A 56438-nucleotide genomic window follows, 5' to 3' on the forward strand; every position below is an offset into this window, starting at 1 on the left:
GGCCGCAAAGTAAACCGCGTGATGGGCGAACCGGCCGATCAGCTGCATGAGCGTCACGACGCATCCGATTTTGATACCAACACCGAAGACAAACGCCAGGCGTAAAGGAGCCAACAATGAGCGCATATGTAATCTTTATTCGCGACAAAATTACCAACCCTGAAGAGTTCGCTATCTACGGCGAAAAGGCGGGCAAAGCGCGCGGCGATCACCCTATTACGCCGCTGGCATTTTATGGTGAGCTGGAGACGCTGGAAGGGCCGGAAGCGGACGGCGTTGTGGTGCTTGAATTCCCGACGGTAGAAGCGGCACACGGCTGGTATGACAGCCCGGAATATCAGGAAGCCAAAGCGCACCGCCTGAAAGGCGCGGAGTATCGCGTGGTGCTGGTGCAGGGCGTCGAGAAGTAAAAAGGGACGCCTGATGGCGTCCCCTTAAAAGCTGACAGCGTGCCGACGCGGGTTGCATGATCCCGTCGCAAAAAGGCGAAAGTCAGCATTGATGTCAGCGCGTCCCGCGTTATCCATAGCGCGGGACGCTTTGTTTTTGGACACCTGCTCTGCCCGCCATGGCTGCTATCCCCACGGCGCTTTGCCTCAGTCCAGCTGGATACGCGCCACGCTGTCGGGGCCTTTGCTGCTGTGGTCCTTATTGAAGCCCTGCTTGACGGTGACATAGAGCGTCTGACCATCCGGCGTGACCAGCAGGCTGTTGGGATGTCCCTCGAACGACCAGCTGTTTTTCACCGCATAGGTGGTGGCGTCAAGCTGCAACACCTTTTTCGATTCGCGCTGGCTGATATAGATCTCGTTGCGTTTCGCGTTGAATTTAATCCCCAGCGCGTCGCCGTCGATACGTTTGATCACCTTACCCGTACGCTCATCGAACACCAGCGTCGTCTTCGCTTTGGAGTTGTCCGTTACAAACAGACGGCCCGTCGCCGGATCTTCCGCCATATTCAGCAGCAGATACTCTTTGCCGTCGCCTGCGGTCAGGCGCTTCTCGATCTTATGGCTGCGCGGGTTGATCACCAGGATCTCTCCGCCGCCGTTCGCAGCGTAAATACGATCGGTGACGGGGGAATAGATAATGCCGGTGACCCACTTGCCTGCGTTTTTAATACGGGTTTTCAGCTTCATGGTCTGCGCGTCCACCACCCAGATCACGCCGGGATCGCCCACGCCACCGATATAGAGCTGCCCGTCATGCAGAAAGATCTCGCGCGCGCCGAACGGGGATCCCTTCTCGTTGCGCTCGCTGAACAGCGTGCGTGCCAGCACCTTGCCCTTCACCGGATCGATCTTCGAGACGCCACCATCCAGCGTGTTGGTCACGTAGAGCAGGCTGCCGTCATCGTTCATGGTCATACCGAAGTTCTTCAGATCGGTATAGCCTTTGCCGGTGGTCTCCAGCGTGGCGGGATCGAGGCGATAGATGACGCCGCCGCTGACATCCTTAAAGGCGTCGGCGCTGGCGACGTAAAGCGCTTTGGCGCCCGGCGCGTAGGCCATCTCGTACAGACCGAAGGCGAGTTCGCGCTGTTTCACCTGTGAGGCGGCGGGCTGCGCGGCGGCGGTCGGGGCTTCGGCTTTTTTCGCCGGCGCCTGACAGGCTGTCAGGCCAAAAGCGGCGGCAATCGCCAGAGCAAGCGCGGCGTTGCGCGGACTGAACAGAGGTTTCATGCATGACTCCCTTAGCGAATGAGTCGCCTCCACCCGGTTAATCCGCAGCGGTCAGCGCTCAAAAAGAATGAGAATAATACTCATTAACAATCAATGTGTAAATATTAACCCGCCGCGACGACAGCGTTACGCCTCCTGCTGTAAACGCGCCTGTAAAAAATCGACGAAGGCGGTAATACGCGCTGGAAGCTGACGCTGCGCCTGCCATACCGCGAAAATATCACCGTCAGGCGCCTGCCATTCCGGCAGAACGTGCAGCAGCTCGCCCCGTTCAATGGCGTGTTGCGCATCCCACCACGAGCGCAGCAGGATGCCGTGACCGTCCAGCGCCATGCGCATCGCCACCTCGCCGTCATTAGTGAGCAGGCTGCCACGCACCTTCTGGCTGCTGCTCTCACCCCCCTTAACAAAGCGCCATAGGGTAAAGTCCCCTTCATGCTGGCGCAGCAGAATGCAGTTGTGCTGCGCCAGCCCATGAATATCGGCAGGCAGTCCGCAGCGGGCCGCGTAAGCGGGTGAACAGCAAAGGATGCGCGGATTAGTGCGCAGCCGACGCGCCACCAGCCGTGAATCGGGCGGTTCGCCGACACGCACATCGATATCCACGTTAGCGTCGAGAAAATTGAGCGGCTGGCTGCTGAGCTGCAGCGAAAGCGACAGGTCGGGATGCAGAGCCGCGAACGCCGAGACGCAGGCGGCGACGTGGCGGCGGCCAAAGCCGAACGAGGCGTTGATATTCAGCGTGCCGCGCAGCGTCTGCGTCTGGCCGCTTACCGCCTCCTCCAGCGCCGCCAGCTGATCGAGCAGCGGACGCGCGCCGTCCAGATAGCGGCGTCCTTCTGCCGTCAGCTCCAGACGCCGCGTGGTGCGCCTGAGCAGCTGCACGCCGAGCCGTCGCTCAAGCTGGCTGAGGCGCTTGCTAACCGCCGCCAGCGATAAACCGAGATCGCGCGCCGCCGCCGTCAGGCTGCCAAGGGTAGCGATACGCACAAAGAAGGCGAGATCGTCGGTCGAAGTGCGGGATTCTTTACTTTGATTCAACATTGGCTTGCGTTTCAGGCTAATTATTTCCCGGTGATGCAAAGTTATACTGCGCAGACAATTCGAACATCAACCCTGTGAGGTGCCCTGTGACTGAAAAAATCCATCGTATTGCCGTGATCCCCGGCGACGGTATCGGTAAAGAGGTGATGCCGGAAGGCATCCGCGTGATGAATGCGGCGGCTGAAAAATTTGGTATCGCGCTGCGCTGGGAGTGGTTCGATTTCGCCAGCGCCGAATACTGGCAGCAACACGGCAAGATGTTGCCCGATGACTGGTTTGCGCAGCTGGAAACCTTCGATGCGATCTACTTCGGCGCGGTGGGATGGCCTGAGATCGTGCCGGATCACGTCTCGCTGTGGGGATCGCTGCTGCAGTTCCGCCGCGAGTTCGACCAGTATGTTAACCTGCGGCCGGTGCGCCTGATGCCCGGCGTTAAGGCACCGCTGGCGAACCGCAAACCGGGTGATATCGACTTTTACGTGGTGCGCGAAAATACCGAGGGCGAATACTCCAGCGTCGGCGGCACGATGTTCCCCGGCACCGAGCGTGAAGTGGTGATCCAGGAAACCGTGATGACGCGCACCGGCGTCGATCGCATCTTGAAATTTGCCTACGAGCTGGCAAACAGCCGCCCGAAAAAGCACCTGACCTCCGCCACGAAATCTAACGGCATCGCCATCACTATGCCCTACTGGGACAAACGGGTTGAGGCGATGGGCGAGCACTATCCGCAGGTCAAAGTCGATAAGTATCATATCGATATTCTTACCGCCAATTTCGTGCTGCATCCTGACTGGTTCGACGTGGTGGTCGCCAGCAACCTGTTCGGCGATATCCTCTCCGATCTCGGCCCGGCCTGTACCGGCACCATCGGCATTGCGCCCTCCGCTAACATCAACCCTGACCGCACCTTCCCCAGCCTGTTCGAACCGGTACACGGCTCCGCGCCCGATATCGCCGGTAAAGGCGTGGCGAATCCCATCGGCCAGATCTGGTGCGGCGCGATGATGCTGGAACACCTGGGTTATAAAGAGGCGGGCGACGCGGTGCTTGATGCTATCGAACGCACGCTGGCGCAGGGCGAATGCCTGACGCGCGATCTTGGCGGCGACGCAGGCACCGAAGCGCTTGGCGCAGCGATCGCCGCCGCGCTCAACGCTTAATCCACGTCAAACAACTCTGTATGCCAGCCTGGCGGTAGCGGCTCAGGCCGCTCAACCGCCAGGTGATGCCAGCGCAGGTTCTCAACGCCGCGTGCGAACAGCGCGGGCAGGCCGTCGGGATAACGCTCTACGCCGTACGCTTCGCCGGTTCTGGGGTCAAGCTTATACGCATTATCCAGTCCCATGCCGGTCGGCGCGTCCGGGTTGCACGGCGGCCGAATATCATACTGTCCCTGCGCGCTATCATGGCTCAGCGTCTGGCGCAGCTGCACACTGGCGATCAGCACGTCGCGGATATCGCCCGGCCGCGCCGCATGCAGGTTGATCGCCCCTTCCGCCACGCCGACAACATTGCTGAACTGCACCTGCTCAACCCTGCCGGGCATAATGTCAGGACTGCGGCTGCGTACTGAAATAAACAGCGGGTCGGCCTTTCCCCAGTGGCAAGGCGGCGCATGATGACAGACAAAGGTCAGCTGGCTGAACAGCAGACGCCGCAGGGCGCCGCCGTCGCGAGACAGAATGCCTACGGCGCGATTGGAGTCAAATATGGTGCAGCCGGTGACCGTCACATCTTCCACATCATCCCAGGTTTCGGTGCCGATCTTAAAGGCGCAGCTGTAGCTGCGCAGCTGGCAATTGCTAATCATAATCTGCCGCGCCGGACGCCGCAGAGCCATTGGTTTGTGGGTGGTTTTAATGCAGATTGCGTCATCGGCAGCGCTGAGGTAGCAGTTACTGACAAACACCGCCTCGCAGCTGTCGATATCCAGCGCGTCGGTATTCGGCATGGTCATGGCGTTGTCGATGGTGAGATGGTCGATATGCACATGCCGGCAGCTTACCAGATGCACAGTCCACATCGGGGCCTGCACAATGGTAAAGTCCTCCAGCCGCACCTGTTCGCAATCTTCAAACACAATAATGCGTGGCCTGTCGGCGCGCGGCAGTCGGTAGCCCTGCTCGTCACGCCCGGCGGCGAACCAGGCTTCGCCGTCGCCGTCAATGCGGCCAGTGCCGCTGATGATGAGATTGCGCTGACCAAGGGCGTAGAGCAGCACATTGTGCGACTTCTCGGCGCTGCTCAGCGCCTGGAACGGCTGGTAATCGGCCAGCCGCTGACTGGCGATCAGCACTGCGCCCGCTTCAAGGTGCAGTTCAAAATCTGAAGGCAGATTCAGGCAGCCGCTGCGGTAACGCCCGGCAGGCACCGTCAGGCGCCCGCCGCCCGCGGCAGCGATCTGAGCGATGGCGTATTGCAGCACCGCCGTATCCAGGGTTTCGCCATCGGCGGCAGGATGAAAATCAGCAAGGAAAAGGTTCATAGTGCGGCTCCCGCAACAGTGAGGAGGAAGAATTGCAGCACGTTCCGGCGTTGCAAACCTTTGTCTGGTCGCCACTGCGCCGCTCCATATGACATCTTACGCATCACTTCACGGCGCCTTCGGTCACGCCACTGATAAATTTCCTCTGGAAAATCAGGAACACCGCTATCAGCGGCATAATGACAATCATCGCGCCCGCCATCAGTACCGGAATATCGATGGTGTTTTTGTTCTGAAAAAACATCATGCCAATCGGCAGGGTGCGCAGTTCATCTTTGTTGACCAGAATGAGGGGAATAAGGAATTCGTTCCAGGTCCAGATAAAGAGTAATAGCCCAAGCGTCGACAGCGTCGGCCAGATAGCCGGTACCAGGATACCCCACAGGATTTTGATCCGCGACGCGCCGTCCATCACCGCAGCTTCTATCAGCTCTTTCGGCACCTGCTGAAAGGCGCTGGCGATCATCAGCGTGGTAAACGGCAGCGACAAAGCGATTTGCGGCAGGATCAGCGCCAGGTAGGTATTCGTCAGTCCCATCCAGCGCAGTTCATGATAGAGCGGAATGATAAACGCCTCGCTCGGCAGCACCATACCGAGCGCCAGCAGCGCTGCAATCCCTTTTTTACCGGGGATTTTCAGCCAGGCGAAGCCAAACCCTGCCAGAATCCCAAGCAGCACGCTGCACAGCACCACTGGAATAACCACCAGCACCGAGTTAAGGAAGTAGACGTTAAAATGCCCCTGTTGCCAGGCGGTCACGTAATTTCTGAAGCTAAACGAGGCGGGCAGCGTGAACACGCCCTGAAACAGCTCCATCTGGGTTTTGAAGGAGGTCATCAACGCCATCAGAAACGGCAGGATAGTCATCAGCGCGACAATCCAGATCAGCGCGCGTGAAATCACCAGCGTACTTCGCATCAGTAACGCTCCTTTAAAGCCAGATGTATCAGGTAGTTAATCCCTAGCACGATCAGCATGCTGAACACCGCTACCGATGAAGCATACCCAAAGTAGTGCAGGTCAAAGCCCTGCTTATACATAAAGATATTGGTGACCATCGTCGACGTGCCCGGCCCGCCCTGGGTCATCACATAGACCAGATCAAACGCTTTCAGGCTGGCGATAACCGTCAACAGCAGCGCGATCCGCAACTCGGGCCGCAGGCCCGGCAGAGTGATTCGCATAAACTTCTGGCGACGCGAAGAGCCATCCAGATCGGCGGCCTCCAGCAGAGAAGGATCCATCCGCTGCAGCCCCGCCATAAACAGCACCAGGCAGAAGCCGAAGAAGTACCAGGTAGCGACTAATCCGACGGCGGGCAGCGCCCAGGTAAAGTCACCGAGCCACGACATCGCCAACTGCGGCAAGCCGATAGCACGCAGTACCTGATCGATTGGACCAAACGCCGGGTTATACAGCCAGCGCCAAACGACCCCCAGCACCGCCATCGGCATGATATAGGGCAGAAAAAAGAGAATGCGCAGCACGCTTCGTTCGCTGTTACTGCGCGTGTCATACAAAAAGCTGCACAGCAGCAGGCCCACGCTAATGGGCAACAGGGTATAGAACAGCATCAAAATGGCGTTATTACCTAGCGCAATCCAGAATACCGGATCGCTGAACATGCGCAGATAATTGCTGACACCGCTAAACAGCGGCAGCGAGGTGCCGTCCCACTCGGTAAAGCTGATGCCCAGCGAGGCCAGCAATGGAAAGAGCAAAAATACCGCATAGACCAGCACCGCAGGCAGAACATAGAGAAAATTACGCCAACCGCTTAGATTCAACATAACCGTACTCGTGGCTCAGAACGACACTCAGGCCCGGCAATACGCCGGGCCACCGGCTTAATGTTTCAGGGTTTTTAGGTAACGCTGATAGTTGTCGTCAAAATTAGCGATCATCTGGTCGGCCGTCTGGCGGCCGGCCAGCAGCAGCTGAACATTCTGATTCAGCTCGGCATTCATGGTTGGCGTCGCCCAGTCAACGTAGTGGCCGAGGCCGTCATAGTCGTTGAGCGTCAGCCACACCTGATACGCCTCCGCCAGCAGCGGATTGTCCGCCGGCATTTTGGCCGTCTTGTTAGTGCTGGCAGGCAGGAAGCCGATTTTCAGCCAGCGGTCAGCCATCTCATCCGACACCATATAGTTAATAAATTTCGCCGCCGCATCCTGCTGCTCTTTACCCTTCGCAGTGCTGGTGACGGAGAAGGCCAGATCGGTACCGCCCACCATCAGCGGCTGCTTCACGCCGTCACCGGCAGGCATGGCGGCAAAGTGAATATCTTTATTGTCTTTAAACTGGCCGAGGTACCAGGTGCCGCTCACCAGGAAGGCCGCCTGATTGTTCTGAAACAGCGTCGCGGCGTCATCGTGACCGATCCCCTGGAAGCCCGGGAAAAAGTAGCCGTTGTCGGTCCAGCGCTTCATCATGGTGGCGGCCTTTACCAGCTTGTCATCCTTAAAACTGCCGCCGACATCGTAGATCAGATTGTCCAGCGTCTTACGGTCGTGGCTTTCTATTTGCGCCTGCCACAGCGTGCTGAGCAGCTGCTGACCCATGTTGCCATCCAGCAGGCCGAGCATCATCGGCGCGGTGCCCTGCTGTTTCAGCTTCGCCATGGCGCTCTCCAGCTCAGCCAGGGTTTTAGGAACCGCAATGCCCGCTTTATCCAGCAGCGCTTTGTTGTAGTAAAGCCCAACCATTTCACCGAGGCTGGCAACGCCGTACAGTTTGCCGCTGCCAAATTCGCCGCTGTCAGACCAGCGGTTACGTTTAAGAATCGAGTCGGGGAAGCGTGTGGTCCAGCCGTCGGCGCTGGCGTAGCTATCCAGCGGCACCAGCAGTTTATCTTTCACCAGCGAGCCCATATCGCCGCCGCCCTGATTCACCTGGGCGATCTGCGGCCCGTCACCAGCGGTGAGCGCCAGCTTGAGCGGAATACGCGTATCTTCAAACGAGTGCACCGACCGGTTAATCACAATGCCTGGATTCTGCTGCGAAAAGGCTTTAAGGCCCTCGTCCACGGCGGCTGTCTGCTGCGGATAGTTGTAGATATCCCACTCATTGAGAGTGACGGCGGCCTGCGCGACGTGCACGACGCTGCCCGCCAGCAAGCCTGCCGCCAATAGCCGACCCACATTGCGAATTCGGAACGAACGAACTGAGGAAACAGACATTATGCTCACCTTCTCCAGACCAGGGTCGGCATCCTTTCATCTCACCACCCGCCATCCCGCAGGCTGAAGCCTCTTACATCACACGCTTATCCATACTTACTTTAATAAAAAAATAAAGTCAAACAGCCAGCCGGTGAAATTGCAGCGCTGTGAGCACGCGCAAATAAACAGCACTGTGGCGGCAAAATCAGCATGCCGCGCTGGCTATCTGCGACGTGACCGCAGCGGAACGCCACCCGAGCGTCTTTCCTCAGCACAAAATACCAACGTCAATAATGCTAAATAAACCCATGATAAAACATATGAAAATCCTATCGCGCTCACATTTTGCCGTTTTCTCCGCTCTGAAAGACAGCCTCAGACGCCGCGTGTCGTGCGTGTTGGCGATCACAGTTGTGAAAGGTGATACCGGTAAAGATTGCCGGATCCGATGCGTTAGTGCGATAAGATAATTATTCTATCTTGAAAACTAAGTCCACTTTCACTAACGTAACTTTTCATCTGCGGGCCGGTTCATCGACTAGCCCTCTCATCCACTTATGAGAATGCATTATGGCGAATCAAGGTGTCATTCGTCCGGCCACCCCGGCGGACTATCCGGCGCTCTACCGCATCTGCCTGGAGACAGCCGATGCCGGAGGCGATGCCCGCGCGCTTTACTCCGATCCGGACTATCCCGGCCAGCGGTTTGCCGTGCCCTATGCGCGCTTCGCGCCTGATTTTGCCTTTGTGCTGGAGATCGCCGGCGAGGTAATGGGTTATGTGGTAGCCGCGCCCGATACGCGTGCTTTCGAGGCGCAGCTGCAGGCGGAATGGTGGCCGTTATGGCAGGAGAAATATCGCCAGCGTACCGCCAGCGCGCCGCTCGATAATAAAGTGCTCGACGCCATCCGTCAGCCCGACAGCGCGGCTGAGGCGCTGGTGGCGCAGTGGCCAGCGCATCTGCACATTAACCTGCTGCCAGCGGCGCAAAAAGGGGGCTGGGGACGCAAAATGATTGAGCATGAACTGGAAGCATTACGGGCGGCAGGCGTCAGCGGCGTTCATCTTGGCGTGAGTCTGCAAAACGAGCAGGTCTGCGCTTTCTATCAGCGCATGGGATTCACGCCGATCATGCGCAGCAACGCCATTTACATGGGCCAGATACTCTGAGTGAGGTAGCCGATGACCAGCCTGCGCTTGCAGAATGTGAAGAAGTCTTACGAGCACGTCAATGTCATTCATGGTATCGATCTGACGATCAACAGCGGTGAGTTTGTCGTATTTGTCGGGCCTTCCGGCTGCGGTAAATCGACGCTGCTGCGCATGATCGCCGGGCTGGAGGAGATCAGCAGCGGGCAGTTGCTGATTGAGGAACGGGATATGACGCAGCAGCCCGCCACCGAACGTGGCATCGCCATGGTCTTTCAGTCTTATGCGCTCTATCCCAATATGACGGTGCGCGGAAATCTGGCCTATCCGCTTGAGGTGATGAAAAAATCAAAGGCGGAGATTGCCGAGGCGATTGAGCAGACGGCGGCGCGTCTGCACCTGACCGAACTCCTTGACCGCCTGCCGCGCGCGCTCTCCGGCGGACAGCGGCAGCGCGTGGCGATTGGTCGGGCGATCATCCGTCGTCCGCGGATTTTCCTGTTCGATGAGCCGCTCTCTAATCTGGATGCGGAATTGCGGTTGCAGATGCGGATTGAGATTGCCCGGCTGCACGCCTCGCTTGGCAACACCATGATATATGTCACGCACGATCAGCTGGAGGCAATGACGCTGGCTGACCGCATTGTGGTGCTGCGTCAGGGCCGCATTGAACAGGTCGGCGCACCGTTAACGCTTTATCACGATCCCGATAACCTTTTCGTCGCCGGCTTCATCGGTTCGCCCAGGATGAACTTCCTGCACGCTGAAATCAGCGCGGTTGGCAAAGGCGAAGTGCAGCTGCGGGTGCCGGAACTGAAGATTAACAGCCTGGTACTGCGCATTGCTGCGCCCTGCCGCGAGGGGCAAGCGGTAACGCTGGGCATTCGGCCGGAACATTTTCAGCCGGTGATGCAGACGTCAGAGGCGTTGCGCTTTCAGGGTGAGCTGTCGTTTAGCGAAATGCTCGGCCACACCAACTATCTCTATCTCGACATTGGGCGTGAACAGATGCTGGTAGTTGAAGAGCGCGAAGCGCATGCGCGTGAGCTGGGTGCACAGGTAGAACTGGGCATTTCCGCCGATCATTGCCTGCTGTTTGACGAGCGCGGAGAACGGCTGCGTTAAGAGAAGCGAACAGGAGATTCGGGCGCTGCGGCGCCCGTTTTCTTTGACAGCCAGTATCAGGTTACCGGCTCTTCATCGGCCTGCGCTGCCAGCAGGTCAAGCAGGCGGTTAACGGCAAAGCCCGCCGCCCCCAGCGCCCACATGCGGTTTGACTCGGTCAGGAACTGCAGCGGCGTCATATGCGGCGTCAGCTTTAGCCGATAAGCCTGGAAGCTCTGGGTGATGTGATCGAGGAGAATACGCGACGCCATATGCGGCTCCATCGCCAGATACACTACATCAGGATCGTAGGCCACCGACAGATTTGCCAGCGAGATCCCCAGCTCACGCCCCGCCTCTTCCAGCGCTGCCAGCACCTCAGGCGTCGGACGCTGATCCAGCGACTGCAGTGTGGTTAGCGCAGTTGGCTCGTGCTCCGCCACCCGCTGCAAAATAGCGCGGGAGGAGGCCACGTCCTCCAGCAACCGCAGCGAGCCGTCGCCGACCAGCCCGTTACCAATCTCACCCGCTTTGCCGTGGCGCCCCCGGTAGAGCTGGCGATTGAGGATGATCCCGGCACCGATGCCCTTGCCGTAGGTGGCAATAACCGCCGACTGAGCCGTGCCGAGCTGGCCAAATACCAGCGCCGCCATCGCCATCGCGTTGGCATCATTTTCAATAAAGACTGGCAGTGAGAAGCGTTCCTCCAGCTGACGCGCGATCGGCACGTTCTCCCAGTCGAGTACTTTCGAGCGGATGCAGTAGCCGTTTTCAGCATCTACCAGCCCCGATAACGCCAGACCGATAGCGCCGACCCGCTTCTCTTCAACGCCGCGCAGGAATTTTGCCAGCGCATCGCCGAGCTGGCGCGGCGTCAGGGGACCAGAAGGCATCTGCTGTTCGCCCAGCAGATTGCCGCTGAGATCGGTCATCACGATGAGGTTACGTTCAGCGTTGAGCTGAATGCCGATTACGCTGGCACGATCGGGGTTGAGACCCAGCAGCGTTTTTGGCCGCCCCATCGACACGCGACGCAGCCCCAGCTCCTGCACAATCTCTTGTGCCAGCAGGCGATTGGTTGCCTGCGAGACCGTCGACATACTCAGGCCGCTGCGGACTTTAAGATCGGACTGGCTAATCGGCGCGTTTTCAACAATCAACCGCAGAATACGCGCGGTCACGTTGGGAGCGGTCATAAATTCCTCGGGTTATATCCCTGTCGTTAACCAGCAGGCTTCCGGTCAGTGACTGGGTAGCTGTGCCGGAGTGACGTTATCGGACGATAAAGCAGGATGCGCGCGGGCAAGCTTCAGCGCTCCGCTTAATGCGTCACCCTGCGGCGTCACCAGCCAGGCCTGAATATCGGCTGCCAGCCAGCGATGAATCGGCGCCGCCAGTCCGCCCATTAGCGCCACACGCCCGGAGCTTAGCGCCGTCAGCCGATGCACCATCAGGCCGATATCTTCAGCCGTCTGCCGCAACAGATCCTGCGCATGATGGTCACCGGCAGCAGCGGCGGCGAAAACCTGCGGCACCACTCGCGCCCAGTCAGCGGGCGCGGCCGTACGGGTCCACAGCAGCATGGTTTCCGGGCTGTGTCCAAATTGTGCCATCAGCTGATAAGTAAAATCGGTTTGCCCGACAATCGCTTCGTGAGCCAGCAGCGCCAGGCGAAGCGCACGGCGGCCCAGCTCCGCGCCCGATCCATGATCGGAGAGGGCAAAGCCCCAGCCGCCCAGCAGCGTAAAGCGTGCGCCATCCCAGGCGGCGCCCTGGCTACCGGTGCCGGTAATGAACACCGCGCCAGGCTGCCCGCCATGGGCGCCCGCGCAGGCGATCTCTACATCGCTGACCACCTGTAAAGCCGCGCATGCTGGCTGCCAGCTGGCCAGCCGCGCCTGTACCGACGCGACGTTAGCACCAGCTAATCCGGCGACCAGCGAGGTCTGTGCCAGCATCTTTGGTGACAGTCCGGCCTGTACAAATACCTTATCGATCAGCTGCCCGACGCTGGACAGGGCAGCCTCATACTGCGACCAGACGTTGGCAGGCCCGCCAGCGGCCTCCGCCAGTACCGTACCCTGAAGGTCGGTTAACCGCGCGCGACACTGGGTGCCGCCACCATCAATGCCAAGGAGATAGTGTGATTGCACGCGTTTTCTCCCGCCTCCACTGGTTAAGAGTTGTAGCCATAATGAGCGAACGATAGGGGAAAAAAACTTAAATCGCAATAACAAATAAATATCGCAAAAAAATATCCTTATTTTCGTCTTAATTTACATAAAGATAATTAAAAAGCCCTCTGCAAATTTCGCAGCGCGATATTGACATTACTTTTTCTACCGTAATAAGTTGGCGTTCAGATTATCAACAGCCGCGCCTGGCTATGAGCGGGCTATGCGCTATCCGATTTCAGGATCAGGGGTTTAACATGAAAGTAGGCATTATCGGTCTTGGCTTTCGTCTGTCCCACGTCATTAAAGAGTTCAACAACGCTGACGACGCCTTCTCAGTGGTGGGCTATTACGACCCGGCGCCCGCCGGGCTACCTAATCTGCACAGTTTTGGTATCGATCCGGGAGAGGCGTTTGATTCGGCTGAGGCATTACTGCAACACGGCGGTATGGATGTGGTGTTGGTGGGCTCACCTAATTTTCTCCATCTTGAGCATGTGGGTCAGGCGCTGGCGGCGGGCTATACCGTCTTTACCGAAAAACCGGTGGTGATCAACGAACAGCAAACCATGGAGATGGCGAAGCTGGTACGTCAATATGGCGAGGCGCGCATTCTGGTTGGGCTGGTACTACGCTATTCGCCGCTCTATCACGATCTGCTGGCCGCACGCGACGCTGGGCAGCTGGGTGAAATCACGTCAATTGAGGCGACGGAGCATATCAAGCCTTATCATGGCGCGTTCTTCCAGCGCGACTGGCGGCGGCTGGAAAAATATGCCGGTCCCTACATTCTGGAAAAATGCTGCCACGACATCGATCTTTATCAGGGGCTGATGCAGCAACGACCGGTGCGGGTGGCCAGCTTTGGCGGCCGTAAATCCTTTACCCCGGCGCATGCGCCGCAGGGGGCGGTAACTGCTGATTCCGAGGTCTATCATATTAAGCCAAGCGGCTGGTCAAGTACCGATGCGGTATTTGACAGCGATGCGGATATTGTCGACTACCAGACCGCCCTGATTGAATACGCGGGCGGAGCTACCCTCGCCTTCCACGCCAATCTCAACGTGCCGGATGAGTTCCGTCGCTTCTGCGTCATCGGTACCGATGGCATGGCGGAAGGCGATTTCGTTCGCAACTATTTCCGCGTCCACAATGCGCGCAGCGGCGAGAAAGAGGTCGATACCGCTTACAGCGGCAATGCTTACGACGGCCACTACGGTGCCGACGCGCTGATGGCGGAAGAGATTGTAAAACACATTAAACAGGGAACACCGCTGAAAGTTTCAGTCGTGGACGCGCTGGAAGCGGGCCTCACCGCCATAAAAATCGATGAGGCGCGCAAAACCCGCAGCGTAGTGGATATGCGCGAAAGCTGGCAAACCTTTGACGCCAACCTGGGAAAAACAGGGGCCTGATAGCCCTCTCCTGAGGCGCGCCGTCCCCCGTCGCGCCTTAGTCTGCGATTAGCGGTATGACTGGAAGCTCACTGTCGCCGGCCCATGGGCCGGCTTTTTTATGCGGAATCGACGTCATTCTCCAGCTTCTGGCGCTTGCGTAAATGCGGGAACAGCGCCATCCACAGCCCCACCACTACCAGCGTGCCGATGCCGCCAATCGCCGCGGCGGGCACTGCGCCGAACCAGGCGGCCAGCATCCCCGACTCGAACTCGCCGAGCTGGTTCGAGGTATTGATAAAAATGGCATTAACCGCGTTAACGCGGCCGCGCATATCATCCGGCGTATCGAGCTGCACCAGCGCGCCGCGGATCACCATGCTTACCATATCGAATCCGCCGAGCGCGGCCAGCGCCAGCAGCGACAGCCAGAGCTGGGTGGAGAGCGCAAACACCAGCGTGGCGATGCCGAATCCCGCCACCGAGCCGAACATGATCATACCGACATGTTTCTCCAGCTTATTGCGGCTCAGCCACAATCCCACCAGCAGGGCGCCCACCGAAGGCGCGCCGCGCAGCAGACCAAGCCCCCAGGGGCCAGTGTGGAGAATATCCTGGGCAAATATCGGCAGCAGCGCCGTCGCGCCGCCGAGCAACACGGCGAAAAGATCCAGCGAAATCACGCCGAGCACATCTTTACGGTCGCGGATAAAGCGCACGCCGGCAAAAAGGTTCGGCAGATTCATCGGCAGACGCGTCTGCGGCGGACGCTCATAGCGCAGGCGGGCCACCAGGAAAAGCGACAGCAGATAAAAGGCGGCAGAGACGCCATAAACCACGTCTGGTCCGGCGACATAGAGCAGACCGCCCAGCGTGGGGCCGACAATAACCGCCGCCTGGCTCCCAACCGACGTCGAGGCCATGGCGCGCGCAAGAATAGCGGGCGGCACCAGCGCAGGCAGCATCGAGGTAATTGCGGGCCACTCCAGCGCTTTCGCCACCGAGATAAGGAACACCAGCCCCCAGATTTCGATTTTGCCTGCCCACTGAAACAGGGTTAACAGCACCAGCGCCCCTAGCGCGACAAACTCTATCAGCTGGCCCAGCAGGACGATGCGGCGTCGGTCGAACTGATCGGCCAGATGACCGGCAGGCAGCGCCAGCAGCACCGACGGCAGAAACTGCATCAGGCCAATAATCCCCAGCGCCATAGCGCTGCCGGTAAGGGCGTAGATCTGCCAGCTGATGGCGACGGAGAACATCTGAAAGCCAAACGATGAGCAGGTGCGCGCCAGCCAGAAAGCGACGAACGCCCGGTGTTTTAACAGCGAATCATCCGCTGTCGATGCCATAGAATCCATAATATATCCCGTTGATCACTCTGCCGGCTCACGTCATAGCGTGAGCCTCTCTTTTTTATCCGCGCAGGCGAATGCGTAGCACAGCGTGCTTGATTTCACGCCCCCTGGCAATGTCGGGATGTGCTTTGTCAGGCGGGTAAAATGGCACGTCTGGCATTGGGTTAATTACTGACTATTATCAGACTATTTATTTCCAGAAACCCAGAATTAGTACCAGAAAATTATTAAAGGTTTCATTATAATGTCTGCTAATTGCCGCGCGGCAAGGCGCATAAAAAGGGTGACGCCTTTAATAATTCCGTTTTATATTGAGTCCAGCAGTAACCTGAGCGTTACCTTGAAAAACAATTTTCAATTTTGTCCGACTTTTTCTTTTAACCAGAGATGCATGGAAAATAGCTTGTACAATCCATATGTTACTGAAAATATTCTCTGCCCGGCAGGTACGCTGCTGGGTTTTTGTTATTCAAAACCTTACTTACTGGATGATGTTAAAGAAACCAATAATAATACCGACATAGTTGCGTGGACGAATCATTCTGCAAATGAAGCAGCCTTAATGATTATTCCCGTCGCGGTAAAGCAACTTAAACAAATCATTGCCGCGCCGGAACAATATTGTAACTGGCAAAATTCACGGATCCGTCTTGCCATTAACTATGAGACTCTGAAAGAGTGCCGCCTCGCTTTGCCTGAAATAACAAATATTTTTCACTTCTGGCTACTCGACTTTGCCCCGCCCGGCGCTGACTGGCGGCTGATAGAATCTTTTCCTTTTTCCGGCATCGTGTTAAGCGAAGATTTCTTTAACGCTAATTATCAAAAATTCACCTTTCCCTTTTTATTATCTTCATTTGCTGAAAGAGACATTAAGGTTATTGTCCGCAGCGCTCAGCCCGCGCCGCCCGCCGAGGTGATGAAGGCGTTGAATATATCTGGCTGGCAGCAGCAGCGACGCGCAGGCTCCCTGCTTAGCTGAATTACCGAGGAAAAACCCAACCGCTAGCGTTATGGGCGCAGGCTTCGCGCCATAACGCAGCGTAAAACCCCATAAAATGTCGTCCTAATTACGCGCTCAAGCGCAAAGCGCTAAAAAAATCAAACCTCTTAACGTTTTTGCTATAAAATTTAACTCACATGGACTGCGTTGCTCACGGAAAGAGCAGCATTGAACACCTGCTTTCTTACGTACTTTATGACGTGAAAACAGCCTAATGCGTTGTTTTCTGTGTTTTTATGGCAAAAAAACGAGGTCGACATTATGGGGAAAAGTTCCTCATCTTTTGGCGTAATTCGTTTCCTGACGGTACTGTTCGCATTCCTGACGGGCGCGTTTATGCTGATTGGCGGTGGTTGGTTAGCCGCTATCGGAGGTTCCTGGTATTACGTTATCGGCGGTGTGGTTATGCTTATCACCGCTTATCTGCTGTCACGTCGCAAAAGCACCGCGCTGGTTCTCTATGCGCTGCTGCTGATCGGCACCCTGATTTGGGGCGTGTGGGAAGTCGGTACTGACTTCTGGGCCCTGGCGCCGCGCACCGACGTGCTGGTGATCTTCGGCGTCTGGCTGATCCTGCCCTTCGTTTACCGTAGCGTAAACGCTGGCAGCAAAGCCGCGCTGGGCAGCATGGCTGTGGCGCTGATTGCCAGCGCTCTCGTGCTGGCCTATGCGGTGTTTAACGATCCGCAGACGGTGAACGGCAAGCTGCCGGAAACCGCGCAGAACGCCACGCCAGCACAGCCGCTGAGCAATATCGACGACGCCGACTGGCCCGCCTATGCGCGTGACCAGCAGGGCACCCGCTTCTCCCCGCTGAAGCAGATCAACGAAGGGAACGTGAAGAACCTGCAGGTTGCCTGGCAGTTCCAGACCGGCGATCTGAAAACCCCGAACGATCCGGGTGAAATCACCGACGAAGTGACGCCGATTAAGGTTCGCGACACCCTCTATCTCTGCTCGCCGCACCAGATCCTGTTCGCGCTCGACGCGACCACCGGCAAGCAGAAGTGGAAATTCGATCCGGGCCTGAAACCGAACCCGACCTTCCAGCATGTCACCTGTCGCGGCGTCTCTTACCACGAAGTGCCTGCTGCGGCCGATGCTGCTAACAGCCAGCCTGCGTTCTGCTCGCGCCGTATTTACCTGCCGGTAAACGATGGTCGCCTGTTCGCGCTGGATGCGGAAACTGGCGCGCGCTGCCCTGCCTTCGGCAACAACGGCGAGCTGGATCTGCAGCACAAGCAGCCGGTTACTACCTCCGGTCAGTATGAGCCGACCTCACCGCCGGTTATCACCGATACCACTATCGTGATTGCGGGCGCGGTAACCGATAACTACTCGACCCGCGAGCCGTCAGGCGTGATCCGCGGCTTCGACGTTAACACCGGCAAACTGCTGTGGGTCTTCGATCCGGGCGCGAAAGATCCTAACGCTATCCCGGCTGACGAACACACCTTCACCATGAACTCGCCGAACTCCTGGGCGCCGGCGGTTTACGATCCGAAACTGGATACCGTTTACCTGCCGATGGGCGTTTCTACCCCGGATATCTGGGGCGGCAACCGTACGCCGGAGCAGGAGCGTTATGCGAGCAGCGTGCTGGCGTTGAACGCCACCACCGGTAAGCTGGTATGGTCCTATCAGACCGTACACCACGATCTGTGGGACATGGACCTGCCGTCGCAGCCGACGCTGGCCGATATCACCGATAAAGACGGCAATACCGTTCCGGTGATCTACGCCCCGGCGAAAACCGGCAACATCTTTGTGCTGGATCGCCGTACCGGCAAGCCGGTTGTACCTGCGCCGGAAACCCCGGTTCCGCAGGGTGCAGCGAAAGGTGACCACGTTTCGCCGACGCAGCCTTACTCCGAGCTTACCTTCCGTCCGAAGCAGAATCTGACGGACAAGGATATGTGGGGCGCAACCCTGTATGACCAGCTGGTGTGCCGCGTGATCTTCAAGCGTCTGCGCTACGAAGGTCCGTTCACTCCGCCGTCCGAGCAGGGCACGCTGGTGTTCCCGGGCAACCTGGGCATGTTCGAATGGGGCGGTATTGCGGTCGATCCGCATCGCCAGATCGCTATTGCCAACCCGATGGCGCTGCCGTTTGTTTCTAAACTGGTGCCGCGCGGTCCGGGCAACCCGATCGAGCCGCCAGAAGGCGCGAACGGTGGTTCAGGCACCGAAACCGGTATCCAGCCGCAGTACGGCGTGCCGTACGGCGTAGAGCTGAACCCGTTCCTGTCGCCGTTTGGTCTGCCGTGTAAACAGCCGGCCTGGGGCTACGTTTCTGCTGTCGATCTGAAAACCAATGAAGTCGTCTGGAAGAAACGTATCGGCACCACGCGCGACAGCGCGCCGGTTCCGCTGCCGTTCAAGATGGGTATGCCGATGCTGGGTGGCCCGATCGCCACTGCCGGTAAGGTGTTCTTTATCGGTGCGACCGCAGATAACTATCTGCGCGCTTTCAGCACCGAAACCGGTGAGCAGCTGTGGCAGGCGCGTCTGCCGGCTGGCGGCCAGGCGACCCCGATGACCTATGAAGCGAACGGCAAGCAGTACATTGTCATCGCAGCAGGCGGTCATGGTTCCTTCGGCACCAAGCTGGGCGACTATGTTATTGCCTATGCGTTGCCTGATGAGAAATAAGCCTCGTTGAGGTGATTAAAAAAGCGGACTTCGGTCCGCTTTTTTTATTGCTGCTCCTTCCGGCTTTGCCACCAGTTTACCGCCCCGCACAGCACCATTACCGCCGCCGTCAGCAAAAATACCGGCCGCATGCCGAACGCCCCGCCAATAAAGCCGCCGAACAGCGGGCCGCTTACCTGGCCGATATACTGCGCCGAGGTAGAGTAGCCAAGCATACGGCCGACCTGCCCTTCCGGCACGCTGTGCCGAATAATCGCCGTGATGCAGGGCAACAGGCCGCCCAGCGCCATCCCCATTAAAAAGCGCAGCACCACCAGCTGCCACGCGGCGGTAATAAACGCCTGAGGAATAAGCAGCATCGCGCAGACCAGCAGCCCGGCGCTCAGCACGCGCCAGTGGCCGATACGGTCAGCCAGTTTGCCCAGCTGCGGCGCAGAAAGAATGCTGCCCAGCGCGGCTGCGGCCATCACCAGCCCGGCGGTAACGGTGACGGCGTGCTCCCCCTGAACAAACTGCCCGACATAGAGCGTGATAATCGGCTCAATCGACATATTGGCGAAAATCAGCAGCATCCCCGACAGCCACATCAGCCTTACTACGCCGTGATTGAGGTGGCCCGACCTGCTGTCGGCGCGATGCGTCGCCGCAGGCTGACGCGGCAGCTCTTTAAGCAGAAACGCGGTCGCCAGGAAGGCGAGAAAAATCACGCCGCCGGTCAGCCAGAAGGTATGGCGGATGCCAATCAGCGGCGGCAGCACGCCGCCTAACAGCGGGCCGACGACATTGCCCGCCATAATCCCGGATGAGAGCACGCCGAGCGCCCAGCCCGTCTGCGCCTTCGGCGTCTGGGAGGCCACCAGAATGGTTGAGCCGGAGGCGTAGCCGCCAAGCAGCCCCGCCAGCAGGCGCAGCGCCACCAGCTGCCAGGGCGCGCTTGCCATGCCGATCAGTGCCATCGCGATCGCCATGCCGAGGCTGGCGCGGATCAGCATCAGCTTGCGGCCATAGCGATCCGCCAGCCTGCCCCAGAGCGGTGCGGTCAGCGCGGCGCTGAAGAAGGTCGCGCCATAGGCCAGCCCGGACCAGCGCGCGATGGCCGCCGGTTCCGTCACGCCAAGCTGACGCACATAGAGCGGCAGAAACGGCAGCAGTAGCGTCATCGCCACGATAGTGCTGAACGAGCCCAGCACGCAGACCCATAAGTTACGTTTCCAGATTTGCGCGTCTGGCGCGGCGATCGCTTCCATAAAGCCCTCCGTCTTATTTGACCTTCAGGCTAGCGGCGTTGATGCGCGAACAACAGTCCCGCCGCGATAATTACTCAGCGCCGCCCGCTGTTGCCAGACAGCAACAATCAGCCGCTCAGCGCGGCGATAAGCGCGTCGCACAGCAGGCTGATCGGCGCGGCGGGCTGTGCCTCTTTCAGCAGCAGATAGCTCTGCAGGCGATCCATCTGCCACTCCGTCAGCAATTGGGTGATTTCGCCGCGCGCCAGCGCCGCCTGCGCCATATAGGAAGGCAGATAGGCGATGCCGCTGCCCGCCTGCGCGGCGTTGAGCAAAGCCATGCTGTTGTTGGCGCGAAAGCGGCTGCGCACGTCGATCGCCAGTCGTTGCTTATCGCGGCGAAAAGGGAGCGCGGCGGTATGCGCCGGGCCGTGAAACATCAGCAAATCGTGACGCGGCAGCATATCGGGATGGGTAACGGGCGGGCGCTGCGCCAGATAGTCCGGCGCGGCGTAGAGTCCCCAGTCGATATTACCTAACACCCGAACGTGCGCCCCCTGCGGCGCGCGGGCGCGAATAACAATGGCGATATCGACCTGCTCTTCCAGCCGATCGCTGCCGCGATCGGTCAGGTCGAGATCGACGTTGATATGGATATGGCGACGCAGAAAAGGATTGAGCGCTGGTACCACGCACTGGCAGCCGTAGGTGACCGGCGCCTGCAGCCGCACGTTGCCTGCAACGTTCTGATGCAGCTGCTGGACAAAGGCGTCGGCGCGATGCATCTCCGCCAGCATGCGGGTGCAGAAAGGATAGTAGGCCTGACCCAGCTCGGTCAGTGCCAGTTTGCGCGTGGTGCGCTGCAGCAGCTTAAATCCCAGCCGCACCTCAAGCCGGGCGATCTCCCGGCTGACGTGGGATTTCGACAGGCCGAGCGCGCGCGGCTTCGCTGAAGCTCCTGCACTCCACCACGCGGGCGAACATCATCATCGCCGTTAAGTTTTCGCTGTTATCCATGATTGTCTTTGTCCGCCGGAAAAAAGCAGACTAAACAATTCAGCGATCCGTTACACCTGTTTGCTGACCTTAGCTCGCCATCGCCAGCGGGAACAGCAGCCGGTCCGGCTCGACGCGCCGTTGACGTCGCAGCTGCCCTGGAGTCACGCGGAAATAATTTTTAAAGGTGCGCGTATAGGCCTGCTGGGTATCGAAACCGTAGTTCATCGCCACCTGCAGAATCGCCTCGTTGCTGTTCAGCAGCAGCAGAGCGGATTCGGTCAGACGGCGCTGGCGAATATACTCCGCCAGCGAAAAGCCGGTATGCTGACGAAACAGACGCTGCAGGTGCCAGCGGGAATAGCCCGAGCGGCGCGAGACCTCATCCAGATGCAGATCCTGACCTAAGTTGTTTTCAATCCACTGCAGCAAACTACGAATAAATTCGCGCTGATTCATGAGTTCCTCCTGATACGGCATGATCTTCAGTGAACCCACTTTAACGCAGGAAATTTATCCCTTAATTAGCGGAAAATTAGCGCAGAATTAGCATCGCGCGCCGCAGGGCGCGCTGTGCGGCAGCTTTAATTCTGTGCTAATAATCCCGGCGTAAACTGCGGCTACTTATCAACGAGGAGATTTTTCATGCGCGTGCTACTGGTGGAGGATGATGAAATGATCGGCGCCAACCTGCAGCAGGCGCTGGAAGCCACAGGCTGGTCGGTTGACTGGGTGCGCGACGGCGTTTTCGCGCATCACGCCTGGAGCGAAGGTGACTATACCTGCGTGCTGCTCGATCTCGGCCTGCCGCGCGATGACGGCCTGCAGGTGCTGAAGCGCGCGCGCGGACGCGGCGATACCACGCCGGTGCTGATTTTAACGGCGCGCGATACCGTGGCGCAGCGCGTGCAGGGACTCGACAGCGGCGCCGATGACTACCTTCTGAAGCCTTTCGATCTGCAAGAAGTGCTGGCGCGCATGCGCGCAATTACCCGGCGTCGCCACGGCGCGGCGGACTCGCTGCTCGGCAGCGGCGACGTACAGCTGGATATGATGACGCGCGAAGTGCTCTATAAGGGTCAGCGCGAGCAGCTTACCGCGCGCGAATATGCGCTGCTTTACGCTCTGCTGGAGCGTCCCGGCGCGATCCTGTCGCGGGAACAGCTGGAGAACCGCATCTACGGCTGGGGTGAAGAGGTAACCAGCAACGCGGTCGATGTGCTTATCCACGGCATGCGCCGCAAACTCGACAATGACGCCATCCGCAACGTGCGCGGACTCGGCTGGCGCGTGCCTGCATTATGAAACCTTTTACCTTTATGCGCTCCCTGCGTAATAAATTGCTGAGTACGCTGCTGATTATCCATCTGCTGATGATTGGCGGCGTCACCTGGTACTTCTTCAGCTGCTACGGCGAGATGATTGGTACCATGAAGGATGACCAGCTGTCGAAAATCGCCGACGCCTGGGCGACCAATAAAGAGATCCCGGCGCTGATGCCGCTGATGCTGCACGCCGACAAGGTCAAAAGCGCCTATGTGGTGCAGCTGTGGGACAGCAACGGCAAGCTGCGCGCCAGCTCCTGGCCGGAGCTGCATGCGCCGCTGCAGGCGGAAAAAGGGTGGCACGATATCGACGTCGGCGACTGCAACGAGTGCGCCTGGCGTATCTATACGCGCCCCGGCGAGCCGGGCAGCGAGATCAAGACCATTCAGGTTATGCATAACCTGAGCTATATGCGTTCCGTAATGGTACAGCGCGCGCTGTCGGCCATTATCCCTATGATTTTAATGATGCCGCTCTCGCTGCTGGTGATCTGGCTGGTGGTGCGCAAAATAACCCGCGATCTGCGCGTCGCGTCGCGTGAAATCGCGGCGCAGGAGACGCTGCATCCTCATCTCGTCTCGCCGGAAGGACTGCCGGACGAGATCCTGCCGCTGGTGGAGGCGTACAACTCGCTGCTCAATAAGCTGCGCGCCGCCTGGTCGTCGCAGCGCCAGTTTCTTGAGGACGCCGCGCACGAGCTACGCACGCCGGTGACCGCGGTAACGCTGCAGCTGGAGAACCTGCGTCAGCATATTCAGCCCGGCGAAGCGAGCCGCCAGTTCGATCAACTGGAGGCAGGCGTCACGCGCACGCGCCATCTGGTGACGCAGCTGCTTAATATCTCTCGGCAGGAGGATAAAACCGTCGTTGCCTCGGTTGAGCATATTGAGCTGGAAGATCTGCTGAAAGAGAGCATTGAGCAACTGATGGTGGTGGCCGATAAGCGCGGCATCGATATCGGCTTTAACGGCTCGACCCACTATCGTCTGCAGGCGAGCCGCTCCGAGCTGCGCAGCCTGTTCGATAACCTGATCGGCAACGCCATGCTGCACACGCCGGAAGGCAGCCTGGTGGACGTGCTGCTGCACCGCGTTGGCGATCGTACCGTGGTCGATATCGTCGACAATGGGCCTGGCATGCCGGAAACCTTTATCGATCGCGCCTTTGATCGCTTTACTCGTGCCCCCACGGTGAAGGCGCAGGGCAGCGGTTTAGGGTTATCAATAGTGCGCAGCGTGGCGCAGAAACACCATATCCAGGTTGCCCTCTCCAACTGTCTCAACCCTCAAGGCGTTATCTGCGGTTTGCAGGTTCGCGTCACCCTGCCTTGAATTTCACGTTCGCGCGCGATGCCGACAACGTAAACGGTTGCGGCGTTCCGTTCGCTGCTGCTTATTTTCGTGATGAACTTCACAATTTCACGTAAATGCAATGCAACACATTTTGACAAACGTGAGCAAAATCTATTTTCTATCGCCCTGTAACGGTCAGGCTACGCAGGCTAGAAACCGGCAGTAAAAAACGGTTACATTTCCGCCGCCCTACTCTGGGATTGATTTCACCTTGACTGCGTTCAGGCGTGGTCGAAAGCATGTGGTTAATGAGAATGACATTTAAAACCTTGATAGCAGGAGCCTTGCTGGCGACCTCTCTGGCTGGCAGCGCGCACGCCGCCGAAAGTGATCCGCAATATCTTTCCGACTGGTGGCACCAGAGCGTTAACGTGGTAGGCAGCTATCACACCCGCTTCGGGCCGCAGTTCAATAATGATGTCTATCTGGAATATGAGGCTTTTGCCAAAAAAGACTGGTTCGATTTTTACGGCTACCTCGACCTGACCAACTTCTTCGGCATGGGCAACAGTAACGCCAACGGTATTTTCGACCACGGCTCGCCGATGTTCATGGAAATTGAGCCGCGTTTCTCTATTGATAAGCTGACCGGCACCAGCCTGGCTTTCGGTCCGTTCAAAGAGTGGTATTTCGCCAACAACTATATCTACGATATGGGCCGCAACAGCGATAACCGTCAGAACACCTGGTATATGGGTCTCGGCACCGATATCGATACGCACAGCGACGTTGGCCTGTCGCTTAACGTTTACGCCAAATACCAGTGGGAAAACTACGGCGCGGCGAATGAGAACAGCTGGGATGGCTATCGCTTCAAGGTGAAATATATGGTGCCGATCACCACGCTGTGGGGCGGCAACCTGAGCTATATCGGCTTTACCAACTTTGACTGGGGTTCTGACCTGCGCGACAAGTCAGACGCTTCGCGTACCAGCAACTCCATCGCATCCAGCCATATTCTGTCACTGGGTTACGATCACTGGCATATCTCTGCCGTGGCGCGTTATTTCCATAACGGCGGACAGTGGGCGGACGGTCAGGAGCTGAACTTTGGCCGCGGGCCGTTTGAAGTGAAATCGACCGGCTGGGGTTACTACCTGGTGGCGGGCTATAACTTCTGATAAAACAGTCAAGCGCACCTCACTGACAAAGTGGTTAGCCTGAGCCGAAGAGCAAAGCGTCCCGCGACAAGGATGTCGCGGGCCGAGCGCGCAGGGATGCCTTGAGCGTCTTTGCGATCGGATCAGGCTAACCGCGTGAGCACTTATATAACTTAGTGCTGCGGCTTCACCACGTTAATACGCCACGGGATGCCGAATTTATCAATAAACATGGCGAATCCGTTTGACCAGAAGGTCTCCTGCCACGGCGTCGTCACTTTCCCGCCAGCCGACAGTTTCTCAAACCAGGCTTTGCCCTGCTCCACATCGGTAGTCGAAAGGCTCACCGCATAACCGGCGTGCTCCGATGCCGGAGGCTGATCGGTATTGCCATCGCTCAGCATCAGCTCGCCCTGACCGATACGCAGATGGGCATGCATAATCTTCTCCGGCGGCAGCGGCGGCGCAGACTGATCGCCAACCTGTTCGCCCTGATCCGGCATATCGCCGAACGTCATTTTATAGAGCAGCTCTCCCTCGGTGGCCTTCAGGTAAAAGTCGATAGCCTCTTCACAACGGCCGTAGAGAAACAGATAAGGACTGACTTGCATCTTCACCTCCATTTGTCGGTTGGATTTTTACAGCACCTTAACAGTGTAGACGATAGAGTTTACCCTTTGTTTTTACTGACAATAACGCCGGAACAGCTGCGCCATGTAGGCGCTCATCGGCGTCAGCGCGGTATCCTTTCGCTGAATCAAATAGAAGGTCGCTTTCGGCAGCGGATCGTCCAGCTCCAGCGCCACCAGCTGATGGCCCAGCACCGGGTCGTTGATCACGTCCACCGACAAAATGCTGACGAAATCGCTCTGCGCCACCAGGCTGGTACAGGCCATAAACGTCTCGCAGGAGACCACGATTTTCGGCGCCATGCCGCGCTCGCTAAAGAGATCGTGCAGCAGGCGGTAGTAGCTGCCTTTCGGCGTCGGCATGGTCCAGTTGCACTGCTGTAGCGCCGCCAGCGAACGCGCCTTCTCCATGGGATGCCCTTTACGCATCACCACCCGGTATTCGCGCTGCATCATTTTCTCAAAGCTCAGTTCCTGATCGAGATGGCTCTGATCGTAGGTGTTGATGGTGAAATCAAGCTCGCCCTGGCGCAGCTCTGGGATCATCGACACCAGCTGCCCCTCCACGATACGCACTTTAACCAGCGGATATTCGCGGTGAAACTGGGTGATCACCTGCGGCATGATGGTGCGCGCCACGCTGCCGCCGACGCCGATATTGACCCGTCCACCCGCCAGCCCAAGCCGCTGCTGAATATCCTCCTGCGCCACACGTAATTCTTCTAAAACCAGGCTGGCATGGCGAAAAAAGTTATCACCCACGTCGGTCATCACCACGCCCTGCTGGCGGCGGATAAAGAGCCGCGCGCCTAAAACCTGCTCAAGTTCCTGAATCGATTTAGTCAGCGCAGGCTGGGAAAGCCCGGAGAGACGGCTTGCGGCGCGGATGCTGCCCTGGCGCGCGACCTCAACGAAGGCGCGCAGCTGATGCAGCTTAAGCTGTGACGGCATGATAACCACTGTTTATCAGGAGAAAGATATTTGCATCTTATGCGGCCAGAGAGGCTTGTGTAAATTCGGGACTGTGCATAAAAAACCAACAATAAGGATTTCCTATGACAACCCTCTCTGAACAGGTCCAGGCGCTGGCGCCGCAAATGCAAAACTGGCGGCGCGATCTTCATCAGTTCGCCGAATCCGGCTGGCTGGAATTCCGCACCGCAACGCGAGTGGCCGACGCGCTGCATACGCTGGGTTATCAGCTGCAGCTCGGCCGCGAGGTAATCAATGCCGAGGCGCGTATGGGGCTGCCCGACGCCGACACCCTCAAGCAGCAGGAGGCGCGCGCGCTGCAGCAGGGAGCGCTGGCACAGTGGCTGCCCGCTTTCTCCGGCGGCTTTTGCGGCATTGTCGCCACGCTGGAGACCGGTCGCCCCGGCCCGGTAATGGGTTTCCGCGTCGATATGGACGCGCTGGATCTCAATGAGAGCCAGGCGGCTGACCATCTGCCGCAGCGCGAAGGCTTCGCCTCCTGCAACGCTGGCATGATGCACGCCTGCGGCCACGACGGCCATACCACCATCGGGCTCGGCCTCGCCAGCGTGCTGATGGCGATGAAGTCGCAGCTGAGCGGCACCATTAAGCTGATCTTTCAGCCTGCCGAAGAGGGCGTGCGCGGCGCGAAGGCGATGGTGGAAGCAGGCGTGGTGGATGATGTCGATCTCTTTACCGCCATCCATCTCGGCACCGGCGTGCCCGCCGGCGAGCTGGTGTGCGGCAGCGACAGCTTCCTCGCCACCACCAAGCTGGACGTGCATTTTACCGGCGTCGGCGCGCACGCGGGCGGCAAGCCTGAAGAGGGTCGCAACGCCTTACTGGCGGCGGCGCAGGCCACGCTGGGTCTGCATGGCCTGCCGCAGCACAGCGGTGGCGTAGCGCGCGTCAACGTCGGCGTACTGCAGGCGGGAACGGGCCGCAACGTGGTGGCCGATACGGCGCTGATGAAGGTGGAGACGCGCGGCGTCAGCAATGAGGTCAACGACGATATCTACCAGCAGGCGCTGCGTATTATCGCTGGCGCGGCGGCGATGTACGGCGTGGAGTATGAGGTCAAACTGATGGGCGCGGCGCGCAGCTGCACGCCAACGCAGCCCTGGGTCGATTTCCTTCATCAGCAGGCGGAGGCGCTGGGCATCTTCGACTCGGTGGTGGATAGCAAAGCGCAGGCCGCCGGATCGGAAGACGCCACCTATATGATGGAGCGGGTAAAACAGCGCGGTGGTCAGGCGACCTACGCGATTTTCGGCTGCGAGCTGGCAGCGGGCCACCATAACGCGAAGTTCGATTTTGACGAAAGCGTAATGGGTAAAGCGGTGCAGATGCTGGCGACGCTGGCACTCAATCAGTCGCAGTTTGGAGGCGGGCGATGAGCGCTGATTTCCTCGGCGACTATATCGACGCTAACCAGGCGCGCTTTACCGCTCTCAGCGACGCCATCTGGGACACGCCGGAAACCCGCTTCGCCGAAACTCGCTCCAGCGCGCTGCTGGCCGATGCGCTGGAGCAGGAAGGCTTCGCCGTGACGCGCGGCGTCGGCAACATTGAAACCGCCTTTATCGCCAGCGTGGGCGAAGGCAAACCGGTTATCGCCATTCTTGGCGAGTTCGACGCGCTGGCGGGGCTGAGCCAGCGAGCGGGCTGCGCGCGGCCTGAACCGCTGGAGGAGAATGGCAACGGCCACGGCTGCGGCCATAACCTGCTCGGCACCGCAGGGCTGGCGGGGGCGTTCGCGCTTAAGGCGTGGAGGGAGCAACACGGCGGGCGCGGTACGATTCGCTTTTACGGCTGCCCCGGCGAAGAGGGCGGTTCCGGCAAAACCTTTATGGTGCGCGAGGGGCTGTTCGATGATGTCGACGCCGCCGTAACCTGGCATCCCGAAGGCTTCAGCGGCCTGTTTAACCTCAGCACGCTGGCGAATATCCAGGCGGCGTTTCACTTTAAAGGGGTGGCGGCGCACGCCGCTAATTCGCCGCACCTCGGACGCAGCGCGCTGGACGCCGTGACGCTGATGAACACCGGCGCGAACTTTCTGCGCGAGCATATCGTGCAGGAGGCGCGGCTGCACTATGCAGTCACCAACAGCGGCGGCGTCTCGCCTAACGTCGTGCAGGCTGATGCTGAAGTGCTCTACCTGATCCGCGCGCCGGAGCTGCCGCAGGCGCAGGAGATTTACCAGCGCGTTATCAATATCGCCCAGGGCGCGGCGCTGATGACCGACACGCACCTCACCGTTCGCTTCGACAAGGCGTGCTCCAATTACGTGCCGAATCGCGCGCTGGAGGCGGTGATGGAGCGTTATTTGCATCACTTCGGTCTGCCGCACTACAGCGACGAAGAGCGCGCCTTCGCCGCCGAGATCCGCGCCACGCTCAGCGAGGACGATCTCCGCAATGCCCGACTCAATGCGGCGCGCACCGGCGGCGAGGCGGGCGCGGCCTGGATCGAGGCGAACGGCGACAAGCTGCTGATGGACGAGGTAGCGCCCTGCGCGGCGATGCGCGAGCTGCTCTACGGCTCTACCGACGTCGGCGATGTCAGCTGGGTCACGCCTGTCGCGCAGTGCTTCGCGCCCTGCTTTACCTTCGGCACCCCGCTTCATACGTGGCAGCTGGTGGCGCAGGGACGCACCTCTATCGCGCATAAAGGCATGTTGCTGGCGGCCAAAGTGATGGCCGCCACCGTACTGGAGCTGCTGAACGATGACCCGGCGCTGGCGCGCTGTCGCGCCGAATTTGAGCGCGCGCGCCGCGCCCAGCCCTATCGCTGTCCGATACCTGAAGGCGTCACGCCTTCAAAACTGGCCAACTGAGCCACGGCCGCGCCTCAGGCGCGGACCGATAACACAATAAAAAAACGCAAACACGACCATACAAGACGAGGAATAACATGACCGTAATGTCGGAGAATCGCAGCCCTGGGAAAGTGTTCGGCTGGATTGAGCGGGTCGGCAATAAAGTCCCCAATCCCTTCCTGCTGTTTGTTTATCTGATCCTGGTGCTGATGGTGGCGACCGCCATTATCAGCAGCCTCGATCTGGCGGTAAAAAATCCTGTCAGCGGCGAGCTGGTGCGCGTCAATAATTTGCTGAGCGTCGCGGGCCTGCAGTGGATCCTGCCCAACATCATCAAAAATTTCAGCGGCTTTACGCCGCTCGGTTCGATTCTGGCGCTGGTGCTCGGCGCGGGCCTGGCGGAAAAAGTTGGCCTGCTGCAGTCGCTGATGGTGAAGATGGCGTCGCGCGTCAGCCGCCGCTACGCCAGCTATATGGTGCTGTTTATCGCCTTTTTCAGCCATATCTCCTCTGATGCCGCGCTGGTGGTGATGCCGCCGCTCGGCGCGCTGATTTTTCTCGCCGTGGGCCGCCATCCGGTCGCGGGCCTGCTGGCGGCGATTGCGGGCGTCGCGTCCGGCTTTACCGCCAACCTGCTGATTGTCACCACCGACGTACTGCTTTCCGGCATCAGCACCGAGGCGGCGAAAGCGGTGAGCGATACGGTGCACGTGAGCGTGATCGACAACTGGTTCTTTATGGCCACCTCCGTAATCGTGCTGACCGTGGCGGGTGCCATTCTGACCGACAAGTTTATCGAGCCGCGCCTGCCGCAGTGGAAAGAAGGCAGCAGCGAGCGGCTGGCGGCCCTGACGCCGCTGGAGAATCGCGGCCTGCGCGCGGCAGGCATCGCGGCGCTGCTGTTTATCGGCGTGATGGCGCTGCTGGTCGTGCCGGAACACGCGCCGCTGCGCGATCCGAAAAGCGGCGGTATCGTGCCGTCGCCCTTTATCAAAGGCATCGTGCCGATCATCATCCTGTTCTTCTTTGTCGTGGCGATCGTCTATGGCGCAGTCACGAAGCAGATCCGCCGTCCGGATGATATTCCGCAGCTGCTGGTGGAGCCGATGAAAAGCATGGCGGGCTTTATTGTGATGGTGTTTCCGCTGTCGCAGTTCGTGGCTTTTTTTAACTGGAGCAACATGGGCAAATTTATGGCCATCGGGCTGACCGATGTGCTGGAGAGCGCGGGCATCAGCGGCGCGCCAGCCTTCCTCGGCCTGATGTTCCTGTCGGCGTTTCTCTGTATGTTTATCGCCAGCGGTTCGGCGATCTGGTCGATTCTTGCGCCGGTATTCGTGCCGATGTTTATGCTGCTCGGCTTCCATCCCGCCTTCGCCCAGATGATCTTCCGCATCGCCGATTCGGCAGTGCTGCCGCTGGCGCCGATGTCGCCCTTTCTGCCGCTGTTCCTCTCCTTCCTGCAGCGATACCAGAAAGATGCGCAGCTCGGCACCTATTACGTGCTGATTTTCCCCTATCCGGTGCTCTTCTTTATCACCTGGATTGCGCTGCTGCTCGCCTGGTATGCGCTGGGATTGCCTATCGGCCCAGGGGTCTATCCGCAGATGCCGTAGCGGGCTTGCCAGGGACGGCTAAAACTGCAACGTACGTTGCTAAAAACTCACCAACAACCCTCTCGGCAAGGATCGCCGAATTGATTATTCTGCTATCTCTTCGCTTGCTAACGGTTAATTATTTTTACAACGTCGCCACGCCGTTAGCAGGACAGGCAAACACCGTCACACCGAGGTTCATAAAATAATGACAACAACCTGCCCTTCAGGGATAGCGCCGGCGTTCGCTGCGCCGACGCCGCATAACAGCAGCTTAGCGGGGCGCATCGACGCCCTGCCGTCATCGCGAGGCCTGTGGCGTTTTATTACGCTGCTCGCGCTCGGCGGCTTCTTTGAACTCTACGACCTGTTCGAGACCGGCTATATCAGCTCTGGCCTGCTGGCCGCTGGCGTTTTCCATACCGGTAGCGCAGGCGTGTTCGGCATCGCCGATCAGGCCGCCTTCGCTTCCGCGACCTTTCTCGGCTTGTTTGTTGGTGCCAGCCTGCTGGCACCCTATGCTGACCGCTTCGGCCGCCGCCTGACCTTTATGTGCGCGCTGGCGTGGTATGGCATTTTCTCCCTGCTGATGGCTTTTCAGCAGAGCGCGGAGATGATTATTCTGTTCCGTTTTCTGGTGGGTATCGGCCTCGGCATCGAACTGGTCACTATCGATACCTATCTCTCGGAATGGGTGCCGACGCATCTGCGCAGCCGCGCCTTCGCCTTCTCTTTCTTTGTGCAGTTCCTTTCTGTGCCTGCGGTGGCGCTGATGTCATGGTGGCTGGTGCCGCAAACAGTGCTGAGTCTTGAGGGCTGGCGCTGGGTGGTGATCGCGGGCGCGATCTGTTCGCTGGCGATCTGGTTTATCCGTAAGGATCTGCCGGAGTCGGCGCGCTGGCTGGCGCAGCAGGGACGCCATCAGGAGGCGCATCAGGTGTTGAGCGCCATGGAAAAACGCTGTGGCGTCGCTCCCGGCGCGGATTTCCCGCCGGATGACGCGGCGGCGCAGCTGCCAAAACGCGGCCGGTTCAGCGAAATCTGGGCGCCAGCTTACCGCAAGCGCACCCTGATGCTGGTGGTGATGAACCTCTTTCAGGCGATCGGCTTTTTCGGCTTCGGCAACTGGCTGCCAGCGCTGCTGTCGGGCAAAGGGACCACCGTCACCCACAGCCTGCTCTACGCCTTTTTCATTACCCTTGCCTACCCGCTCGGCTCGCTGATCTCCAGCCGCTACGCTGATAAGCTGGAGAATAAATGGCAGATCGTTTTGTCCTGTCTGATGACCGTGGTGTTCGGCACGCTGTTCGCCTTTCAGACCAGCCCGGCGCTGCTGATTGTCTGCGGCTTCCTGATCACCTGGTCCAACGCCTGGCTGACCTTTAGCTATCACGCCTACCAGACGGAAATTTTCCCGACCCATATCCGCGCCCGCGCGGTCGGCTTTTGCTACTCCTTCAGCCGCCTCTCGACGGTATTCAGCAGTATCCTGATCGGCCTGATCTTGCAGTATGCGGGCAGCCAGGGCGTTATCGCCTTTATTGTGGCAAGTATGCTGATTGTGATGCTCTCGGTAGGGATTTACGGGCCGAAGACGCGCGGCATCGATCTGGAAAATATTTAAGCGTCAGCGCGCGATGAAAGGCTAAAGAGGCGGGAAAAGGCACCCGGCGTCAACCGGGTGCCTTTGAGCACTACGGGTTTTCGAGCTGATGAATATCCGCGCTGCCCTGATAAGGTTTTATCGTCTTATCTTCACGCAGCTTCGCCACATCCTTCGCCGTGACCTTCGACTGGCTGCCGTTACCCCAGCTGGTGCGGATAAAGTTCACCACGTCCGCGACCTGCTGATCGTTGAGCCGCCAGCCGAACGCTGGCATGGTGATGGTCGACGGCGCGCCTTTTACGCCCGGCAAGGTACCGCCCGCCAGCACGATATGGATCAGCGAGGTGGGATCGTCAGTCATCACCACCGGGTTGCCGCGCAGCGCCGGGAAAAAGCGCTGATAGCCGCTGCCGTCGGTTTTATGGCAGGCCGCGCAGCTATCGACATAGACCGATGCGCCGGTCGCGCTGTCGTCGCCTTTCCATAACGCTTTCGCCGTGGCGTCGTCCTGACTAAAAGCCGCCTGGCTCGGATCTTTCGCGCCGAGCGACTTCAGGTAGCGCGCAATCGCGGCGATATCCTCATCGCTGAGATGCTGCAGGCTATGCTCCACCACCTCGGTCATGCCGCCAAACGCGGCGGTATGATCGTTACGGCCATAGCGCAGGAACTGGCGCAAGTCGTTCTCGCTCCAGCGTCCCAGCCCGTCGCGGTTGTCGCCGCGCAGGTTGCTGGCGGTCCAGCCGTCAATCGGCGCGCTGCTGCCCGCCAGATAGTCGCTGCCTTCACCGTTGTTCAGCGCTTTTTCCTGCATGGTAATGCTACGCGGCGTATGGCAGGCGCCGCAGTGGCCCAGCCCCTCTACCAGATAGCGACCGCGCGCCAGCTCAGGATCCTCCTGCGCCGCAGGCTGGAACGCTTTTACGTCCGGCGCGAACATTGAACGCCAGATCGCCAGCGGCCAGCGCATCGACAGCGGCCAGGGAATCGCGCTCTCTTTATTAGCCTGCTCAACGGGCGCGACGCCATGCATAAAGTAGGCGTAAAGCGCCTGCATATCCTCGTCGCTCACCACCGCATAGGAAGGGTAAGGCATCGCCGGATAGAGGGTATCGCCATTTTTCGCCACGCCGTGACGCACCGCCTTCTGGAAGTCGTCGTAGCTGTAGTCGCCAATGCCGGTCGCCTTATCGGGCGTGATATTGGTGGAGTAGATGGTGCCGATCGGCGTCGCCATCGGCAGGCCGCCCGCAAAAGGTTTGCCATCCTTGCTGGTGTGACAGGCGACGCAATCGCCCGCGCGCGCCAGATACTCGCCGCGTTTTACCCGATCGCCGCCGTTATCGTCCGCCAGCGCGGCAAAGGTCATCGTGCCCAGAATCAGGGCCAGTAAGCCGTTTTTCATCGCCATTTCCTTATGCCTGCACCAGTGGACCCGGGTTTTTCAGATACTGCTCGCGGATCGCTTTCGCCGACCAGTAGGTCAGCGCCGCTACCATCCCCGTCGGGTTATAGCCGAGCCCCTGCGGGAACGCGGATGCGCCCGGCACAAAGACGTTTGGCACGTCCCAGCTTTGCAGATAACGGTTCACCGCGCTGGTGGCGGGATTGTCGCCCATAATGGCGCCGCCGCTGATATGCGTGGTCTGGTACACCGTGGTGTCGAAGTGGGTACCCGGCCCTTTCGCGCCGCCGATAATCATCTTCGGGCTCATCGCTTCGGCGATTTTACGCATCTTGCCGACCATAAACTGCGCCATTTTGATGTCGTTATCCTGCCAGTCAAAGGTCATGCGCAGCAGCGGCTGGCCGTAGGCATCTTTGTAGTTAGGATCGAGGTCGAGATAGTTGACGCGGTAAGACTGATGCGCGCCGTGGGCGTCCATGGAGATATGGTGCGTATAGGTATCCGCGACCGCCGCTTTCCACTTGCTGCCCCAGTTCGGCGTGCCTGTCGGGGTCGGCAGGCCAGAGATGGGCTTGGTGCCCGCCTGGTTGACCCAGAACGGCGAACCGCCGACGAAGCCGTACGGCCCGTGGTCGAAGTTGTCGGCGTTGAAATCATCTACGCCAACGCCCGCGCCGCCCGCGCCAATAAACGGGTTGGTGGTGGTGTTTTTATCGAACAGCGCCTTCAGGGTCGAAATATTCTGGTAGGCGAAGTTGCGGCCGATGGTGCCTTCGTTGGTAATCGGGTTGTAAGGCTTGCCGATGCCGGAGAGCAGCATCAGGTGCACATTGTGGAACTGGAACGCCGAGAGGATCACCAGATCCGCTGGCTGCACCACTTCACGCCCCTGCGCATCGACGTAGGTCACGCCGGTGGCGCGCTTTTTATCCTCAGTCAGGTTAACGCGCAGCACATAGGCGTTGTTGCGCAGTTCGAACTTCGGCTCCTGGCGCAGCGCAGGCAGAATGTTTACGTTCGGTGACGCCTTCGAGTACATGTAGCAGGCGTAGCCGCTGCAGTAGCCGCAGAAGTTGCATGGCCCCATCTGCGCGCCGTAGGTGTTGGTGTACGGGCCGGACGTGTTGGCCGATGGCAGATCGTAGGGGTGATAGCCCACTGATTTCGCCGCCTCGGCAAACAGCTGCGCCGACCAGGTGCGCTTCTGCGCAGGCAGCGGGAATTTGTCAGAGCGATCCGGCGCGAACGGGTTGCCGCCGCTATCCTTGCCGATCACCTGACCTTTGATGCTCCAGGGGGTACCGGAGGTGCCGAAGACCTTCTCCGCCTTGTCGAAGAACGGCTCCAGTTCGTCATAGGTGACGCCGAAGTCCTGAATTGTCATCCCTTCCGGAATAAAATTTTTGCCGTAGCGCTCTTCGTAATGGCTGCGCTGGCGCAGCTCGGTGGGATCGACGCGGAAGTGTACGCCGGACCAGTGCAGTCCCGCGCCCCCGGTGCCGGTGCCCGGCAGAAACGCTGCCAGCTGACGATAGGGAACCGCCGTCTGTGAGGCGTCGTGGCGGATAGTCACGGTGCTTTTCGACAGATCCTGGAACAGCTTTTTGCGGATGTTATAGGTCAGCTCGTCAATCGACTGCGGATAGGAACCGTCAGGATAGGTATCGCGATGCGGGCCGCGCTCCAGCGCCACCACGTTAAGTCCGGCTTCGGTCAGCTCTTTCGCCATGATCGCGCCGGCCCAGCCGAAACCTACGATCACCGCATCTGCTTTTTTCATTTCGTTTGCCATGGTTACGCGCGCTCCCCGCGAATAGAAACTGACGGGAAGGGATAACGCTCGCCGCGTTCAACCCAGTCCATAAAGTCGGCGCGCGCGCCGGGGAAGCCGATCAGCTTCCAGCCCACCATATTCTGGTTGCCACCGTGAATCGGGTCGCTAAAGAAGCCTTCGCGGGTATTCTGGATCAGAAAGGCGAAGAAGGTTTTCGCCGGCAGCTGGCGGAAATCGGCCTGGCCGCTCTCCATCGCCTGCAGCAGCGCATCCTGCTGCTCGCCGCTGAGATCGGCGAACACCTTGCCGTGTTGACGCTTGCTGTAGTCGTCGGCGTCTGCCAGGCCCAGACGGTAGATCTGCTGCGGCACCAGCGGCAGCTGATAGCCCAGCTCTTTAGGCAGATCCGGATTGAACGGTCCCTGCATATACCAGTTAGCGCCGGTGGCGTAAGGGGTATTCATCTGGCGGTCGATAAACTCCGGCACGCCCGCTTCCAGCGCGCCGGGGCCACGCTCGTCATTTGGGATCAGGCGTGCAACGGCTGCTTTGATAAAGGCGAATTCTTCTGCGGTAAACCAGCTCGGCTGATAGTCGCGCGCGGGTTGCGCAGCAGCGGGATCGGCAGCCTGCACAGCAGGCGCGACGCTGAAGCCGCCGACGACGGCGCTGCCCGCCGCCATAGCGGGTGCCAGCGCAATGGTTTTTAACAGAAAATCCCTGCGTGTCTGCCCACGTTTTTGTTCTGACATGACATTGCCTTAGTACCGCTTATAATGCGGCATGAAAGTTAAACAGTTGCGTTGTAATGATTTTTTTATGCGGATTAAGGGTTACAGCAGCACTGTTACCGGTAACAGCGGGCGCTAGTGTAACACTGTTGTGGCGAAACATTTAGTTCGCCAAAACAAATTCGCACAAATTCATTAACATCTCGTCGGAATGCTTTACCTGACGCGGGCGAAAGCTGTCACCTTCAGAAACAACACTCAACAGACAAATAACGCTAAAAAACGTTATAAAAGGGTGCATACAACAGCGGAGAGCCTATGTTTAAGTCCTTTTTCCCCCGGCCAGCGCTGTTTTTCAGCACGGCGGCGATCTGGAGTCTGATCGCGATTTTTGCCTGGTTCGGCTTTGCCGACGATCTGCCGTCACGCTGGTCAGCGCTACATGCCGCGATGCAGCAGGAGCTGCCGACTACAGCCGCGCGCTTTATCGCGCCCAGCCAGCTCTGGTTCTACAGCTATTACTGGATTGTCGTGGCGATATTCGGCCTGGCCTGGCGCGTTATTGATAACCATCCGTGGCAGCGCTGGTCGGTCTGGGGCTCGGCGCTGATTATTTTCGTCACCTGGTTCGGCGTGCAGGTCGGCGTTGCGATTAACGCCTGGTACGGCCCGTTCTACGATCTGATACAGCAGGCGCTGACTAAAGCAGGCTCGGTGCAGATAAACCGTTTTTACGCCGAAGTGGTGGCCTTTCTCGGCATCGCGCTTATTGCCGTGGTCATCGGCGTGATGAACTCATTCTTTATCAGCCACTGGGTGTTCCGCTGGCGCACCGCGATGAACAACTACTACATGCATAACTGGCAGCGCCTGCGTCAGGTGGAAGGCGCGGCGCAGCGTGTGCAGGAAGACACCATGCGCTTCGCCAGTACGCTGGAGAGCTGGGGCGTGAGTTTTATTCAGGCGATTATGACGCTGGTGGCCTTTTTACCGGTGTTGATTGGTCTGTCGCACCACGTTAAAGACGTGCCGATTCTCGGCAATATTCCCTACGCGCTGGTGATTGCGGCGCTGCTCTGGTCGCTCTTCGGCACAGCGCTGCTGGCGCTGGTGGGCATTAAGCTGCCGGGCCTGGAGTTCCGCAATCAGCGGGTTGAGGCGGCCTACCGTAAAGAGCTGGTCTATGGCGAGGACGATCCCGAGCGCGCGACGCCGCCGACGGTGCAGGCGCTGTTTAGCCGCGTGCGGGTTAACTACTTCCGCCTCTACTTTCACTATCTCTACTTTAATATCACCCGCATTCTCTATCTGCAGGTCGATAACGTTTTCGGTCTGTTTGTGCTGTTTCCGTCAATCGTGGCGGGCACCATTACGCTCGGTTTGCTGAACCAGATCACTAACGTATTCGACCAGGTGCGCTCCTCGTTCCAGTATCTGATCACCTCCTGGTCGACGCTGGTGGAGCTGATGTCGATCTACAAACGTCTGCGCAGCTTTGAGCAAATCCTGCAGGATATTCCGCATGAGGAGATGATGCGCGAAGCGGCGGAAAACGAGTAGCGCGGCAGGATCCAGCAGTAAAAGGTCCCGCGCAGCCGGTGCGCGGGACAGCGGTCAGATGTTAAACCAGCGCGGCGAAAACCCGCTCCACGGCGTGCGCGCCGGGATCTTTCACCCCATCCAGCGTCTGTTGATTCAGGTAAGAGGAGCGCCCCGCTCTGGCGCTCTGCATCTGCGCCGTCGATTCAGCCCCCTGCGCCGCGGCCTCTGCCGCCTCCGCCAGAGTTTTACCCGCAACCAGCGCCTCCAGCGCCGGTTCCAGCGCATCGATCAGCGTACGATGGCCAATCTGCGCGCCGCCGTAGTGCTTCATCTGCGCCAGCCCCTGCTGTAACGCCTCCGGCAGCGTGCCGCCCTGCGCCAGCTGCTGGCCCGCCGCGGTAAAGAGGATCGACATCAGTACGCCGCTCGACCCGCCCATCACCGTCGCCAGCTGTTCGCCCACCAGCGCGAACAGCGACGGCAGATCCGCCAGCGGCAGCTGCTGCGCCTCCAGCGCGCTTTTCACCTTGCGCGCGCCCGCGGCAAAGGTCGAGCCGGTATCGCCATCGCCAACTTTAGCGTCCAGCGCGTTCAGCTCGGCTTCAAGGTCAATCAGCGTCTGCGCAACGCGGCTCACCACCCGCGCCGTCTGCTCATCCTGCGAAGGCGTAAATTCCAGCTTGCTGACCACGCGCTGGCTGCTCAGCGTCGTCACCGGCTCTACCGCATGGATCGGCGCCCAGCCCAGCACCTCGACCGGCGCCTTCAGCGCTTCAAGAAATGCCGCCTCGATTTGCAGCACCGTCAGCGAGAACCCTTTCATATCCAGCGCGCTCACCAGCGTCGCCGGACCAATCAGATGGCTGATTTGCGCCGCCAGCGGGCTTTTCAGTACCTCGCGCGTTACCAGCGCCAGCTCCAGCATAGAGAAGCCGCCAAGATTGTTGACCAGCAGCACCGCTTTGGTGCCGGAAGAGAGGCTGTTAGCCAGTTTCTCCGTCATGATGCTGACCAGCTTTTCGCTGTTCTGCGTGTCCAGCGTAATAACGCCCGGCTCGCCGTGGATGCCCATGCCCAGCTCGCTCTCTCCCTCTTTAACGCGGTTGTCGCGCTTTTCGCCGGGAATATGGCAGGTCGAAAAGGCGACGCCGATACTTGCCGTACCCTTGATGGCGCGCTGCGCCAGCGTTTTTACCTGCGCCAGCGATTGCCCCTGCTCTGCGGCATAACCGGCGATTTTATGGATCAGCGCGGTGCCTGCGATGCCGCGCGGCTGCGGGTTGTCCGGCAGGGCGATATCGTCCTGCACCATTACCATCTCGACCTTATAGCCTTGCGCCCGCGCCTTCTCCGCCGCCAGGCCGAAATTGAGGCGGTCACCGGTGTAGTTTTTCACGATAAGCAGGCAGCCCGCGTCGCCGGTGACGTTAATGATGGCGCTCAGCACCGCGTCAACGCTGGGGGAGGCGAAAATATCGCCGCAGACTGCGGCGGTCAGCATCCCTTTGCCGACGAAACCGGCATGGGCCGGTTCATGCCCTGAACCGCCGCCCGAAATCAGCGCCACCTTGCTTTTGTCCCAGTCGTTGCGCACCACGACCCGAATGTCGTCGCCTAAATCCAGGCGGCTGAGGTTGTGCCAGGGCGTGCTCAGCAGTACGCCCTCTATCGCTTCGTTGACCAGATTATTTTTTTCATTCATCAGGAACTGGCTCATTGCATCCTCTCCAATGGTGTTGATGCCGCCAGGCAGCGGCACGCTTTTAAAGGTAGCCGAAGAAATGCAAAGGGCGGCCCGCAGCCGCCCCGGAAACTAACAGTGAAATCAAAGCGCGATGCGCATCACGCTGTCTGGATCTTTCGGCGGCTCTTTGCGCGAGCCTGGCTGTTTGACGCTGACGAACAGCGTCCTGCCGTCGGCGGAAAGCGCCAGGCTGTTAGGCAGGCCTGGCGTTTTAACCCTGCGTTTTACCTTATAGCTGGCAGCGTCGATGATGCTTACTTCGCCCGCTTTGCGGTGCGTAACGTAAAGCTCATTACTGTGCGGATTAAACAGCACCGCCAGCGACTCTGGAACGGCGATCGACTGGATCACCTTTTGATCGCGCAGATCGATGACCAGCACCTGCGGCTGCTTCGAGTCGCTGAGGAAGGCGCGCTGGCCCTGGGTATCAAGCGCGATATTCAGGAAGAAATGCGCGTTATTGCCGTCGATTTTCTGGCGCTTTTCAATAGCGTTGGTGCGGGTGTTGATGGTGACCAGCTCGCCATCGCTGTTAGTGACGTAGAGTTTCTGCCGTTCGCTGTCGACCGCCAGGCCAGTGCCCATTTTACCGGTATTCGGCACCACGCTAATCAGCCGCAGCGTTTTGCCATCCACCACCCAGACCACGCTCTGCGAGCCAAGCCCGGTAACGTACACGCGGTCGGTTTTCACGTCGACGGCGATCTCGCGCGGCTGCAGCGGACGCAGGTTTTCGCTGCGCTTGCGGCCATCCAGCACCAATGTGTTGATAACCCTGCCGCTGGCGGCGTCAATGGCGGTGAGCGCGCCGTTCAGGGTGTTGCCGACGAAGAGCACGTTGGTTTGCGGATTAATGGCCGCGCCGAAGCTCTTCAGCTCAGTAGGAATGGTTTGCTTAACGGCCAGCGTCTGCGGATCGAGGCGGAACACCGCGCCGCCCAGCGCATCACTGCCCTGGGACGCGGCGAGGAACAGCGCATTGTCGCTGGGGCTGAAGGCGAGTTCATAAGCGCCCTTGCTGACGGGCTGGCTGAGTTCGTCTGCATGCGCCAGCATGCCGGAGGCGGAAAAGAGCGCGGTAGCAAGCAGCGCAAAGGATAAGGATTTCATGATCTCTCCATAGTAAAGATTCACCGCCGTCAGGCAGTGCTGGAAAGCTCACATTGCAAATCCTGCAAAAAGAGAAGCGGCCCTGAAGCCGTCAAAGATGTGTTTTTTAGCAAATGATAAGGATTTAACGCCGAAAGGGAAGCGGTTTCCCGCGCTTACAACGCCGCCAGGACGCCCGAAGGCGTCCTGTCAGCAACAGCCGGTCAGACTTATTTCAGCAGTTCAGCGGTCATATGCACGCCGTTGTTGGTGTAGGCTTCGGTCACTTTATATGATGCACCCGCGTCTTTCGCCTGCGCCGCGATTTTTGCTTCCGCGCCGTCCAGCGTCGAGTCGGTAGCGGTTACGCTCTGCGCGAAGCTGGTCAGCGGAAGAACAGAGAGAGCGATAATAGCAGCAAAAGTTTTGATGGTTTTCATGGTCAATTCCTTGGTAGATGTTTAGTAAGGTAAGGCGTGTCGCCTTGTTGATATGAATAATAGACCGAGGTTGATGCAGCGGATAGCGGAGATAATTGCCGTTCTTTATCAAATTTACTGACAATGAAAGTGCACAATTGGTGTAGCCGCACCGAAAAAGGTTAACTCGCTGGAATAATAAAAAAGGGCAGCATATTTCGCTGCCCTTAAGCTTTTTATCCGTGATGACGCACTCGGGTAAAGATGGTGACGGCGGCCAGCAGCATCAGTACGCCGCTGGCGAGAAAGACGCCGCCAGCGCCCTGTAAGTCGAACATCCAGCCGCCCGCCGCCGCGCCTGCGGTAATCGCCAGCTGGATGGTCGCCACCAGCAGACCGCCGCCCGATTCGGCATCGTCCGGCACCGCGCGCGAGATCCAGGTGGACCAGCCGGTCGGCATCGAACCAAAAGCGAGTCCCCACAGCGCCACGCCCGCGGCGACCAGCCAGGAGACCTCGGCGAAACTCACCAGCAGCAGCGCGGTCGCGCTCATTACCAGCGCCATCACGCTCAGCGTCAGCGATACGCTGCGCGTCACCAGATAACCCGCCAGCGAGGTGCCGAAAAAGTTAGCCACGCCAAACGCCAGCAGCACCAGCGACAGCTGATTCAGGCTCAGCTGCGCGCTGCTCTCCAGGAAAGGACGCAGATAGGTAAAGAAGGCAAAGTGGCCGGTAAACATCATAATTACCGCCAGCATGCCCCAGCGCATCAGGCCGCTGCGCAGCAGATCGAGTACGCCGCCGCTGCGCGCTTTATTCTCCGGCGGCATGGCAGGCAGCGTAAAGCATTGCCAGATCAGCGCCAGTACGCCCAGGCCTGCGGTGAGCATAAAGATATTGCGCCAGCCGATCAGGCCGCCGAGGTAGCTGCCGAGCGGCGCGGCGATGATGGTCGCCAGCGAAATGCCGCTGAAAACGATCGACAGCGCGCGCGGCACCTGAGCGCTCGGCACCAGACGCATGGTAATCGCGGTCGAGAGCGTCCAGAAACCGCCAATCGCCATACCGAGCAGCACGCGCGCCAGCAGGATCAGCGTCAGGTTACTCGCCAGCGCCACCAGCAGCGCCGAGGCGACCAGCAGCAGCGTAAAGGCCAGCATCACCACCCGGCGATCCAGCCGCCGCGTTACGCTGCCCACCACCAGGCTGGTCAGCAGCGCCACCAGCGCAGTCACCGTCACCGTCTGGCCCGCCTGCCCTTCTGATACCTGCAGCGAAGCCGCGATCGGCGTCAGCAGGCTAACCGGCAGAAACTCGGCGGTGATCAACCCGAATACGCCAAACGCCATTGAAAATACCGCGCCCCATGCGGGACGAACGGGTACGGAAACCTCATCAGCCACTTCTGTACTCAGACTCATGTAGCTTCTCCAGAGAAAAAAATGATTAAGGCTGGAGCATAGAGAGTGCGGGCAAGACGATCTATGATGGCAACACCTTCATTATTGATAATTCGTCTGGAATGCCATGAGCCATTATGAAGATCTGACCAGCGAACTGCTGATGGGAATGCGGCTTCACGGCGTGACCTATCAGCGTATTCAGCTCTCTGCGCCCTTCGGGCTGCGCTATGAGCAGGCGCCGGGCCGCGCGCAGTTTCACTTTGTCGGGCGCGGGCCGCTGCTGGTGCGCGGCGCGTCCGGTACGATTTTCACCCTCAATACCGGCGACGCGCTGCTGATCCCGCATGGCAAACCGCACAGCCTGCTCTCGTCGCCTGATGCCGCCAGCGAAAATATCGCCGCCTTCGTCAGCAAGCCGATCTGCGACAGCGTGTGCGCCATCGGCGCGCCCGCCGACGCCTGCGACGATGAGGAGAGCGTGATTTTATTCAGCGCCTGTATGAAATTCGAGCTGGGCGGCATGCAGCCGTTGATCAACACCATGCCGGATATCATGCTGGTCAGCACGCTGCTGTCGAAGTACCCGGAGATCCAGCCTATCCTCGACGCGATGGAGCGCGAGTCGCGCACGCGGCACGCCGGGTTCGCCGGTATCCTGTCGCGGCTGGCGGACGTGGTGGCGGCGCTGATCGTGCGCGGCTGGGTAGAAAACGGCTGCGGTCATGGCAGCGGGCTGGTGCAGGCGATGCGCGATCCGCGTCTGAGCAAAGCGATCGCCGCGATGCACCGCGAGCCGGGAGAGAGCTGGACGGTTGAAAGACTGGCGCGGGTGGCGGGCTGCTCGCGTTCGGTATTTGCCGAGCGCTTTCAGAACGCCACGACCATGACGCCGCTGCGCTACCTGACCGAACTGCGTATGCGGCTGGCGGTGCAGCGCATCGTCAATAACGGCGAGGCGGTGGAGGTGGTGGCGTTCCAGCTTGGCTACGGCTCGCTGGCGGCCTTTAGCCGCGCCTTTAAGCGTATTGTCGGCCAGCCGCCCGGCGCGCTGCGCGCCGGACGGGATGAGAGCCGCATCGCCTCTTAGCGGAAGACGCTGATGGCTTCCACCAGTCGGTTAGCCTGATGCGTCATACGGCCCGACGCCTCCGCGCTCTCCTGCACGCGCGCCGCGTTGCGGTGGGTAATATCGTCGAGATCTTCTACCGCCGTAGAGATTTCGCTCAGCGCGGTGGACTGCTCGGCGGTGGCGGCGCTGATCTGCGCAATCAGTGAGGAGACGTTCTGCACCTGCGCGACAATATCCTGCATGGTGCGACCCGCCGCGTCGGCGTGATTGCTGCCAAGCTGGACGCGGCTGGCGCTGGTTTCCACCAGGCTTTTAATTTCGCTTGCGGCCTTCGCGCTGCGCTGCGCCAGGCTGCGTACTTCTCCCGCCACCACCGCAAAGCCTTTGCCCTGCTCGCCCGCGCGCGCCGCTTCCACCGCGGCATTAAGCGCGAGGATATTTGTCTGGAAGGCGATGCCGTCGATCACGCTGGTGATATTGGCGATGCGCTGCGAGCTTTCGGCGATTTCCGCCATCATGCTGACCATCTCCTGCATGACTTCGCCGCCCTTGCTCGCCGCCTGGCTGGTATGCGCCGAAAGCGTATTAACCTCGCCCGCCGTTTCGGTGTTGCTCTTCACCGTGGCGGTCATCTCATTCATGGTGGCGGCGGTCTGCTGCACGTTGGCGGCCGCCTGCTCGGTACGACGGCTCAGTTCGTTGTTGCTGCTGGCGATGGCGTCGCTGGCGCTGAGGACGTTAATCGCCTGACCGCTAACGTCATCCACCAGCCAGCGAAACATCAGGCCGAGCTGGCCGACGGCGCGCAGCGTCATCCCGACCTCATCGACGCGCTCCATCTCTTCGACCTTATGGCTGGCGCCGGTCGCCACGCTCAACGCCTGCTGGCAAATACGTTCAACAGGCCGCGAGATTTGCTGTTCCATCCACAGGCTGGTCAGCAGCAGCAGGATCGCCATGCCGCCGGTAAAGCAGCCGAGCGACGCGGGCGCCATGCCAAGCAGCGCGGCGCTGAGCGCCGCCAGCGGCAGCAGCGTCATCAGCGGCAGGCGGATACGCCAGCGCAGCGGCATGGTTTTCAGCAGCGAGCCGACGCGTCGCCAGCCGGTACGCACAATCAGCCCTTTATGGAAGCGGCGTCCCTTTGCTCGCCCTTCGCGGAAATCACGATAGAGCGCCTCGGTGGCGCGAATTTCCGCCGCGTCGGGCTTGGTGCGCACCGACATAAATCCCTGCACTTTGCCGTCGCGTATGACCGGCACCGCATTGGCGCGCACCCAGTAGTGATCGCCGTTTTTACGGCGGTTTTTGACCAGTGCTGACCAGGGCTCACCCTGCTTCAGCGTCGCCCACATATCGGCAAACGCCTCTGGCGGCATATCGGGGTGGCGTACCATATTGTGCGGCTGCCCGTTGACCTCTTCCGGCGTAAAACCGCTGACCTCAATAAAGGCGTCGTTGGCGTAGGTGATATAGCTGTTGATATCGGTGGTCGACATTAATGTCGCCTGGTCGTCAAACACGAATTCGCGCTGAGTGACTGGCTGGTTGTTGCGCATGGTGGGTCCTTGAAAGAGCTGCTGAGAGTAAGGGGATAATCAGTTATGTTTTTTTATCTTTTCGGCAGCAAAAGACCCTGGCTTTAGTGGCGGCAATTAATTTTCCCCGCTAAAAAAGCGGACTGGCGAGCAATTAACCCGCCAGCCGCGCACATTTAATGGTTTAGCTCTTTTTAATAATCGATCCTCATCCCTGTAAGGCGCGACGGATAAAACCCTGGTGCCTGGCGAGCAGCGTGCGGGCTTCGGCAGCGTCGATACCGGCCAGCAGCATCAGAATGGCGGTTTTGCAGTGGCCGCCACAGGCCGCCAGCGCGTGACTGGCGCTCGCCTCGTCGCAGTCGGTGGCCTGCATAACGATATTGATCTGGCGCTGCACCAGCTTCTGGTTGGTGGCTTCCACGTCGACCATCAGGTTGCCGTAGACTTTGCCGCTGCGGATCATCGCGCCGGTAGTGAGCATATTGAGCACCAGCTTCTGGGCGGTGCCCGCTTTCATACGCGAGGAGCCGGTAACCACCTCCGGGCCGACCACCGGCGTGAGCGCGATCTCCGCCGCCTGCGCCATGGCGCTGTTGGGGTTGCAGGTCAGCGCCGCCGTGGTGGCGCCAAGCGAACGGGCATACTCCAGTGCGCCCAGCACATAGGGCGTGCGGCCGCTGGCGGCGATACCCACCAGCACATCTTTCGCGCTGAACTGGATGTCGCGCAGATCCTGCGCGCCCTGCTCGCGGTTATCCTCTGCGTTTTCCACCGCCTGGAGTATCGCCTTGTGGCCGCCCGCGATCAGCCCCACCACCTGGCCGCGCGGCGTGCCGAAGGTAGGCGGACATTCGCTGGCGTCGAGAATGCCAAGACGGCCGGAGGTGCCCGCCCCGCTGTAGATCAGCCGACCGCCCTGCGCGAAAGCGGCAACGATGGCGTCAACCGCCTGCGCAATCTGCGGCACTATCGCCTCGACCGCCAGCGCCACTTTTTTGTCTTCATTATTAATCACGCGCAGCATCGCGTCGGTAGAGAGTTCGTCAATGTTCTGACTGGCCGGGTTGCGGCCTTCGGTAATGAGCTGGCTGAGGTCGATAGTCATGGGGCATGCTCCGGGAAAGAGTTGATTCAGGCCCGTTTTTATCATACTTGCAGGATAAAAAAAGGGTTCAGACGTTGTCTGAACCCTACGTTGGTTAGCAAGGCGCTAACGCGAGAGAGAGGAGCCAATCGCAAACACGCAAAAAGCGTCACCCCTGGCAGCTCAGCCCCTTTCTCCCGCTTGCCGGCAGTAGATGCCGCCTGATGGTCAGGTCAAAAGAGGGGTTAGTTCGCCGTTTGCGTACGCAGCGTCAGCTCGTACGCTTTCGCCTGCTCGGCGTCGAACTGATTCTCCCAGCGGGCGATAACCAGCACCGCCAGCGCATTGCCAATAACGTTGAGCGCGGTGCGTGCCATATCCATGATGCGGTCGACGCCCGCAATAAAGGCCAGCCCTTCCAGCGGAATGCCGACGCTGCCCAGCGTCGCCAGCAGCACCACAAAGGATACGCCCGGCACGCCTGCGATACCTTTTGAGGTCACCATCAGCGTCAGCACCAGGATAATCTCATCGGTCAGCGACAGGTCTATGCCGTAAAGCTGCGCGATAAAGATGGCGGCGATACTCTGATAGAGCGTTGAACCATCCAGGTTAAACGAGTAGCCGGTCGGCACTACAAAGCTGGTGATCGCCTTTGGCGCGCCGTAGGCCTCCATCTTCTGCATAATGCGCGGCAGGACGGTTTCCGAACTGGAGGTCGAGTAGGAGAGGATCAGCTCATCTTTCAGAATGCGCATCAGAGTCGTGATGCGCAGCTTGCAGAAGCGCGCCACGCCGCCGAGGACCACGAAAGCGAAGAAAAGAATCGCGGCATACACCAGAAGCACCAGCTTCGCCAGCGGCCACAGCGAGGCGAAACCAAAGTTGGCGATAGTCACAGCGATCAGCGCAAAGACCCCTACCGGCGCGTAACGCATGATCATATGCGTCACTTTAAACATGGTTTCCGACACGCTGCGGAAAATGTTTACCAGCGGATCGCGCTGCTCCGACGGCAGCGCCGAGAGGCCCATGCCGAACAGCACCGAGAAGAAGATAATCGGCAGCATATCGCCCTTCACCAGCGAGGCGAAAATATTCTGCGGGATCAGCGACAGAATAGTGGCGACCAGGCTGTGCGGCCCGTTCTGCACCGCTTCGGTCGTGGCTTCATACTTAGAGATGTCCACCGTTGCCAGCGTTGACATATCAATGCCGGTGCCGGGTTGAAACACGTTAGCCAGCGTAATGCCGACCACAATGGCAAGGGTGGTGATCACTTCAAAATAGACGATGGTTTTGACGCCAATACGTCCCAGTTTCTTCGCATCGCCTACGCCAGCGATGCCGACAATCAACGATGAGATCACGATAGGCACAACGATCATCTTGATCAGGTGAATAAAGATGTCGCCCGCCGGGCTGAGAATGTTGGTGATTAACCATTCACGATCGTCTGGCTGATTATGCAGCACTGAACCAGCAATGATGCCGAGCACCAGTGCAATCAGAATCTGCCAGGCCAGGCTTATTTTAAAACCTTTCATAACGCGTTATTTCCTCAGTCAAAACCCCTATTGCTACGCTGCGAAGGTGCAGAGAAGGATACACACAGGGAAGTGAGCAAAAGCCCGGTAAATTAGAGGGTTATTGAGGACAGCGTCCTCTACGAAAATGCGAAAATTCCCGTACTTTTTTCAGACGCCGTCTGGTTGAGTCCTGCTGAGCAGGGGCGAGATAAGTACCATTTTCACTGTGGTAAATGCAACCCCTGGCGTCTTCGGTTAAAGATTAGCCACTCTTATAGCATAAAATGCTGTTTAGTTATCAAAACCCTAACTTGCTGTTCTGAAAAGTAATAGTTCTCACACTGCGCGCATAGCTATGCAGCGTTGTGCAAAATAGCGGCGGGTTTGTTTGCTGCATTTTTAGACAGCCGGAGGGGGCGTAACGGGGAATGTTCACGCGATTTTGCAAAGGATTACACGCTTGTGTCTGCTCTCGTGATCTGTGGCGCAAAAAAGAAACAAAGCGATGGCGTAGTCTTCACTTAACCTTTGATTGACATATTATTAACATCTTCAAGGAGATCCGCCATGAGCCAACAACATAAACACCCGATACCCGCCAGCATCGCTGCGAATGCGCTGATTACCGCCGAGCAGTATCAGACAATGTATCAGCAATCCGTCAGCGACCCGGATGCGTTCTGGGGCGAGCAGGGAAAAATTCTCGACTGGATCAAGCCCTACAGCAAAGTGAAAAACAGCTCCTTCGCGCCGGGCAATATTTCTATTCGCTGGTATGAAGACGGCACGCTTAATCTGGCGGCCAACTGCCTCGATCGTCATCTGGAAAAGCGCGGCGATCATCCCGCCATTATCTGGGAAGGTGACGACGCCAGCGAAAGCAAGACCCTGACCTTCCGCCAGCTGCATAACCAGGTGTGCCGTTTCGCCAACGTGCTGCTGTCGCTGGGGGTGAAAAAAGGCGACGTGGTGGCGATCTATATGCCGATGGTGCCGGAAGCGGCGGTCGCGATGCTGGCCTGCGCGCGTATTGGCGCGGTGCACTCGGTGATTTTTGGTGGCTTCTCGCCGGAAGCGGTCGCAGGACGCGTGGTGGACTCCAGCGCCAGGCTGGTGATTACCGCTGATGAAGGGGTACGCGCCGGACGCCCCATTCCGCTGAAGAAAAACGTCGATGAAGCGCTGAAAAACCCCAGCGTGAACAGCGTGAAAAACGTGGTGGTGCTGAAACGTACCGGCCAGCAGATCGACTGGCAGGATGGCCGCGATCTCTGGTGGGCTAACTTAATGGATAAAGCGAGCGAGCAGCACGCGCCCGCCGAGATGCAGGCTGAAGATCCGCTCTTTATCCTCTATACCTCCGGCTCGACCGGCAAACCGAAAGGGGTGCTGCACACCACCGGCGGCTATCTGGTTTATGCGGCGACCACCTTCAAATACGTTTTCGATTACCATCCGGAAGATGTCTACTGGTGTACCGCAGATGTCGGCTGGGTAACGGGCCACAGCTATCTGCTCTACGGGCCGCTGGCGTGCGGCGCGACGACGCTGATGTTTGAGGGCGTGCCGAACTGGCCGAAGCCGAGCCGCATGGCGGAAGTGGTGGACAAGCATAAGGTCACGCTGCTCTATACCGCGCCGACGGCGATCCGCGCTCTGATGGCGGAAGGCGATAAGGCGATTGCCGGCACCAGCCGTCAGAGCCTGCGCATTATGGGCTCAGTGGGCGAACCGATAAACCCTGAAGCCTGGGAGTGGTACTACAACAAGATTGGCGACGGCCGCTGTCCCATTGTCGATACCTGGTGGCAGACAGAAACCGGCGGCTTTATGATTACACCGCTGCCGGGCGCTACCGAGCTAAAAGCGGGCTCCGCGACCAAACCTTTCTTCGGCGTACAGCCTGCGCTGATGGATAACGAAGGCAACCCTCAGGAGGGCGCGGCCGAGGGCAACCTGGTGATCACCGATTCCTGGCCGGGCCAGGCGCGTACCCTGTTCGGCGATCATGAGCGCTTCGAGCAGACCTACTTCTCTACCTTTAAGAACTGCTATTTCAGCGGCGACGGCGCGCGCCGCGACGAAGATGGCTATTACTGGATTACCGGCCGCGTCGATGACGTGCTCAACGTCTCCGGCCACCGCCTCGGCACCGCTGAAATCGAGTCCGCGCTGGTTTCCCATCCGAAAATCGCCGAAGCGGCGGTGGTGGGCATCCCGCACAGCATTAAAGGCCAGGCGATCTACGCCTATATCACGCTGAACCACGGCGAAGAACCCTCACCAGAACTCTACAGCGAGGTGCGCAGCTGGGTACGTAAAGAGATTGGGCCGATCGCTACGCCCGATATTCTGCACTGGACCGATTCGCTGCCGAAAACCCGCTCCGGCAAAATTATGCGCCGTATTCTGCGCAAGATCGCCGCGGGCGATACCAGCAATCTGGGCGATACCTCAACGCTGGCCGATCCGGGCGTAGTGGACAAACTGCTGGAGGAGAAGCAGTCGATTCGAATGCCTTAAATACCTTTACTTCCCGGCGGGAACTCTCTTCTTCCCGCCCCTCTTTCCTTACGCTGTGTGTTTCTGAAGTCACATAAAAATAACTGCCCGGGCCTTTCTCGCGCATCGACGTGAGGCTGCCGCCTGCATAACCTCTGGAGAAACTGTGATGAACGACGCCCTTTCTACTCAGGAGGCGCTCAATCAACGGATTGAACGTCATCCACGCTTTCAGGAGCTGGTACATAAACGCCAGCGGTTTGCCCTGATTCTGTCGCTAATTATGCTGGTGCTTTACGTCGGCTTTATTCTGCTGATCGCTTTTGCGCCCGGCTGGCTTGGCACGCCGCTGCACGCAGGCACCAGCGTCACGCGCGGCATTCCCATTGGCGTGGGACTGATTGTTATTTCCTTCGTGCTGACCGGCGTTTATGTCTGGCGCGCCAACGGCGAGTTCGATCGCCTGACGAAGCAGATCCTCAGCGAGGTGACCCCATGAAACGTCTTTCTCTCTGGCTGCTGGCATTGCTGCCCCCCTCCGCGCTGGCGGATGCCCTGACCGGCGCGGTACAGAAGCAGCCTACTAACTATCAGGCGATTATCATGTTTGTGGTTTTCGTCGCCGCTACGCTGGGTATTACCTGGTGGGCATCGAAGCGCACCCGCTCGCGCAGCGACTACTATACGGCGGGCGGCAATATTACCGGCTTCCAGAACGGGCTGGCGATGGCAGGCGACTTTATGTCCGCCGCCTCCTTTTTGGGCATCTCCGCGCTGGTGTACACCTCCGGCTACGACGGCCTGATCTACTCGCTGGGCTTCCTGGTGGGCTGGCCGATGATCCTGTTTCTTATCGCCGAGCGCCTGCGCAATCTTGGCCGCTACACTTTCGCCGACGTCGCCTCCTACCGCCTTCAGCAGAAGCCGATCCGCACTCTCTCCGCCTGCGGCTCGCTGGTGGTGGTGGCGCTCTACCTGATTGCGCAGATGGTGGGCGCAGGCAAGCTGATCCAGCTGCTGTTCGGCCTCGACTATCATGTCGCTGTGGTGCTGGTCGGCATTCTGATGGTGCTCTACGTGCTGTTCGGCGGCATGCTGGCGACCACCTGGGTGCAGATCATCAAAGCGGTGCTGCTGCTGTTCGGCGCTACTTTTATGGCGGTTATGGTGATGAAGGCCGTCGGCTTTAGCTTCAATAACCTCTTTACCCAGGCGATGGCGGTCCATCCGAAAGGCGCGGCCATTATGCAGCCGGGCGGGCTGGTGAAGGACCCTGTTTCCGCGCTCTCGCTCGGGCTGGGGCTGATGTTCGGCACCGCCGGATTGCCGCATATTCTGATGCGCTTCTTTACCGTGGCGGATGCGCGCGAGGCGCGTAAAAGCGTCTTCTGGGCCACCGGCTTTATGGGCTACTTCTACTTCCTGACCTTTATTATCGGCTTCGGCGCGATTCTGCTGGTGGGCGCGAACCCTGCCTTTAAGGATGCCAGCGGCGCGCTGATCGGCGGCACCAATATGGCGGCGGTGCATCTGGCGAACGCGGTCGGCGGCAGCACCTTCCTCGGCTTTATCTCCGCCGTGGCCTTCGCCACTATCCTGGCGGTGGTGGCTGGCCTGACGCTGGCGGGCGCGTCGGCGGTGTCGCACGATCTCTACGCCAGCGTGATCCGCAAAGGCCAGGCGACCGAGCGCGAAGAGCTGCGCGTGTCGAAGATTACCGTACTGGTATTAGGAGTAGTGGCGATTGCGCTGGGTATTCTGTTTGAGAAGCAGAATATCGCCTTTATGGTCGGCCTCGCCTTCTCTATCGCCGCCAGCTGTAACTTCCCGATTATCCTGCTGTCGATGTACTGGTCGAAGCTGACCACGCGCGGCGCAATGATCGGCGGCTGGCTCGGACTGATCACCGCCGTGGTGCTGATGATCCTTGGCCCGACGGTCTGGGTACAGGTGCTGGGCCACGCGTCGCCGGTTTATCCTTATGAGTATCCGGCGCTTTTCTCAATGATCGTCGCCTTTGTCGGCACCTGGCTCTTCTCCGTGACTGATCATTCGCCGCAGGGCGCGCAGGAGCGCGGCCGCTTCCGGGCGCAGTTTATCCGCTCGCAGACCGGCATCGGGATTTCGCAGGGCAAATCGCACTGAGATGGACTGTTCCCCGCCAGCGTTAAAGGACGCTGGCGTTTTTCTCTGCGGGAAGGCTAAAATAAGTACGAATCGCACGATTCGCACGACTAAGGAATCACCATGCTGAGTTTTACCGCTAACCAGGCTAAAACGCGTTTTGGCGAACTCATGAACAAAGCGCAGCACGAGGCCGTTACCATCACTAAAAATGGCCGTACCGCCTTTGTCTGCCTGCCTGCTGAAGATTACGAAGCCTTTGAGCAATTCAAGCTGGAAAGCCTGCGGGCTAAACTGGCGCACGCTATCGCTCAGGCGGAAAAAGGTCAATTGCACGACGGAGAAAGTGCCTTTGATGAGCTGATGAAGGATTTGTAATGGGGCAGTTCAGGCTCACGGATGAAGCGAAAGAAGATTTAAAAGAGGTCAAAGCCCATTCATTAACGCAATGGGGGCCTGTCATCACTAAAGCGTATCTGCATGGCATGCGCATTGCGATGCAAATGCTGGCAAATCATCAGGTCGGCATAGACGTCAGCGATGAAACCTGGCCAGGCGTCTGTTACTGGCCCTACGAAAGTCATTATCTCTATTTTCTTCGCGTGCCTGAAGGTATTCAGGTTATCGCGGTTATTCACCAGTCGCGTCTGCCAAAAGCGGTGAAAAAGCGCCAACCCTGACCGCATCAGGAGGGCAAAAAAAACCGGTCGCACAGGCAACCGGCTTACACTTCTTTTTTCTGAACCCAATCAGAAGCGCAGTGAAGCACCGACGTACGGGCCATCGACCAGCACGTTATCTTTACGGCCGCCTTTATTGTTCAGCTCGATATACTGATAACCCACGCGCAGGTTAACCAGGGAGATCGGGGTGAAGCTCAGGCCGCCAGCGGCTTCCTGATAGCTGTCGAGATGGTCGGTCAGACCTTCCGGCGCGTAGTAGTATTCGCCGTACAGGCCCCACATATTGTTGAAGCTGTACTGCGCGCCGCCGCCCAGCGCCACGGCAAAGCCATCTTTACCATCTTCTGGATGGGTGAAAATGGTCTTGGCGGTCGGAGCCAGACGCAGCCCGCCGATATCGACGTTGTAACCCAGTCCCAGACCGTAAGTGCTGCCGTCGTGATCGCTGCGCAGCCAGTTGCCTTTAAGGAACAGGCCCGGCGAAGTGGTGCCCAGACCAACGTTCAGATTAGTGTTGTGCTCGCCTACATCTACGCTGCCTTCGATAGCCTGCGCTGCGCCGCTCAGCAGCACCAGACCCAATGCGCTCCCGGTAACAAGTTGCTTAAACATGATTCCACTCCGTGAAAGGACAATAATTTCGGCGCAAAGGTTAACAGCCTGAAATCCTCTGACAACTCTATTTGGCAACCTTTACGTAAACAGACATGTCGTCAGCGCGCGATTATTCTTCATACTCCCCACATCAGCTGGCCGATAAGCGGTGCCAGCACCACCGTCACTACGCCGGAAAGCATCATTACCAGACTGGCGACGACGCCCTCCTGCTCGCCGAGCTGATAAGCGCGCGCCGTCCCCGCGCCGTGTGACGCCGCGCCGAAACCCGCCCCTTTCGCCACGCCCTGGCGGATGGCGATACGCAGGAACAGGACGTCTCCTACCGCCATGCCGAACACGCCGGTAATAACGACAAACAGCGCCACCAGATCCGGCTGTCCGCCGATGGGCTTCGCGGCCGCTAGCGCGAACGGCGTGGTAATGGAGCGCACTGCCAGGCTGCGCTGGATCGACTCAGGCAGCGTCAGCAGCCGCGCCAGCCATACCGAGCTGCACACCGCGACCAGCGTAGCGGTCAGCACTCCCGCGCTCAGCGAGAGCCAGTGGCGTCGAATAATCGCCATGTTTTCATACACCGGCACAGCAAAGGCCAGCGTCGCCGGGCCAAGCAGCCAGAGCAGCCAGTGGCTTTCGGCAATATAGTCCTGCCAGGAGACGTGCGTAATAAGCAGCAGCCCGACCAGCAGCAAGGGCGTCGCCACCAGCGGCATCAGCAGCAGCGTGCGCCAGCGGCGATAGAGGCGTTTATTGAGAAAGTAGATCAGCAGCGTGACCGCCAGGCAGAGCAGGCTGAGGATAACATCACGCATCGCGTTGCTGCCTGCGCGCCGCGCGCGCCACTTCATAGCGATAGAGACGATCGACCACCAGCGCGGTGGAAGCCAGCACCAGCAGAGTGCTCAGCGCGATCACCACGCAGATACGCCAGCCATCGACGCGCAGCAGATCGCCGTAGTTCACTACCGCCACTACCGCCGGAATAAAAAACAGCAGCATCTCCGCCAGCAGCCAGCGCGAACCCGCTTTTACCCAGCGCAGCGGCAGCACGCGCGTGACGATCAGCGCCAGCAACAGCAGCATACCAACGATATTGGCGGGCAGCGGCAGGTGCAGCCAGCTCACCAGGCGATCGCAGGCGATAAACATGCCCACATACAGCAGCAGCTGTAGCGGCAACCAGAGTCGTTGCAGCCTGCCCGTTCTTTGCGGGCTGAGCGCTAACGCCATTTTCTTCTCTCCTCTAATGCAATCCGGCGCTTAGTATAAATCCGCAACAGAAGGTGAAAAAAATGAATTAAAATCATTCCAGTCATGCCAAAAGGGAATAGTTATGGACGTTCGCGCTTTACGCTACTTCACCGAGGTGGTGCGCCAGCAGAGCTTTACCCGCGCCGCCGAGAAGCTCTACGTTACGCAGCCCACCATCAGCAAAATGCTGCGCCAGCTGGAGGAGGAGCTGGGCTGCACGCTGCTGCTGCGCGACGGCCGCAAGCTGCATCTTACCGACAGCGGCCAGGCGGTCTACCAGCGCGGCCTGGCGATTTTGCAGGAGTTCCATCAACTGGAGGCGGAGATCGGCGATATTAACCAGCTAAAAACCGGCGAGCTGCGCCTCGGCATTCCGCCGATGGTCGGTATGCAGATCGCCGGGTCGATCTCGGCGTTTCGCCGCCGCTATCCCGGCGTAGAGCTGAAAATTTCTGAGTTTGGCGGCCTGACGGTGCAGCAGGCGGTGCTGGCGGGCAGCCTGGATATCGCGCTTACCGCCCTGCCGGTCGATCCCGATCTGCCGCTTAATACGCTGCCGCTGATGCATCATCCTCTCTGCGTGCTGGTGCCGCGCCAGCCCGCCTGGCTCAACCGCAGCCATATCGGGCTGGCGGAGCTGGCGGCGCATCCGCTGCTGATCTTCAACGAAGAGTTCTCCCTGAACCGTCAGCTGATGAAGGCGTTTCAGCGGCTGGGCGTCACGCCGCATATCGCGGTGCGTAGCGGACAGTGGGATTTTCTTGCGGCGATGGTGCAGGCGGAGATGGGACTGGCGATTCTGCCGGAGCCGATCTGTCAGCGGCTGGATAAGCAGTCGCTGCTGTGGCTGCCGCTGGAGTCGGATCTGAAGTGGAGTCTGGGATTGATCTGGCGGGAGGGAAGCTATTTGTCGCGCAGCGCGCAGGCCTGGATCGCCTGCTGTCGCGAACACTGGCCGGATGAAGCGCCGCGCCTGTCAGTTTAGGCGCGGCGCGCGGCTTACTCTTCTTTTTCGATCAGCAGCGCTTCCAGCAGGTCGAGATCGCGCAGCAGCCGCTGCATGCTCTCACTGGAAATCTGCTGCGTCGCGCGCAGAT

Annotated in this window: 50 protein-coding genes and 1 pseudogene (2 of these 51 running past the window's edge); 23 read left to right on the forward strand and 28 right to left on the reverse strand. The window is 59.1% G+C overall.

Annotated features, from left to right (window positions below; all coding sequences use genetic code 11):
* A protein-coding gene (gene yghU, locus MHZ89_RS12710) for a glutathione-dependent disulfide-bond oxidoreductase (protein WP_311783272.1) crosses the window boundary here: on the forward strand, positions 1 to 105 show its 3' end. It extends 762 nt beyond the left edge of the window; 105 of the gene's 867 nt are visible here — the last part of the coding sequence; its start codon lies beyond the left edge, outside the window; the stop codon is at positions 103 to 105.
* A gap of 11 nt (positions 106 to 116) precedes the next feature.
* Positions 117 to 410, forward strand: coding sequence for a DUF1330 domain-containing protein (locus MHZ89_RS12715; RefSeq protein ID WP_311783273.1), 294 nt, complete (start codon positions 117 to 119; stop codon positions 408 to 410).
* A gap of 186 nt (positions 411 to 596) precedes the next feature.
* Here the strand turns inward: MHZ89_RS12715 and MHZ89_RS12720 are convergent, their stop codons facing one another.
* Together MHZ89_RS12720 and MHZ89_RS12725 are read right to left on the reverse strand one after the other, a co-directional pair.
* On the reverse strand, positions 597 to 1682 hold the full coding sequence (locus tag MHZ89_RS12720; RefSeq protein WP_311783274.1) for a YncE family protein: 1086 nt from the start codon (positions 1680 to 1682) through the stop codon (positions 597 to 599).
* A gap of 126 nt (positions 1683 to 1808) precedes the next feature.
* Complete coding sequence (locus tag MHZ89_RS12725) at positions 1809 to 2726, reverse strand: LysR family transcriptional regulator (RefSeq protein WP_311783275.1); 918 nt, start codon at positions 2724 to 2726, stop codon at positions 1809 to 1811.
* A gap of 86 nt (positions 2727 to 2812) precedes the next feature.
* Between MHZ89_RS12725 and MHZ89_RS12730 the strand changes: the two genes are divergently transcribed.
* Positions 2813 to 3889, forward strand: a complete 1077-nt coding sequence (locus MHZ89_RS12730) for a tartrate dehydrogenase (RefSeq protein ID WP_311783276.1) — start codon at positions 2813 to 2815, stop codon at positions 3887 to 3889.
* On the opposite strand, the gene MHZ89_RS12735 is transcribed toward MHZ89_RS12730, so the two are convergent.
* The 4 genes from MHZ89_RS12735 to MHZ89_RS12750 all read right to left on the reverse strand — a co-directional run bounded on the left by MHZ89_RS12735 (position 3886) and on the right by MHZ89_RS12750 (position 8394).
* Positions 3886 to 5214 (reverse strand): glycosyl hydrolase family 28 protein, encoded by a 1329-nt coding sequence (locus tag MHZ89_RS12735; protein ID WP_311783277.1) that lies wholly within the window; start codon positions 5212 to 5214, stop codon positions 3886 to 3888. The genes MHZ89_RS12730 and MHZ89_RS12735 overlap by 4 nt on opposite strands.
* A 103-nt stretch (positions 5215 to 5317) precedes the next feature.
* Complete coding sequence (locus MHZ89_RS12740) at positions 5318 to 6133, reverse strand: carbohydrate ABC transporter permease (protein WP_311783278.1); 816 nt, start codon at positions 6131 to 6133, stop codon at positions 5318 to 5320.
* Complete coding sequence (locus tag MHZ89_RS12745) at positions 6133 to 7005, reverse strand: carbohydrate ABC transporter permease (protein ID WP_120455270.1); 873 nt, start codon at positions 7003 to 7005, stop codon at positions 6133 to 6135. The genes MHZ89_RS12740 and MHZ89_RS12745 overlap by 1 nt, the downstream gene beginning before the upstream one ends.
* A gap of 57 nt (positions 7006 to 7062) precedes the next feature.
* Positions 7063 to 8394, reverse strand: a complete 1332-nt coding sequence (locus MHZ89_RS12750; RefSeq protein WP_311783279.1) for an extracellular solute-binding protein — start codon at positions 8392 to 8394, stop codon at positions 7063 to 7065.
* Between the two features lie 552 nt (positions 8395 to 8946).
* On the opposite strand from MHZ89_RS12750, the gene MHZ89_RS12755 reads away from it, so the two are divergent.
* Together MHZ89_RS12755 and MHZ89_RS12760 are read left to right on the forward strand one after the other, a co-directional pair.
* Positions 8947 to 9546: a GNAT family N-acetyltransferase gene (locus tag MHZ89_RS12755; RefSeq protein WP_311783280.1), complete on the forward strand. Its 600-nt coding sequence runs from the start codon at positions 8947 to 8949 to the stop codon at positions 9544 to 9546.
* A gap of 12 nt (positions 9547 to 9558) precedes the next feature.
* Positions 9559 to 10650: an ABC transporter ATP-binding protein gene (locus tag MHZ89_RS12760; RefSeq protein WP_311783281.1), complete on the forward strand. Its 1092-nt coding sequence runs from the start codon at positions 9559 to 9561 to the stop codon at positions 10648 to 10650.
* Positions 10651 to 10706: 56 nt separating this feature from the next.
* Here the strand turns inward: MHZ89_RS12760 and MHZ89_RS12765 are convergent, their stop codons facing one another.
* Complete coding sequence (locus MHZ89_RS12765) at positions 10707 to 11825, reverse strand: ROK family transcriptional regulator (protein ID WP_311783282.1); 1119 nt, start codon at positions 11823 to 11825, stop codon at positions 10707 to 10709.
* A 45-nt stretch (positions 11826 to 11870) separates the two neighbouring features.
* A complete protein-coding gene (locus MHZ89_RS12770) occupies positions 11871 to 12782 on the reverse strand; it encodes a BadF/BadG/BcrA/BcrD ATPase family protein (RefSeq protein ID WP_311783283.1) in 912 nt (303 codons plus the stop codon).
* Between the two features lie 278 nt (positions 12783 to 13060).
* On the opposite strand from MHZ89_RS12770, the gene MHZ89_RS12775 reads away from it, so the two are divergent.
* Entirely contained in the window at positions 13061 to 14218 is a 1158-nt protein-coding gene (locus MHZ89_RS12775) for a Gfo/Idh/MocA family oxidoreductase (protein ID WP_311783284.1), read from the forward strand.
* A gap of 98 nt (positions 14219 to 14316) precedes the next feature.
* Here MHZ89_RS12775 and MHZ89_RS12780 read toward each other — a convergent pair whose 3' ends face one another.
* A complete protein-coding gene (locus MHZ89_RS12780) occupies positions 14317 to 15558 on the reverse strand; it encodes an MFS transporter (protein ID WP_311783285.1) in 1242 nt (413 codons plus the stop codon).
* Positions 15559 to 15946: 388 nt separating this feature from the next.
* On the opposite strand from MHZ89_RS12780, the gene MHZ89_RS12785 reads away from it, so the two are divergent.
* Both MHZ89_RS12785 and MHZ89_RS12790 read left to right on the forward strand, forming a co-directional pair.
* A complete protein-coding gene (locus MHZ89_RS12785) occupies positions 15947 to 16537 on the forward strand; it encodes a hypothetical protein (protein WP_311783286.1) in 591 nt (196 codons plus the stop codon).
* Positions 16538 to 16819: 282 nt separating this feature from the next.
* Positions 16820 to 19210, forward strand: a complete 2391-nt coding sequence (locus tag MHZ89_RS12790) for a glucose/quinate/shikimate family membrane-bound PQQ-dependent dehydrogenase (protein WP_311783287.1) — start codon at positions 16820 to 16822, stop codon at positions 19208 to 19210.
* Between the two features lie 44 nt (positions 19211 to 19254).
* Here the strand turns inward: MHZ89_RS12790 and MHZ89_RS12795 are convergent, their stop codons facing one another.
* The 3 genes and pseudogenes from MHZ89_RS12795 to MHZ89_RS12805 all read right to left on the reverse strand — a co-directional run bounded on the left by MHZ89_RS12795 (position 19255) and on the right by MHZ89_RS12805 (position 21891).
* Positions 19255 to 20457: an MFS transporter gene (locus MHZ89_RS12795; protein ID WP_311783288.1), complete on the reverse strand. Its 1203-nt coding sequence runs from the start codon at positions 20455 to 20457 to the stop codon at positions 19255 to 19257.
* 107 nt (positions 20458 to 20564) lie between these two features.
* Positions 20565 to 21453 (reverse strand): annotated as a pseudogene (locus MHZ89_RS12800) (LysR family transcriptional regulator).
* Between the two features lie 69 nt (positions 21454 to 21522).
* Positions 21523 to 21891, reverse strand: a complete 369-nt coding sequence (locus MHZ89_RS12805) for a helix-turn-helix domain-containing protein (protein ID WP_103793698.1) — start codon at positions 21889 to 21891, stop codon at positions 21523 to 21525.
* 186 nt (positions 21892 to 22077) lie between these two features.
* Between MHZ89_RS12805 and MHZ89_RS12810 the strand changes: the two genes are divergently transcribed.
* The 3 genes from MHZ89_RS12810 (at position 22078) to MHZ89_RS12820 (ending at position 25231) form a co-directional block, all read left to right on the forward strand.
* Entirely contained in the window at positions 22078 to 22737 is a 660-nt protein-coding gene (locus tag MHZ89_RS12810) for a response regulator (RefSeq protein WP_120455248.1), read from the forward strand.
* Positions 22734 to 24089, forward strand: coding sequence for an ATP-binding protein (locus tag MHZ89_RS12815; protein ID WP_311783289.1), 1356 nt, complete (start codon positions 22734 to 22736; stop codon positions 24087 to 24089). The genes MHZ89_RS12810 and MHZ89_RS12815 overlap by 4 nt, the downstream gene beginning before the upstream one ends.
* Positions 24090 to 24364: 275 nt before the next feature.
* Positions 24365 to 25231 (forward strand): nucleoside-specific channel-forming protein Tsx, encoded by an 867-nt coding sequence (locus tag MHZ89_RS12820; protein ID WP_311783290.1) that lies wholly within the window; start codon positions 24365 to 24367, stop codon positions 25229 to 25231.
* Positions 25232 to 25383: 152 nt separating this feature from the next.
* On the opposite strand, the gene yjdN is transcribed toward MHZ89_RS12820, so the two are convergent.
* Positions 25384 to 25821, reverse strand: coding sequence for a VOC family metalloprotein YjdN (gene yjdN, locus MHZ89_RS12825; RefSeq protein WP_311783291.1), 438 nt, complete (start codon positions 25819 to 25821; stop codon positions 25384 to 25386).
* 72 nt (positions 25822 to 25893) lie between these two features.
* Positions 25894 to 26790 (reverse strand): LysR family transcriptional regulator, encoded by an 897-nt coding sequence (locus MHZ89_RS12830; protein ID WP_311783292.1) that lies wholly within the window; start codon positions 26788 to 26790, stop codon positions 25894 to 25896.
* A gap of 104 nt (positions 26791 to 26894) precedes the next feature.
* Here MHZ89_RS12830 and MHZ89_RS12835 point away from each other — a divergent pair, with 104 nt between their 5' ends.
* The 4 genes from MHZ89_RS12835 to MHZ89_RS12850 all read left to right on the forward strand — a co-directional run bounded on the left by MHZ89_RS12835 (position 26895) and on the right by MHZ89_RS12850 (position 32848).
* Complete coding sequence (locus MHZ89_RS12835) at positions 26895 to 28208, forward strand: M20 family metallo-hydrolase (protein ID WP_311783293.1); 1314 nt, start codon at positions 26895 to 26897, stop codon at positions 28206 to 28208.
* A complete protein-coding gene (locus MHZ89_RS12840) occupies positions 28205 to 29647 on the forward strand; it encodes a M20 family metallopeptidase (RefSeq protein ID WP_311783294.1) in 1443 nt (480 codons plus the stop codon). Before MHZ89_RS12835 ends, MHZ89_RS12840 begins: the two co-directional genes overlap by 4 nt.
* 77 nt (positions 29648 to 29724) lie before the next feature.
* Positions 29725 to 31245 carry a p-aminobenzoyl-glutamate transporter gene (gene abgT / locus MHZ89_RS12845; RefSeq protein WP_311783295.1) on the forward strand — a complete coding sequence of 507 codons (1521 nt, stop codon included), beginning with the start codon at positions 29725 to 29727 and terminating at the stop codon, positions 31243 to 31245.
* Positions 31246 to 31432: 187 nt separating this feature from the next.
* Complete coding sequence (locus MHZ89_RS12850; RefSeq protein ID WP_311783296.1) at positions 31433 to 32848, forward strand: MFS transporter; 1416 nt, start codon at positions 31433 to 31435, stop codon at positions 32846 to 32848.
* 70 nt (positions 32849 to 32918) lie between these two features.
* Here MHZ89_RS12850 and MHZ89_RS12855 read toward each other — a convergent pair whose 3' ends face one another.
* From MHZ89_RS12855 to MHZ89_RS12865, 3 genes are read right to left on the reverse strand one after another with little or no spacing between them, the layout of a single operon-like run.
* On the reverse strand, positions 32919 to 34235 hold the full coding sequence (locus tag MHZ89_RS12855; protein WP_311783297.1) for a cytochrome c: 1317 nt from the start codon (positions 34233 to 34235) through the stop codon (positions 32919 to 32921).
* Positions 34236 to 34245: 10 nt separating this feature from the next.
* On the reverse strand, positions 34246 to 36030 hold the full coding sequence (locus MHZ89_RS12860; protein WP_311783298.1) for a GMC family oxidoreductase: 1785 nt from the start codon (positions 36028 to 36030) through the stop codon (positions 34246 to 34248).
* A 2-nt stretch (positions 36031 to 36032) separates the two neighbouring features.
* Complete coding sequence (locus tag MHZ89_RS12865; RefSeq protein WP_120455229.1) at positions 36033 to 36764, reverse strand: gluconate 2-dehydrogenase subunit 3 family protein; 732 nt, start codon at positions 36762 to 36764, stop codon at positions 36033 to 36035.
* Positions 36765 to 37061: 297 nt separating this feature from the next.
* Between MHZ89_RS12865 and sbmA the strand changes: the two genes are divergently transcribed.
* Complete coding sequence (sbmA, locus tag MHZ89_RS12870) at positions 37062 to 38303, forward strand: peptide antibiotic transporter SbmA (RefSeq protein ID WP_311783299.1); 1242 nt, start codon at positions 37062 to 37064, stop codon at positions 38301 to 38303.
* A gap of 61 nt (positions 38304 to 38364) precedes the next feature.
* On the opposite strand, the gene MHZ89_RS12875 is transcribed toward sbmA, so the two are convergent.
* The 4 genes from MHZ89_RS12875 to MHZ89_RS12890 all read right to left on the reverse strand — a co-directional run bounded on the left by MHZ89_RS12875 (position 38365) and on the right by MHZ89_RS12890 (position 42961).
* Positions 38365 to 40002, reverse strand: coding sequence for a dihydroxyacetone kinase subunit DhaK (locus MHZ89_RS12875; RefSeq protein WP_311783300.1), 1638 nt, complete (start codon positions 40000 to 40002; stop codon positions 38365 to 38367).
* Between the two features lie 108 nt (positions 40003 to 40110).
* A complete protein-coding gene (locus tag MHZ89_RS12880; RefSeq protein ID WP_311783301.1) occupies positions 40111 to 41139 on the reverse strand; it encodes a YncE family protein in 1029 nt (342 codons plus the stop codon).
* A gap of 209 nt (positions 41140 to 41348) precedes the next feature.
* A complete protein-coding gene (locus MHZ89_RS12885; RefSeq protein ID WP_311783302.1) occupies positions 41349 to 41558 on the reverse strand; it encodes a DUF1471 domain-containing protein in 210 nt (69 codons plus the stop codon).
* 215 nt (positions 41559 to 41773) lie between these two features.
* Positions 41774 to 42961, reverse strand: a complete 1188-nt coding sequence (locus tag MHZ89_RS12890; protein WP_311783303.1) for an MFS transporter — start codon at positions 42959 to 42961, stop codon at positions 41774 to 41776.
* 106 nt (positions 42962 to 43067) lie between these two features.
* Here MHZ89_RS12890 and MHZ89_RS12895 point away from each other — a divergent pair, with 106 nt between their 5' ends.
* Entirely contained in the window at positions 43068 to 44030 is a 963-nt protein-coding gene (locus tag MHZ89_RS12895) for an AraC family transcriptional regulator (RefSeq protein WP_311783304.1), read from the forward strand.
* Here MHZ89_RS12895 and MHZ89_RS12900 read toward each other — a convergent pair.
* The 3 genes from MHZ89_RS12900 to gltP form a co-directional block, all read right to left on the reverse strand.
* Entirely contained in the window at positions 44027 to 45571 is a 1545-nt protein-coding gene (locus tag MHZ89_RS12900; protein ID WP_311783305.1) for a methyl-accepting chemotaxis protein, read from the reverse strand. The two genes, MHZ89_RS12895 and MHZ89_RS12900, sit on opposite strands and share 4 nt — an antisense overlap.
* A 187-nt stretch (positions 45572 to 45758) precedes the next feature.
* Positions 45759 to 46658: an N-acetylmuramic acid 6-phosphate etherase gene (murQ, locus tag MHZ89_RS12905; RefSeq protein ID WP_126689146.1), complete on the reverse strand. Its 900-nt coding sequence runs from the start codon at positions 46656 to 46658 to the stop codon at positions 45759 to 45761.
* A gap of 224 nt (positions 46659 to 46882) precedes the next feature.
* The gene (gene gltP / locus MHZ89_RS12910) at positions 46883 to 48184 is read right to left on the reverse strand and encodes a glutamate/aspartate:proton symporter GltP (protein WP_120455213.1); all 1302 of its coding nucleotides are present in this window, start codon (positions 48182 to 48184) and stop codon (positions 46883 to 46885) included.
* Between the two features lie 549 nt (positions 48185 to 48733).
* Between gltP and acs the strand changes: the two genes are divergently transcribed.
* From acs to MHZ89_RS12935, 5 genes are all read left to right on the forward strand, one after another.
* Positions 48734 to 50689 (forward strand): acetate--CoA ligase, encoded by a 1956-nt coding sequence (gene acs / locus MHZ89_RS12915; protein ID WP_311783306.1) that lies wholly within the window; start codon positions 48734 to 48736, stop codon positions 50687 to 50689.
* Positions 50690 to 50837: 148 nt separating this feature from the next.
* Complete coding sequence (locus MHZ89_RS12920) at positions 50838 to 51167, forward strand: DUF485 domain-containing protein (RefSeq protein ID WP_120455209.1); 330 nt, start codon at positions 50838 to 50840, stop codon at positions 51165 to 51167.
* Positions 51164 to 52813 carry a cation/acetate symporter ActP gene (actP, locus tag MHZ89_RS12925; protein ID WP_311783307.1) on the forward strand — a complete coding sequence of 550 codons (1650 nt, stop codon included), beginning with the start codon at positions 51164 to 51166 and terminating at the stop codon, positions 52811 to 52813. The genes MHZ89_RS12920 and actP overlap by 4 nt, the downstream gene beginning before the upstream one ends.
* Positions 52814 to 52915: 102 nt before the next feature.
* Positions 52916 to 53170, forward strand: coding sequence for a type II toxin-antitoxin system Phd/YefM family antitoxin (locus MHZ89_RS12930; protein WP_311783308.1), 255 nt, complete (start codon positions 52916 to 52918; stop codon positions 53168 to 53170).
* Positions 53170 to 53472, forward strand: a complete 303-nt coding sequence (locus MHZ89_RS12935) for a type II toxin-antitoxin system RelE/ParE family toxin (protein WP_311783309.1) — start codon at positions 53170 to 53172, stop codon at positions 53470 to 53472. The genes MHZ89_RS12930 and MHZ89_RS12935 overlap by 1 nt, the downstream gene beginning before the upstream one ends.
* Positions 53473 to 53541: 69 nt before the next feature.
* On the opposite strand, the gene MHZ89_RS12940 is transcribed toward MHZ89_RS12935, so the two are convergent.
* The 3 genes from MHZ89_RS12940 to MHZ89_RS12950 form a co-directional block, all read right to left on the reverse strand.
* Entirely contained in the window at positions 53542 to 54087 is a 546-nt protein-coding gene (locus MHZ89_RS12940; RefSeq protein ID WP_311783310.1) for a YfaZ family outer membrane protein, read from the reverse strand.
* Positions 54088 to 54206: 119 nt separating this feature from the next.
* On the reverse strand, positions 54207 to 54902 hold the full coding sequence (locus MHZ89_RS12945) for an LrgB family protein (RefSeq protein ID WP_311783311.1): 696 nt from the start codon (positions 54900 to 54902) through the stop codon (positions 54207 to 54209).
* Positions 54895 to 55320 carry a CidA/LrgA family protein gene (locus tag MHZ89_RS12950; protein WP_120455201.1) on the reverse strand — a complete coding sequence of 142 codons (426 nt, stop codon included), beginning with the start codon at positions 55318 to 55320 and terminating at the stop codon, positions 54895 to 54897. The genes MHZ89_RS12945 and MHZ89_RS12950 overlap by 8 nt, the downstream gene beginning before the upstream one ends.
* A gap of 103 nt (positions 55321 to 55423) precedes the next feature.
* Here MHZ89_RS12950 and MHZ89_RS12955 point away from each other — a divergent pair, with 103 nt between their 5' ends.
* Positions 55424 to 56326 carry a LysR family transcriptional regulator gene (locus MHZ89_RS12955; RefSeq protein WP_311783312.1) on the forward strand — a complete coding sequence of 301 codons (903 nt, stop codon included), beginning with the start codon at positions 55424 to 55426 and terminating at the stop codon, positions 56324 to 56326.
* A gap of 14 nt (positions 56327 to 56340) precedes the next feature.
* Here the strand turns inward: MHZ89_RS12955 and MHZ89_RS12960 are convergent, their stop codons facing one another.
* A protein-coding gene (locus MHZ89_RS12960; RefSeq protein ID WP_311783313.1) for a Na+/H+ antiporter crosses the window boundary here: on the reverse strand, positions 56341 to 56438 show its end. The gene runs 1552 nt beyond the window's last position; only the last 98 of its 1650 coding nucleotides appear in the window; its start codon lies beyond the right edge, outside the window; it ends in the stop codon at positions 56341 to 56343.

This window comes from Pantoea sp. ACRSB, from assembly GCF_022346905.1.
Classification (GTDB): Bacteria; Pseudomonadota; Gammaproteobacteria; order Enterobacterales; family Enterobacteriaceae; genus Pantoea; species Pantoea piersonii.

What these genes read in the sequence shown, in the direction of transcription:
- MHZ89_RS12840 (WP_311783294.1), top strand. Translation starts at nt 28,205, where the DNA reads ATGAGCGCTGATTTCCTCGGCGACTATATCGACGCTAACCAGGCGCGC.
- MHZ89_RS12735 (WP_311783277.1), bottom strand. Translation starts at nt 5,214, where the DNA reads ATGAACCTTTTCCTTGCTGATTTTCATCCTGCCGCCGATGGCGAAACC.
- MHZ89_RS12850 (WP_311783296.1), top strand. Translation starts at nt 31,433, where the DNA reads ATGACAACAACCTGCCCTTCAGGGATAGCGCCGGCGTTCGCTGCGCCG.
- MHZ89_RS12890 (WP_311783303.1), bottom strand. Translation starts at nt 42,961, where the DNA reads ATGAGTCTGAGTACAGAAGTGGCTGATGAGGTTTCCGTACCCGTTCGT.
- MHZ89_RS12830 (WP_311783292.1), bottom strand. Translation starts at nt 26,790, where the DNA reads ATGCCGTCACAGCTTAAGCTGCATCAGCTGCGCGCCTTCGTTGAGGTC.
- MHZ89_RS12750 (WP_311783279.1), bottom strand. Translation starts at nt 8,394, where the DNA reads ATGTCTGTTTCCTCAGTTCGTTCGTTCCGAATTCGCAATGTGGGTCGG.
- MHZ89_RS12930 (WP_311783308.1), top strand. Translation starts at nt 52,916, where the DNA reads ATGCTGAGTTTTACCGCTAACCAGGCTAAAACGCGTTTTGGCGAACTC.
- MHZ89_RS12745 (WP_120455270.1), bottom strand. Translation starts at nt 7,005, where the DNA reads ATGTTGAATCTAAGCGGTTGGCGTAATTTTCTCTATGTTCTGCCTGCG.
- abgT (WP_311783295.1), top strand. Translation starts at nt 29,725, where the DNA reads ATGACCGTAATGTCGGAGAATCGCAGCCCTGGGAAAGTGTTCGGCTGG.
- MHZ89_RS12795 (WP_311783288.1), bottom strand. Translation starts at nt 20,457, where the DNA reads ATGGAAGCGATCGCCGCGCCAGACGCGCAAATCTGGAAACGTAACTTA.
- MHZ89_RS12880 (WP_311783301.1), bottom strand. Translation starts at nt 41,139, where the DNA reads ATGAAATCCTTATCCTTTGCGCTGCTTGCTACCGCGCTCTTTTCCGCC.
- MHZ89_RS12945 (WP_311783311.1), bottom strand. Translation starts at nt 54,902, where the DNA reads ATGCGTGATGTTATCCTCAGCCTGCTCTGCCTGGCGGTCACGCTGCTG.
- MHZ89_RS12860 (WP_311783298.1), bottom strand. Translation starts at nt 36,030, where the DNA reads ATGGCAAACGAAATGAAAAAAGCAGATGCGGTGATCGTAGGTTTCGGC.
- murQ (WP_126689146.1), bottom strand. Translation starts at nt 46,658, where the DNA reads ATGACTATCGACCTCAGCCAGCTCATTACCGAAGGCCGCAACCCGGCC.
- MHZ89_RS12780 (WP_311783285.1), bottom strand. Translation starts at nt 15,558, where the DNA reads ATGGATTCTATGGCATCGACAGCGGATGATTCGCTGTTAAAACACCGG.
- MHZ89_RS12790 (WP_311783287.1), top strand. Translation starts at nt 16,820, where the DNA reads ATGGGGAAAAGTTCCTCATCTTTTGGCGTAATTCGTTTCCTGACGGTA.
- MHZ89_RS12785 (WP_311783286.1), top strand. Translation starts at nt 15,947, where the DNA reads ATGGAAAATAGCTTGTACAATCCATATGTTACTGAAAATATTCTCTGC.
- MHZ89_RS12815 (WP_311783289.1), top strand. Translation starts at nt 22,734, where the DNA reads ATGAAACCTTTTACCTTTATGCGCTCCCTGCGTAATAAATTGCTGAGT.
- MHZ89_RS12950 (WP_120455201.1), bottom strand. Translation starts at nt 55,320, where the DNA reads ATGGCGTTAGCGCTCAGCCCGCAAAGAACGGGCAGGCTGCAACGACTC.
- MHZ89_RS12955 (WP_311783312.1), top strand. Translation starts at nt 55,424, where the DNA reads ATGGACGTTCGCGCTTTACGCTACTTCACCGAGGTGGTGCGCCAGCAG.
- MHZ89_RS12865 (WP_120455229.1), bottom strand. Translation starts at nt 36,764, where the DNA reads ATGTCAGAACAAAAACGTGGGCAGACACGCAGGGATTTTCTGTTAAAA.
- MHZ89_RS12805 (WP_103793698.1), bottom strand. Translation starts at nt 21,891, where the DNA reads ATGAATCAGCGCGAATTTATTCGTAGTTTGCTGCAGTGGATTGAAAAC.
- MHZ89_RS12895 (WP_311783304.1), top strand. Translation starts at nt 43,068, where the DNA reads ATGAGCCATTATGAAGATCTGACCAGCGAACTGCTGATGGGAATGCGG.
- gltP (WP_120455213.1), bottom strand. Translation starts at nt 48,184, where the DNA reads ATGAAAGGTTTTAAAATAAGCCTGGCCTGGCAGATTCTGATTGCACTG.
- MHZ89_RS12725 (WP_311783275.1), bottom strand. Translation starts at nt 2,726, where the DNA reads ATGTTGAATCAAAGTAAAGAATCCCGCACTTCGACCGACGATCTCGCC.
- MHZ89_RS12855 (WP_311783297.1), bottom strand. Translation starts at nt 34,235, where the DNA reads ATGAAAAACGGCTTACTGGCCCTGATTCTGGGCACGATGACCTTTGCC.
- MHZ89_RS12900 (WP_311783305.1), bottom strand. Translation starts at nt 45,571, where the DNA reads ATGCGCAACAACCAGCCAGTCACTCAGCGCGAATTCGTGTTTGACGAC.
- MHZ89_RS12935 (WP_311783309.1), top strand. Translation starts at nt 53,170, where the DNA reads ATGGGGCAGTTCAGGCTCACGGATGAAGCGAAAGAAGATTTAAAAGAG.
- sbmA (WP_311783299.1), top strand. Translation starts at nt 37,062, where the DNA reads ATGTTTAAGTCCTTTTTCCCCCGGCCAGCGCTGTTTTTCAGCACGGCG.
- actP (WP_311783307.1), top strand. Translation starts at nt 51,164, where the DNA reads ATGAAACGTCTTTCTCTCTGGCTGCTGGCATTGCTGCCCCCCTCCGCG.
- MHZ89_RS12740 (WP_311783278.1), bottom strand. Translation starts at nt 6,133, where the DNA reads ATGCGAAGTACGCTGGTGATTTCACGCGCGCTGATCTGGATTGTCGCG.
- MHZ89_RS12810 (WP_120455248.1), top strand. Translation starts at nt 22,078, where the DNA reads ATGCGCGTGCTACTGGTGGAGGATGATGAAATGATCGGCGCCAACCTG.
- MHZ89_RS12820 (WP_311783290.1), top strand. Translation starts at nt 24,365, where the DNA reads ATGACATTTAAAACCTTGATAGCAGGAGCCTTGCTGGCGACCTCTCTG.
- acs (WP_311783306.1), top strand. Translation starts at nt 48,734, where the DNA reads ATGAGCCAACAACATAAACACCCGATACCCGCCAGCATCGCTGCGAAT.
- MHZ89_RS12775 (WP_311783284.1), top strand. Translation starts at nt 13,061, where the DNA reads ATGAAAGTAGGCATTATCGGTCTTGGCTTTCGTCTGTCCCACGTCATT.
- MHZ89_RS12885 (WP_311783302.1), bottom strand. Translation starts at nt 41,558, where the DNA reads ATGAAAACCATCAAAACTTTTGCTGCTATTATCGCTCTCTCTGTTCTT.
- MHZ89_RS12755 (WP_311783280.1), top strand. Translation starts at nt 8,947, where the DNA reads ATGGCGAATCAAGGTGTCATTCGTCCGGCCACCCCGGCGGACTATCCG.
- MHZ89_RS12835 (WP_311783293.1), top strand. Translation starts at nt 26,895, where the DNA reads ATGACAACCCTCTCTGAACAGGTCCAGGCGCTGGCGCCGCAAATGCAA.
- MHZ89_RS12875 (WP_311783300.1), bottom strand. Translation starts at nt 40,002, where the DNA reads ATGAGCCAGTTCCTGATGAATGAAAAAAATAATCTGGTCAACGAAGCG.
- yjdN (WP_311783291.1), bottom strand. Translation starts at nt 25,821, where the DNA reads ATGCAAGTCAGTCCTTATCTGTTTCTCTACGGCCGTTGTGAAGAGGCT.
- MHZ89_RS12720 (WP_311783274.1), bottom strand. Translation starts at nt 1,682, where the DNA reads ATGAAACCTCTGTTCAGTCCGCGCAACGCCGCGCTTGCTCTGGCGATT.
- MHZ89_RS12920 (WP_120455209.1), top strand. Translation starts at nt 50,838, where the DNA reads ATGAACGACGCCCTTTCTACTCAGGAGGCGCTCAATCAACGGATTGAA.
- MHZ89_RS12715 (WP_311783273.1), top strand. Translation starts at nt 117, where the DNA reads ATGAGCGCATATGTAATCTTTATTCGCGACAAAATTACCAACCCTGAA.
- MHZ89_RS12765 (WP_311783282.1), bottom strand. Translation starts at nt 11,825, where the DNA reads ATGACCGCTCCCAACGTGACCGCGCGTATTCTGCGGTTGATTGTTGAA.
- MHZ89_RS12940 (WP_311783310.1), bottom strand. Translation starts at nt 54,087, where the DNA reads ATGTTTAAGCAACTTGTTACCGGGAGCGCATTGGGTCTGGTGCTGCTG.
- MHZ89_RS12760 (WP_311783281.1), top strand. Translation starts at nt 9,559, where the DNA reads ATGACCAGCCTGCGCTTGCAGAATGTGAAGAAGTCTTACGAGCACGTC.